Annotated in this window: 55 protein-coding genes, 4 tRNA genes and 2 pseudogenes (1 of these 61 cut by a window edge); 36 read left to right on the top strand and 25 right to left on the bottom strand. The window is 72.6% G+C overall.

The features are described 5' to 3' along the window. Together ACIPK4_RS09015 and ACIPK4_RS09020 are read left to right on the top strand one after the other, a co-directional pair. Nucleotides 1–162: the 3' portion of a bifunctional DNA primase/polymerase gene (locus tag ACIPK4_RS09015; protein WP_054227176.1), read on the top strand. 537 nt of this gene lie to the left of the window's left edge; the window shows 162 of its 699 coding nt (coding positions 538–699); its start codon lies off the left edge, out of view; its stop codon occupies nucleotides 160–162. A 168-nt stretch (nucleotides 163–330) separates the two neighbouring features. Next, a complete protein-coding gene (locus tag ACIPK4_RS09020; RefSeq protein WP_402310395.1) occupies nucleotides 331–969 on the top strand; it encodes a hypothetical protein in 639 nt (212 codons plus the stop codon). A 181-nt stretch (nucleotides 970–1150) separates the two neighbouring features. Here the strand turns inward: ACIPK4_RS09020 and ACIPK4_RS09025 are convergent, their stop codons facing one another. From ACIPK4_RS09025 to ACIPK4_RS09035, 3 genes are all read right to left on the bottom strand, one after another. Further along, the gene (locus ACIPK4_RS09025; RefSeq protein ID WP_402310398.1) at nucleotides 1151–2125 is read right to left on the bottom strand and encodes a DUF5926 family protein; all 975 of its coding nucleotides are present in this window, start codon (nucleotides 2123–2125) and stop codon (nucleotides 1151–1153) included. A 160-nt stretch (nucleotides 2126–2285) separates the two neighbouring features. Then, the gene (locus ACIPK4_RS09030; protein ID WP_402310400.1) at nucleotides 2286–2711 is read right to left on the bottom strand and encodes an ATP-binding protein; all 426 of its coding nucleotides are present in this window, start codon (nucleotides 2709–2711) and stop codon (nucleotides 2286–2288) included. Between the two features lie 261 nt (nucleotides 2712–2972). Next, nucleotides 2973–3770, bottom strand: coding sequence for a glycerophosphodiester phosphodiesterase (locus tag ACIPK4_RS09035; RefSeq protein ID WP_054227172.1), 798 nt, complete (start codon nucleotides 3768–3770; stop codon nucleotides 2973–2975). 225 nt (nucleotides 3771–3995) lie between these two features. On the opposite strand from ACIPK4_RS09035, the gene ACIPK4_RS09040 reads away from it, so the two are divergent. From ACIPK4_RS09040 to ACIPK4_RS09105, 14 genes are all read left to right on the top strand, one after another. Next, nucleotides 3996–5489 carry a S1C family serine protease gene (locus tag ACIPK4_RS09040; protein ID WP_402310402.1) on the top strand — a complete coding sequence of 498 codons (1494 nt, stop codon included), beginning with the start codon at nucleotides 3996–3998 and terminating at the stop codon, nucleotides 5487–5489. Nucleotides 5490–5586: 97 nt separating this feature from the next. Beyond that, entirely contained in the window at nucleotides 5587–6492 is a 906-nt protein-coding gene (locus ACIPK4_RS09045) for a LysR family transcriptional regulator (RefSeq protein WP_402310405.1), read from the top strand. Between the two features lie 99 nt (nucleotides 6493–6591). Next, on the top strand, nucleotides 6592–7146 hold the full coding sequence (locus ACIPK4_RS09050) for a cysteine dioxygenase family protein (RefSeq protein WP_054227300.1): 555 nt from the start codon (nucleotides 6592–6594) through the stop codon (nucleotides 7144–7146). Then, entirely contained in the window at nucleotides 7146–8219 is a 1074-nt protein-coding gene (locus ACIPK4_RS09055; protein WP_402310408.1) for a YeiH family protein, read from the top strand. Before ACIPK4_RS09050 ends, ACIPK4_RS09055 begins: the two co-directional genes overlap by 1 nt. A gap of 227 nt (nucleotides 8220–8446) precedes the next feature. Then, the gene (locus ACIPK4_RS09060) at nucleotides 8447–9406 is read left to right on the top strand and encodes a trypsin-like serine peptidase (protein WP_402310411.1); all 960 of its coding nucleotides are present in this window, start codon (nucleotides 8447–8449) and stop codon (nucleotides 9404–9406) included. 39 nt (nucleotides 9407–9445) lie between these two features. Beyond that, nucleotides 9446–9530, top strand: a tRNA-Ser gene (locus ACIPK4_RS09065). A 198-nt stretch (nucleotides 9531–9728) separates the two neighbouring features. Beyond that, nucleotides 9729–10082 (top strand): DUF6344 domain-containing protein, encoded by a 354-nt coding sequence (locus tag ACIPK4_RS09070; RefSeq protein WP_402310413.1) that lies wholly within the window; start codon nucleotides 9729–9731, stop codon nucleotides 10080–10082. Nucleotides 10083–10633: 551 nt separating this feature from the next. Next, nucleotides 10634–11785 (top strand): acyl-CoA dehydrogenase family protein, encoded by a 1152-nt coding sequence (locus ACIPK4_RS09075; RefSeq protein ID WP_402310415.1) that lies wholly within the window; start codon nucleotides 10634–10636, stop codon nucleotides 11783–11785. Then, on the top strand, nucleotides 11782–12741 hold the full coding sequence (locus tag ACIPK4_RS09080) for a bifunctional MaoC family dehydratase N-terminal/OB-fold nucleic acid binding domain-containing protein (RefSeq protein WP_402310418.1): 960 nt from the start codon (nucleotides 11782–11784) through the stop codon (nucleotides 12739–12741). The genes ACIPK4_RS09075 and ACIPK4_RS09080 overlap by 4 nt, the downstream gene beginning before the upstream one ends. Continuing rightward, the gene (locus tag ACIPK4_RS09085; protein WP_402310421.1) at nucleotides 12741–13790 is read left to right on the top strand and encodes an acyl-CoA dehydrogenase family protein; all 1050 of its coding nucleotides are present in this window, start codon (nucleotides 12741–12743) and stop codon (nucleotides 13788–13790) included. Before ACIPK4_RS09080 ends, ACIPK4_RS09085 begins: the two co-directional genes overlap by 1 nt. Next, nucleotides 13787–14170, top strand: coding sequence for a MaoC family dehydratase (locus ACIPK4_RS09090; RefSeq protein ID WP_402310422.1), 384 nt, complete (start codon nucleotides 13787–13789; stop codon nucleotides 14168–14170). The genes ACIPK4_RS09085 and ACIPK4_RS09090 overlap by 4 nt, the downstream gene beginning before the upstream one ends. Then, nucleotides 14167–15333 carry a lipid-transfer protein gene (locus tag ACIPK4_RS09095; protein ID WP_402310425.1) on the top strand — a complete coding sequence of 389 codons (1167 nt, stop codon included), beginning with the start codon at nucleotides 14167–14169 and terminating at the stop codon, nucleotides 15331–15333. The genes ACIPK4_RS09090 and ACIPK4_RS09095 overlap by 4 nt, the downstream gene beginning before the upstream one ends. 169 nt (nucleotides 15334–15502) lie before the next feature. Continuing rightward, entirely contained in the window at nucleotides 15503–16036 is a 534-nt protein-coding gene (locus tag ACIPK4_RS09100; protein ID WP_054227161.1) for a SigE family RNA polymerase sigma factor, read from the top strand. 252 nt (nucleotides 16037–16288) lie between these two features. After that, entirely contained in the window at nucleotides 16289–17938 is a 1650-nt protein-coding gene (locus tag ACIPK4_RS09105; RefSeq protein WP_402310429.1) for a long-chain fatty acid--CoA ligase, read from the top strand. A gap of 19 nt (nucleotides 17939–17957) precedes the next feature. Here the strand turns inward: ACIPK4_RS09105 and ACIPK4_RS09110 are convergent, their stop codons facing one another. The 3 genes from ACIPK4_RS09110 to ACIPK4_RS09120 form a co-directional block, all read right to left on the bottom strand. After that, nucleotides 17958–18542: an antibiotic biosynthesis monooxygenase gene (locus ACIPK4_RS09110; protein ID WP_376192659.1), complete on the bottom strand. Its 585-nt coding sequence runs from the start codon at nucleotides 18540–18542 to the stop codon at nucleotides 17958–17960. Nucleotides 18543–18555: 13 nt separating this feature from the next. After that, a complete protein-coding gene (locus ACIPK4_RS09115; RefSeq protein WP_402310433.1) occupies nucleotides 18556–21993 on the bottom strand; it encodes a PAS domain-containing protein in 3438 nt (1145 codons plus the stop codon). Nucleotides 21994–22112: 119 nt separating this feature from the next. Then, entirely contained in the window at nucleotides 22113–22550 is a 438-nt protein-coding gene (locus tag ACIPK4_RS09120) for an SSI family serine proteinase inhibitor (RefSeq protein ID WP_402310435.1), read from the bottom strand. 245 nt (nucleotides 22551–22795) lie between these two features. On the opposite strand from ACIPK4_RS09120, the gene ACIPK4_RS09125 reads away from it, so the two are divergent. The 3 genes from ACIPK4_RS09125 to ACIPK4_RS09135 all read left to right on the top strand — a co-directional run bounded on the left by ACIPK4_RS09125 (nucleotide 22796) and on the right by ACIPK4_RS09135 (nucleotide 23967). Next, nucleotides 22796–22886 (top strand) — tRNA-Ser (locus ACIPK4_RS09125). A 291-nt stretch (nucleotides 22887–23177) separates the two neighbouring features. Further along, nucleotides 23178–23250, top strand: a tRNA-Arg gene (locus ACIPK4_RS09130). 351 nt (nucleotides 23251–23601) lie between these two features. Next, complete coding sequence (locus ACIPK4_RS09135) at nucleotides 23602–23967, top strand: PH domain-containing protein (protein WP_054227156.1); 366 nt, start codon at nucleotides 23602–23604, stop codon at nucleotides 23965–23967. On the opposite strand, the gene ACIPK4_RS09140 is transcribed toward ACIPK4_RS09135, so the two are convergent. After that, nucleotides 23964–24914, bottom strand: coding sequence for an SMP-30/gluconolactonase/LRE family protein (locus ACIPK4_RS09140; RefSeq protein ID WP_402310438.1), 951 nt, complete (start codon nucleotides 24912–24914; stop codon nucleotides 23964–23966). The two genes, ACIPK4_RS09135 and ACIPK4_RS09140, sit on opposite strands and share 4 nt — an antisense overlap. Before the next feature lie 108 nt (nucleotides 24915–25022). Here ACIPK4_RS09140 and ACIPK4_RS09145 point away from each other — a divergent pair, with 108 nt between their 5' ends. The 9 genes from ACIPK4_RS09145 to ACIPK4_RS09185 all read left to right on the top strand — a co-directional run bounded on the left by ACIPK4_RS09145 (nucleotide 25023) and on the right by ACIPK4_RS09185 (nucleotide 34389). Further along, the gene (locus tag ACIPK4_RS09145; RefSeq protein WP_054227154.1) at nucleotides 25023–25457 is read left to right on the top strand and encodes an Lrp/AsnC family transcriptional regulator; all 435 of its coding nucleotides are present in this window, start codon (nucleotides 25023–25025) and stop codon (nucleotides 25455–25457) included. Next, a complete protein-coding gene (locus ACIPK4_RS09150) occupies nucleotides 25454–26335 on the top strand; it encodes a DUF2797 domain-containing protein (protein ID WP_402310441.1) in 882 nt (293 codons plus the stop codon). The genes ACIPK4_RS09145 and ACIPK4_RS09150 overlap by 4 nt, the downstream gene beginning before the upstream one ends. A gap of 116 nt (nucleotides 26336–26451) precedes the next feature. Further along, nucleotides 26452–26790, top strand: coding sequence for an antibiotic biosynthesis monooxygenase family protein (locus ACIPK4_RS09155; protein WP_402310444.1), 339 nt, complete (start codon nucleotides 26452–26454; stop codon nucleotides 26788–26790). Then, nucleotides 26774–27652: an amidohydrolase family protein gene (locus ACIPK4_RS09160; RefSeq protein ID WP_402310447.1), complete on the top strand. Its 879-nt coding sequence runs from the start codon at nucleotides 26774–26776 to the stop codon at nucleotides 27650–27652. Before ACIPK4_RS09155 ends, ACIPK4_RS09160 begins: the two co-directional genes overlap by 17 nt. A 96-nt stretch (nucleotides 27653–27748) precedes the next feature. Beyond that, nucleotides 27749–28516 (top strand): response regulator transcription factor, encoded by a 768-nt coding sequence (locus ACIPK4_RS09165; RefSeq protein ID WP_054227150.1) that lies wholly within the window; start codon nucleotides 27749–27751, stop codon nucleotides 28514–28516. After that, on the top strand, nucleotides 28516–30090 hold the full coding sequence (locus tag ACIPK4_RS09170; protein ID WP_402310450.1) for a sensor histidine kinase: 1575 nt from the start codon (nucleotides 28516–28518) through the stop codon (nucleotides 30088–30090). The genes ACIPK4_RS09165 and ACIPK4_RS09170 overlap by 1 nt, the downstream gene beginning before the upstream one ends. Nucleotides 30091–30115: 25 nt before the next feature. Further along, nucleotides 30116–31384, top strand: a complete 1269-nt coding sequence (locus tag ACIPK4_RS09175) for a bifunctional glycosyltransferase family 2/GtrA family protein (RefSeq protein WP_054227148.1) — start codon at nucleotides 30116–30118, stop codon at nucleotides 31382–31384. Continuing rightward, nucleotides 31381–33648, top strand: coding sequence for an ArnT family glycosyltransferase (locus ACIPK4_RS09180; protein WP_402310452.1), 2268 nt, complete (start codon nucleotides 31381–31383; stop codon nucleotides 33646–33648). The genes ACIPK4_RS09175 and ACIPK4_RS09180 overlap by 4 nt, the downstream gene beginning before the upstream one ends. Nucleotides 33649–33738: 90 nt before the next feature. Continuing rightward, nucleotides 33739–34389, top strand: a complete 651-nt coding sequence (locus ACIPK4_RS09185) for a TetR/AcrR family transcriptional regulator (RefSeq protein WP_054227146.1) — start codon at nucleotides 33739–33741, stop codon at nucleotides 34387–34389. Nucleotides 34390–34480: 91 nt separating this feature from the next. Here ACIPK4_RS09185 and ACIPK4_RS09190 read toward each other — a convergent pair whose 3' ends face one another. Next, entirely contained in the window at nucleotides 34481–36109 is a 1629-nt protein-coding gene (locus ACIPK4_RS09190) for an MDR family MFS transporter (RefSeq protein WP_402310455.1), read from the bottom strand. Between the two features lie 17 nt (nucleotides 36110–36126). After that, a pseudogene (locus ACIPK4_RS09195) lies at nucleotides 36127–36558 on the bottom strand (MarR family winged helix-turn-helix transcriptional regulator); the annotation flags it as partial. 129 nt (nucleotides 36559–36687) lie between these two features. Here ACIPK4_RS09195 and ACIPK4_RS09200 point away from each other — a divergent pair. After that, on the top strand, nucleotides 36688–36939 hold the full coding sequence (locus tag ACIPK4_RS09200) for a hypothetical protein (RefSeq protein ID WP_402310457.1): 252 nt from the start codon (nucleotides 36688–36690) through the stop codon (nucleotides 36937–36939). Nucleotides 36940–37504: 565 nt separating this feature from the next. On the opposite strand, the gene ACIPK4_RS09205 is transcribed toward ACIPK4_RS09200, so the two are convergent. The 10 genes from ACIPK4_RS09205 to ACIPK4_RS09250 all read right to left on the bottom strand — a co-directional run bounded on the left by ACIPK4_RS09205 (nucleotide 37505) and on the right by ACIPK4_RS09250 (nucleotide 44181). Beyond that, the gene (locus ACIPK4_RS09205) at nucleotides 37505–38218 is read right to left on the bottom strand and encodes a hypothetical protein (RefSeq protein WP_402310460.1); all 714 of its coding nucleotides are present in this window, start codon (nucleotides 38216–38218) and stop codon (nucleotides 37505–37507) included. A 60-nt stretch (nucleotides 38219–38278) separates the two neighbouring features. Then, entirely contained in the window at nucleotides 38279–39127 is an 849-nt protein-coding gene (locus ACIPK4_RS09210) for an RNA polymerase sigma factor SigF (RefSeq protein ID WP_402310463.1), read from the bottom strand. Nucleotides 39128–39347: 220 nt separating this feature from the next. Beyond that, nucleotides 39348–40292, bottom strand: coding sequence for an RNA polymerase sigma factor SigF (locus tag ACIPK4_RS09215; protein ID WP_402310465.1), 945 nt, complete (start codon nucleotides 40290–40292; stop codon nucleotides 39348–39350). A 280-nt stretch (nucleotides 40293–40572) separates the two neighbouring features. Then, nucleotides 40573–40734: a hypothetical protein gene (locus ACIPK4_RS09220; RefSeq protein WP_159046037.1), complete on the bottom strand. Its 162-nt coding sequence runs from the start codon at nucleotides 40732–40734 to the stop codon at nucleotides 40573–40575. Nucleotides 40735–41117: 383 nt separating this feature from the next. After that, nucleotides 41118–41405, bottom strand: coding sequence for a hypothetical protein (locus ACIPK4_RS09225; protein WP_159044603.1), 288 nt, complete (start codon nucleotides 41403–41405; stop codon nucleotides 41118–41120). Nucleotides 41406–41523: 118 nt separating this feature from the next. Further along, nucleotides 41524–41608 (bottom strand) — tRNA-Ser (locus tag ACIPK4_RS09230). Nucleotides 41609–41665: 57 nt separating this feature from the next. Beyond that, nucleotides 41666–42094, bottom strand: coding sequence for a tRNA adenosine(34) deaminase TadA (gene tadA / locus ACIPK4_RS09235; protein WP_063789517.1), 429 nt, complete (start codon nucleotides 42092–42094; stop codon nucleotides 41666–41668). Between the two features lie 62 nt (nucleotides 42095–42156). After that, nucleotides 42157–42705 (bottom strand): hypothetical protein, encoded by a 549-nt coding sequence (locus ACIPK4_RS09240; RefSeq protein WP_376205336.1) that lies wholly within the window; start codon nucleotides 42703–42705, stop codon nucleotides 42157–42159. 256 nt (nucleotides 42706–42961) lie between these two features. Continuing rightward, nucleotides 42962–43138 (bottom strand): hypothetical protein, encoded by a 177-nt coding sequence (locus ACIPK4_RS09245; protein ID WP_376205339.1) that lies wholly within the window; start codon nucleotides 43136–43138, stop codon nucleotides 42962–42964. Nucleotides 43139–43242: 104 nt separating this feature from the next. Continuing rightward, the gene (locus ACIPK4_RS09250) at nucleotides 43243–44181 is read right to left on the bottom strand and encodes a universal stress protein (protein ID WP_402310468.1); all 939 of its coding nucleotides are present in this window, start codon (nucleotides 44179–44181) and stop codon (nucleotides 43243–43245) included. 214 nt (nucleotides 44182–44395) lie between these two features. Here ACIPK4_RS09250 and upp point away from each other — a divergent pair, with 214 nt between their 5' ends. Then, a complete protein-coding gene (gene upp, locus ACIPK4_RS09255) occupies nucleotides 44396–45031 on the top strand; it encodes a uracil phosphoribosyltransferase (protein ID WP_356870080.1) in 636 nt (211 codons plus the stop codon). Between the two features lie 99 nt (nucleotides 45032–45130). Here the strand turns inward: upp and ACIPK4_RS09260 are convergent, their stop codons facing one another. Beyond that, nucleotides 45131–45811 (bottom strand): LytR C-terminal domain-containing protein, encoded by a 681-nt coding sequence (locus ACIPK4_RS09260; RefSeq protein ID WP_082411050.1) that lies wholly within the window; start codon nucleotides 45809–45811, stop codon nucleotides 45131–45133. A gap of 186 nt (nucleotides 45812–45997) precedes the next feature. After that, a complete protein-coding gene (locus ACIPK4_RS09265; protein ID WP_030160221.1) occupies nucleotides 45998–46297 on the bottom strand; it encodes a type II toxin-antitoxin system VapB family antitoxin in 300 nt (99 codons plus the stop codon). A gap of 88 nt (nucleotides 46298–46385) precedes the next feature. Here ACIPK4_RS09265 and ACIPK4_RS09270 point away from each other — a divergent pair, with 88 nt between their 5' ends. Both ACIPK4_RS09270 and opcA read left to right on the top strand, forming a co-directional pair. Further along, on the top strand, nucleotides 46386–47978 hold the full coding sequence (locus ACIPK4_RS09270; RefSeq protein ID WP_402310472.1) for a helicase HerA-like domain-containing protein: 1593 nt from the start codon (nucleotides 46386–46388) through the stop codon (nucleotides 47976–47978). 67 nt (nucleotides 47979–48045) lie between these two features. Then, nucleotides 48046–48978, top strand: a complete 933-nt coding sequence (opcA, locus tag ACIPK4_RS09275) for a glucose-6-phosphate dehydrogenase assembly protein OpcA (RefSeq protein ID WP_402310474.1) — start codon at nucleotides 48046–48048, stop codon at nucleotides 48976–48978. On the opposite strand, the gene ACIPK4_RS09280 is transcribed toward opcA, so the two are convergent. Continuing rightward, nucleotides 48927–49403: a cupin domain-containing protein gene (locus ACIPK4_RS09280; RefSeq protein WP_402310475.1), complete on the bottom strand. Its 477-nt coding sequence runs from the start codon at nucleotides 49401–49403 to the stop codon at nucleotides 48927–48929. The genes opcA and ACIPK4_RS09280 overlap by 52 nt on opposite strands. Nucleotides 49404–49520: 117 nt before the next feature. Then, the gene (locus ACIPK4_RS09285; RefSeq protein WP_376204672.1) at nucleotides 49521–50114 is read right to left on the bottom strand and encodes an MBL fold metallo-hydrolase; all 594 of its coding nucleotides are present in this window, start codon (nucleotides 50112–50114) and stop codon (nucleotides 49521–49523) included. Nucleotides 50115–50218: 104 nt separating this feature from the next. On the opposite strand from ACIPK4_RS09285, the gene ACIPK4_RS09290 reads away from it, so the two are divergent. After that, on the top strand, nucleotides 50219–51175 hold the full coding sequence (locus tag ACIPK4_RS09290) for a GlxA family transcriptional regulator (protein WP_402310477.1): 957 nt from the start codon (nucleotides 50219–50221) through the stop codon (nucleotides 51173–51175). Nucleotides 51176–51206: 31 nt separating this feature from the next. Here the strand turns inward: ACIPK4_RS09290 and ACIPK4_RS09295 are convergent, their stop codons facing one another. Next, a complete protein-coding gene (locus ACIPK4_RS09295; protein WP_402310479.1) occupies nucleotides 51207–51884 on the bottom strand; it encodes an HhH-GPD-type base excision DNA repair protein in 678 nt (225 codons plus the stop codon). A 106-nt stretch (nucleotides 51885–51990) separates the two neighbouring features. Here ACIPK4_RS09295 and ACIPK4_RS09300 point away from each other — a divergent pair, with 106 nt between their 5' ends. From ACIPK4_RS09300 to ACIPK4_RS09310, 3 genes and pseudogenes are all read left to right on the top strand, one after another. After that, nucleotides 51991–52809, top strand: a complete 819-nt coding sequence (locus ACIPK4_RS09300) for a VOC family protein (RefSeq protein WP_402310481.1) — start codon at nucleotides 51991–51993, stop codon at nucleotides 52807–52809. A 438-nt stretch (nucleotides 52810–53247) separates the two neighbouring features. Then, nucleotides 53248–53439, top strand: a complete 192-nt coding sequence (locus ACIPK4_RS09305; protein WP_402310483.1) for a DUF1059 domain-containing protein — start codon at nucleotides 53248–53250, stop codon at nucleotides 53437–53439. Nucleotides 53440–53453: 14 nt separating this feature from the next. Then, nucleotides 53454–53645: pseudogene (locus ACIPK4_RS09310) on the top strand (TOBE domain-containing protein); the annotation flags it as partial. A gap of 54 nt (nucleotides 53646–53699) precedes the next feature. Here the strand turns inward: ACIPK4_RS09310 and ACIPK4_RS09315 are convergent. Then, nucleotides 53700–54146 (bottom strand): molybdopterin-dependent oxidoreductase, encoded by a 447-nt coding sequence (locus ACIPK4_RS09315; protein ID WP_402310485.1) that lies wholly within the window; start codon nucleotides 54144–54146, stop codon nucleotides 53700–53702. Between the last annotated feature and the right edge of the window lie 310 nt (nucleotides 54147–54456).

Consider the following 54456-nt stretch of genomic DNA (forward strand, 5'->3'; position numbering starts at 1 on the left):
TTGCTGCCGCCCTCCCCCGCGTCCGCCGGCGGGCAGGTGCGGTGGGAGCGCGAGCCCGCGCAGACCGGCGGTCCGTGGCTGCCGGACGTCGAGGCCGTCGTGGACGCGCTGGTCGAGGCGAGCAGCGGAGCCTCCGGCGGGGGCAGCCGGCTCGCGTACTGATCACGCACGGTGCGCACGCCGGGTGCGCATTCGGCGGATGCGGCGGGTGGCCGTACCGAGGTGCCGGGCAGCCGCCGATCACTCGTACGGGTGTCAGCGCAACGAGTTTCCAAGGGAATTGGGCGCGGGGATCTCCGCGCCCCATTCCCGCATCGCTATCTTCGGCGAATGAATCTCCGCTTGATCGGTATCGGCGCCGGTGTGCTGGTCATCTTGTCGCTCCCACTGGCAGGAGCGATCGCCGGACCGGATTTCGCCGGTCAGGATGACGGAAAAGGCGGCGGGATCCTCTCCTCGCTCGGACTGGCCGATCCGGCAGCCGGATCCCGTACGGGGGAACCCGCTGCCGCACCCGCGCGAAAGGGGGGTCCGCACCCGTCCGGGCAGCATCAGGACGGCCCCCGGCAGGCCGCGGAGCACCCGGGCGGACGGCCGCAGCCGGGCCCGTCCGAGCAGCCGCGTACGGAATCCCGGTGCGGCCCCGAACTCTCTTCGCCACAAGGCCTGGAGGCGCAGACCTGTGTCCTCGTCGGCGAGGGCCGGGCGTGGGGGCGGAGCTACTACCGGAACACCAGCGGGCGGGCGCTGGAGGCGGTGTTGACGGTGATGGGGCCCGCGGGACGCACGGTGCAGATCCGGTGCGCGGTCGGGGCCGGCGACGAGCCGGGGCTGTGCGAGACGCCGCGGGAGGACGCGGCGGGGGCGCCGGACGCCTACTCGGCCGTTGCGGAGTTTGCAGTTCCGGATGATGAAGGGCAGCTGCTGCTGAGGTCCGGGAGCAACTCACCGGCACCGGCCGACGGTTGACCGACGGCGTAAATGGAAGGGCCCGGTCGCTGGCGACGGGGGATGCACCAGCGACCGGGCTACAAGAACGGTAACAAGAGATCGCCTGTTCGCAAATTCGATCTCTGATATTCAGACACCGATTTGCAGGCGATTAGCGGGAGTTGTGACCCCAGTCACCGCTCCTGTGCGGCCTCGGAGGTCAGCTGAGCGTGACCTGGCGGTTGGTGAGACCACCGCGCGCCCGGCGCTCCTCCGCGGTCAGCGGGGCGTCCGAGGCCAGGGCCGTGGCCAGCCGCTCCGCGAACTCGGCCGCCGGCTTCTCCACGTCGTCGGCGGTCATTGCAGTGGGCAGGTCCCAGACCGGGACCATCAGGCCGTGCGCCCGGAACGAACCGACCAGTCGGGTGCCTTCGCCGAGCGAGGAGGTGCCCGCGGCGTGCAGCCGCGCGAGGGCGTCGAGCAGCTTCTCCTCGGGGTGCGGCATGACCCAGCGCAGGTGGTTCTTGTCCGGGGTCTCGCACCAGTAGGCCGCGTCCACGCCGGCCAGCTTGACCGTGGGGATGGCGGCGGCGTTGGCGCGCTCGAGGGAGGCGGCGATCTCCGGGGAGGCGTTCTGAGCGCTCTCCGCATCCGGAATCCAGAATTCGAAGCCGCTGTGCACAACCGGCTCGAAAACGCCGTCCGTGTCCAGGAGATCCTGAAGTCGCGGGCCGTCGGCGGGAACCCGGCGGGCCGGAATCGGCGTACCCGGTTCCGCGACGAGTGCGCGCTCCAGGGTGTCGGCCATGTCCCGGGCGAGGTCCCCGGTGGTCGAGTCGTTCTGGAGGCCGAGCATGACGGACCCGTCCTCCCGGCGCAGCGCCGGCCAGGCCATCGGCAGGACGGTCACCAGCGTGACGGACGGGACGCCTTCGGGCAGGCCGCCCTTGAGCGTCAGGGGGATGGTCGCCGCGGGCACGAGTTCGCGCAGCGCCACCCAGTCGCACTCGCCGGGGAGGCCCTCGAAGGGGCGCGCCACGTGCTCGGTGACGGCGTGTGCGGCGGCTGCGCCGTGGCAGGCCTTGTAACGGCGCCCGGATCCGCAGGGGCAGGGCTCGCGTGCGCCCACCACCGGGATCTCCCCGTTCTCGATCTGCGGCTTTGCAGTCTTCGCTGCGGGGCGCTTCTTGGCCATCGTGGGTGTCTCCCGGTTGCGGCGGTACGGCGTGGTGTCTGGGCGCGAGCCTAGCCGTTCGTACCGCCACAGCCGGGAGGGTGCGGCCGGGAGCACGGTCGGCGTGCGCTCCCGGCGGCCGCTCGTTCGGTCGGCCGGAGTTGCTGGGTGCTGGTGTCGGTTACGGATGGAGGTCGTCGAAAGCCGTGCTGAAGTCGATCGCGGGGGGCGCAACGCGCGTAGCGAAGTCGTCGTGCCGGGGCCCGCACGCAACGGTCACCCATACGGTGACCTCGCCGGCCGCCCCGTCCCGGACGCCCCAGGCCTGGGCGAGGGCGCTGATGATGTTCAGTCCCCGGCCGCCGCGCGCGGTGACCGAGGGCGTGGCCGGTACCGGGCGGGTGGGGCCGCCGCCGTCCGTGACCTCGACCGTCAGCCGCCCCGTGGCGTCGATGCGCCATGCGGCGCGGATCTCCCCGGTGCCGATCTCCCCCGCGCCCAGCGGTCTGCCGTGCCGGCAGGCGTTGCTGAGCAGTTCGGAGAGGATCAGTACGGCGTCGTCGACGACCGCTTCGGACACCCCGCTCATACGCAGTTGCTCGCGCATGCGGCGTCTCGCCTCGCCCACGCCCGCAGGACCATGGCATACGTCCATGCACGAAGACGTGGGCACTTCCTGTGCCACCACCAACGCCACCCCCGGAACCTCCTTAGCCCACGCCAAGATCTGGATGCCCCAACGGCCTGGACCGGAAACCGGCCCGGCGGAGCACTCTGACGCATTCATGACGAGTGATTGCGGAGCGGATGCGCCGGTGCACACCCTGTCACGCACGGGACGTACGGGACGGGTGGGCAAATCAGGACTTCAGCGCCCCAGCTGGGACAGAACTTGCCGCGGCCTGTTCGTGATGATCGCCTCCACACCCAGATCAGCGCAGAGCTGAACGTCTTCCGGCTCGTTCACGGTCCAAACGTGTACGGCGTGGCCGGCGCCCTGGAGCCTGCGGATGAATCCGGGGTTGCTGCGCACGATGCGCATGCCCGGCCCCGCGATCCGGACCCCGGCCGGCAGCCGCCCGTCGCGCATCCGGGGCGAGACGAACTGCATCAGGTACACGGTCGGGACCGTCGGCGCGGCCGCCCGCACCCGGTGCAGGGAGCGCGCGGAGAAGCTCATGACGCGGACGGGGTGCGGGCCCTCGGCGGGCGGGGCGTCCAGTCCGAACCGCTTGAGGAGGAAGAGGAGGCGCTCCTCCACCTGTCCGGCCCAGCGGGTCGGGTGCTTCGTCTCGATGGCGAGCTGCACCGGCCGGCCCGCGTCGGAGACCAGTTCCAGCAGCCGCTCCAGGGTGAGCACGGAGGTGCGCTCGGGGTCGGCGTCCCAGTCGGGGGACTCCTCGCGGTCCTTCCAGGAGCCGAAGTCGAGGGCGGCGAGGTCGGCCAGCTCCAGGGCGGAGACGGCGCCGCGGCCGTTCGAGGTGCGGTTGACCCGGCGGTCGTGGACCAGGACCAGATGACCGTCGGCGGTGAGGCGGACATCGCATTCGAGGGCGTCGGCGCCGTCCTCGATGGCCTTGCGGTAGGCGGCCAGGGTGTGCTCGGGGGCATCCTCCGAGGCGCCGCGGTGGGCGACGACCTGGATGGGCGGCAGTGCGTGGGTCACCGGGTCATGGTGCCACCGGCAAGGCCTCCGGTGTCGGGCTCCGCCCTTGCGGAAGTGCCCTAAATGCCGGATATAAAGGAGGAGGGAGACGCACAGGTCCGGCTTACAGTGCTCTGACGGGTCATGGGGAAGGCTTTTCCCAGGAACTTGTGCGGCACGTCGAACGTTCAGTCGGGCCGAATGGACAGTTTTACCGAAGCCGTGTGTGACGAGGAGAAGAGCGCTGTGAGCACCGAGAACGAGGGCACCGCGGCCCCGAAGACCCCCGCGGCCCCGTCCGCACCCCCGGTGGCCGCTCCTGCCCCCGAGACGTCCGCGCCCTCCCCGGCCGGCGGGCAGCCCGCGGAGCCGGTCACCCAGCAGTTCCCGCCGCCCGCGCCCGGCACGGAGCCGACCCGGCCGATCCCGCCCACCCAGGCACCGGCCTACGCCCAGGCGCCCCCGCCGCAGACCCCGGCACCGGCCGCACACGGCGCCGAGGGCTGGCCGCCCCCGCCGCCCGCCGTCCCGGCGTACGGCGCCGGCGGCGACCACGGCGGCCACGGCGGCGCGGTGTGGGGCGCACCCCCGGCCGCCGGCGGCATGCCGCCCGCCAAGCCGAAGGGCAGGGGCGGCCTGATCGCCGCCGTGCTCGTCGCGGCCCTCCTCGCGGGGGGCGTCGGCGGAGGCATCGGCTACTGGGCCGCCGAGCGCAACGACCACGGCAGCATCGGCTCGACCACGATCACCGCCGGCAACACCCCCAAGGACCTGAAGCGGGAGGCCGGCTCGATCGCGGGCCTGGCCGCGGGCGCACTGCCCAGCGTCGTCACCATCGAGGCCTCGGCCGGCGACGGCGAGGGCGGCACCGGCACCGGCTTCGTCTACGACCAGCAGGGCCACATCCTCACCAACAACCACGTGGTGGCCTCCGCCGCGAACGGCGGCAAGCTCTCCGCGACCTTCTCGGACGGCAAGAAGTACGAGGCGGAGGTCATCGGCCGGGCCCAGGGCTACGACGTGGCCGTGCTCAAGCTGAAGAACCCGCCGGCCGGCCTCAAGCCGCTGCCCCTGGGTGACTCCGACAAGGTCGCGGTCGGGGACTCGACCATCGCCATCGGCGCCCCCTTCGGCCTGTCCAACACGGTCACCACCGGCATCGTCAGCGCCAAGAACCGCCCGGTGGCCTCCGGCGACGCCTCCGGCGGCAAGAACTCCTACATGAGCGCCCTGCAGACGGACGCCTCGATCAACCCCGGCAACTCCGGCGGTCCGCTGCTCGACGGGCGCGGCGCCGTCATCGGCATCAACTCCGCCATCCAGTCGGCCGGCAACAGCGGCTTCGGCGGCGGCCAGGCCGGCTCGATCGGCCTCGGCTTCGCCATCCCGATCAACCAGGCGAAGAACGTCGCCGAGTCGCTGATCAAGACGGGCAAGCCGGTCTACCCGATCATCTCGGTCTCCGTGGACCTGCAGTCCAAGACCGACGGCGCCAAGATCTCCGAGCAGGGCGCTCCCGCCAACGACCTGGTCGATCCCAACGGCCCGGCCGGCAAGGCGGGCCTCAAGCCCGGCGACGTGATCACCCAGTTCGGCGACAAGCCGATCGACAGCGGCCCGACCCTGATCAGCGAGATCTGGACGCACAAGCCCGGCGACGTGGTGAAGCTGACCTACGTGCGCGACGGCAAGTCGACCACCGTCGACATCACCCTCGGCTCGCGGGTCGGCGACAAGTAACGAGGACCGACCCGGCCGGGATCACCGGCTTGATGGTGAGGGGCCGTGGGCGTGAATACGCCTACGGCCCCTCCCAACGTCCGCTTATGCTTCCCTTGTGTTCGATTCGCGGCACATACGCACTTTCCATGAAGTGGTCGCCTCCGGGTCGTACTCGGCGGCCGCCCGCGTCCTCGGGTACACGCAGCCCGCCATCACCCAGCAGATGAAGGCGCTCGAACGCGCCGTCGGCACCCCGCTCTTCACCCGGGTCGGCCGGAAGATGCAGCTCACCGAGGCCGGCGAGTCCATGGCCCGGCACGCCGAGTCCATCCTCGGCAGTCTCTCCGCGGCAGAGGCCCAGCTGAAGGCGTACGCGCGCCTGCGTACCGGGCGGGTCCGGCTGTGCGGATTCCCCAGCGCCAACGTCACCCTCGTCCCCGAGGCCCTGAGCGACCTGGCCAAGGACCATCCGGGGATCCAGGTCGAGCTGCTGGAGGGGGAACCCCCGGAGTCGCTGCGCCGACTGGAACGCGGGGAGTGCGACATCACCCTGGCCTTCACCTACCCCGGGCTCCACGAGGAGATCCCGGACGAGGTCGCCGAGGTCAGGCTGATGGAGGACCAGCTGACGGTGCTGCTCCCGACCGGGCACCCGCTGGCCCGTCGGCGGGCCGTGCACCTGGCCGACCTCGCCGAGGAGCGGTGGATCGCCGGGTGCCCGCGCTGCCGGGCGAACCTGCTGCACGAGTGCGCCGAGCTGGGCTTCGTACCCGACATCCGGTTCGCCACGGACGACAACCTGGTCGTGCAGAGCATGGTCGGGCAAGGGCTCGGTGTGGCGATGATGCCCGCCCTCGTGCTGCCCTCCCTCTCCCTGAGCAAGGTGTGCGGGCGGCCGCTCCAGCCCGCCGCGCGCCGGCACATCGCCGCGTACGTCTACCGAGACCATCTGCGGATCCCGGCGACCTCCGTGGTCCTCGACGCGTTGAGGCAGGTGGCGGCGAACCGCGTCGGCTGTTGATCACCGACCGGTTCCTCCCTCGAATTCATAAGCACTGCTTGGGATTTCAGGTGAGAACTGTCGTTGGACGTGATGGGTCGGCTGTTCGACGCTGCCCGTATGACCACCACTACGCCGGCCCGTACGACCGCGAGGATGGCCGCCCTCGTCCGTGAGATCCGTACGGTCGTGGACCGGGGACTGGCCCCGGACCTGACCGCCTACCTCGTTGGCGAGCGCCTCGCCCCCCACCTGGGCACGCCCGACCTGCTCACCCCCGAGCAGCGCGAGGGTGACCCCGACCGGTACCGGCAGCACGTCCTGCACGCCGAGCCGGACGGCAGCTTCTCGGTGGTCGCGCTCGTGTGGCTGCCCGGTCAGGAGACGGCCATCCACGACCACGTCTCCTGGTGCGTGGCCGGGGTGCACGAGGGCGAGGAGAGCGAGCTCCGCTACCGGCTGGCCCCCGCGGCGGGAGAGTCCTGCGCCCGGCTGGTGGAGACCGAGCAGGTGGTGAACGGTCCCGGTGACGTCTGCGGGTTCGCCCCTCCGGGCGACATCCACAAAGTCCGCAACTCCTGTCGCACGACGGCGATATCCCTGCATGTCTACGGAGCCGATGTCATCCGCCTGGGCAGCAGCGTCCGCCGCGTCTACACGCTTCCCACCGGCTGATGGCGCTGCTGAACCGCCCGGTGCGCGGGGCGGAAGCCGTCGGCGACGAGAAGGCCGGCGCCGGGCCTGTTTCACGTGAAACATCCTCCTCCTGGCCGGGGTTGGGGATGGCGGCCGCCGGTGTGCTGGTGGCCTGGTGCGTGCACCGGCTGGTGCCCGCGGTGCCCATGCTGACCGCGTCGGTGGTGCTCGGTATCGCGCTCGCCCATCTCCCGGGCGTACGGGAGGTCGTACGCGGAGCAGCCCGCCCGGGCCTGTCCCTGGCGGGGCGGCGGCTGATGCGGATCGGCATCGTCCTGCTGGGCCTCGGCCTGGGCCTGGACCAGGTGCTGCGGCTGGGCTGGGCCACGGTGGCGATGGTGGCCGCGGTGGTGGCCGCCACCTTCTTCGGCACGCTCTGGCTGGGCCGCCGGCTCGGGCTCCCCGGTGACCAGCCGCTGCTGATCGCCACCGGGTACTCGATCTGCGGGGCCTCGGCGATCGGTGCCGTGAGCCAGGTGTCGGGCAGCGACGAGGAGGACGTGGCCGCCTCGGTGGCGCTGGTCACCCTGTGCGGGACGCTGGCCATCGCGGTGCTCCCGCTCCTCCAGAGTCCGTTGGGGCTCTCGGACCCGGCCTTCGGGCGCTGGGTCGGGGCGAGCGTCCACGACGTCGGCCAGGTGGTGGCCACCGCCCAGACGGCGGGACCGGGAGCCCTCGGAGAGGCCGTCCTGGTCAAGCTGATGCGGGTGGCGCTGCTGGCCCCGCTGGTGGCCGCCGTGGCCTTCTCCGTACGGGCGCGGCGGCACGGCGTGCGCATGCCCTCGGGGCGTCGCCCGGCACCTGTCCCGCTCTTCGTGGCCGGGTTCCTGGCGGCGGCCGCGCTACGGGCCACCGGCGTGCTCCCGGATGTGGCTCTCCAGTGGGCGCACACCGCCCAGGAACTGCTGCTGGCGGCGGCCCTGTTCGGGCTGGGCAGCGCGGTGGACCTCCCCCGGCTGGCGAAGACCGGCGGCCGGGCCGCGGTGCTCGGGCTCGGGGCCTGGCTGGTGGTGGCGGGGGTCTCGTACGCGGGCGTCCTGCTGACGGTCTGACCCCGCCGTCCCACGCCGTGGATCCGGCCGGGCCGCCGCCTCCCGCCTCCCGCCTGCTCTACGAGCGAAGGGAGTTGGCCAATTCCTGGCCGGAACCGACCGAACGTTCTGACCGTCTCCTGACTTCTCGTGCCGCGCGTGCGACCCTGCGGCCGATCCGCACCGACAGCTCTTCACCCCCACCCTGCCCGGTCCACCGGGACCGGGCACGGCAGAAGGAGTCCTGCGTGAATCGTCAACGCACGGCAGCATCGGTCCTCCTGACAGCGGGCGCCCTGATCGCAGGCGCGCTGACGGCAGCCGCCCCCTCGGCCGCCGCCGACTCCCCGGCCTCGTTCCGGCAGCAGCACAGCCAGGGATTCTGGACCGCCGAGCGGATGCGCAGCGCCGTCCCGCTGGACGTGACGGCGGCGCCCGGCAGCCAACGGGCGGCGGCCCCGGCCGCGGCCCGGCCCACGGCGGTCGCTCCCACGGCGGCGTCCTCCGCAGCCGCCTCCCCGACGTCGTTCCCGCAGGCGGGCGGCGCGTGGACGGGTGGCGGCGCGGTGGTCAAGACGTCCGGCCGGGTGTTCTTCACCTTCGGCGACCGCACCGCGTCCTGCTCCGGCGACTCGATCACCAGTGCCAACGGCAGCACGGTCATCACCGCCGGCCACTGCGTGAAGTACCAGGGCACCTGGCACACCAACTGGATCTTCGTTCCCGGGTACGAGAACGGGAACGCGCCCTATGGCCAGTGGTCGGCCACCAAGACCTTCGCCACCGACCAGTGGGCCGCCAGCGAGGACATGAACATGGACGTCGGCCTCGCCGTCGTCGCCCCGCTGAACGGGCAGACGCTCAGCCAGGTCGTAGGCGCCCAGGGGATCCTGTTCAACGGCGGCTACAACAAGAAGATGTACTCCTTCGGCTTCCCGGCGGCCGCACCGTACGACGGCACCAAGCTGGTCTACTGCAGTGGGAACACGAGCAAGGACTTCCTGCTGACCAAGGACCACGGCCTGGGCTGCAACATGACCGGCGGCTCCAGCGGCGGTCCCTGGTTCCAGGACTTCAACGAGGCGACGGGCCTGGGCACCCAGGTCTCGGTGAACAGCTTCGGCTACAACTTCCTGCCCAACCGGATGTTCGGCCCGTACCTCGGCAACGAGGCGAAGGCGGCCTACGACAAGGCCCAGAATTCCTGACCCGACCGCCCCCCGCCTGCCGGTACTCTGTACCGGCCAGGTGGGTTGCCCGAGCGGCCTAAGGGAACGGTCTTGAAAACCGTCGTGGCGCGAGTCACCGTGGGTTCAAATCCCACACCCACCGCATATGAACGGCCTCTGACCAGCGAAATCGGTCGGAGGTCGTTCTGCGCTCGACCCGGTCCGGAGCCTGCGCTGGGCCCTTCGAGTGGTGTTTGTCGGAAGATCGGCGCGCGTGGTGGGCGTCCTGCGGTTGCGGTCACATCATGACGAATGTATGCAGATCCGCCCGTCGGAACATCGCGAAGCGAAGGACCTCGTCATGGCTCACCGCATCACCGTCTCGTCGCTCTGGACCGCAGTCGTCGCGGCTCTCGTGGCGCTCCTCTCCTCCCTCGGTTTCGGCGCCGAGGCCGCCCCGGCCGCGGACGCCACCGTCTCCGCCCCGGCTGCCTCCCGCCGCGCGGCCGTCGCCGTACGCCGGCAGGTCCGGCCGATGGGCCGGCGGAGCTGGCGGGCGATGATGCGGGGCGGATCGCTCCCGCCGACCATCAAGCAGCGGATCCGCGCCGAGGCGCACGGCAAGGCCCCGTCCGTCCGCCGCTCGACCACGGCCGCTTCCCTGTCCGGGGGTACCGCCGGAGCCGGTCGCGACGAGCTCGCCCTGGCCGCTTAGCGCCCGTTCGGCCGAGGCGTGCCGCGTGCCTCGTGCGATCGCGGCGGGCAGCCGGGAGCGGTACCGGCGCCGGCACCGACAGCAGTAACCGCAGCACCGACAGCAGGAACCGCAGCACCGGCAGCATCAGTGGATACGGCAGCACCATCAGCAGGCGCTTGAGCCCGGTCGGCAGGACGCGACCGAGGATCGCGCCGGAGATGAGCCCCCAGGAGCGGGGGCACGGTGGGACGACCCCGGCGGGCGCCGGGGACGCGCAGGGGGCGTGAAGCTTGGCATCGCAGGGCCGAAGACCCGGGAGACGGTGGGGTTCCCGGACGCCGCGGCCCGCTGAGGCATGTTCGGTGAACACCCCTCGCCGTCGCCCTCTTCGGCGGTGTGGCCTCGGCCGGCAACGGCGCCCTCGCGAACGACGGATCGAATGCGAGCGTCGCCGGCACCGTCGGCACCGTCGGCACCGTCGGCAGCTCCCCGCTTCGACCTTGACATCGACAGTGAATCTGACGGACAGTCAGGTTCACTCGACGATGTGATGCCGGGAGGCCAGCGCCGTGCACCTCGCCCCGACCGAAGGCCAGTTGAGGCTCCGCGCCGAACTGCGCGAGTACTTCCACGATCTGCTGCCGGACGGGCTCCCCGAGGATCCCGCCGCCCAGCGCGCCCTGCTGCGCCGCATCGGCGCAGACGGACTGCTCGGCCTGGGCTGGCCCACCGAGTACGGCGGCCAGGGACGCGGCCCCGAAGAGCAGTTCGTGTTCTTCGACGAGGCGTACCGGGCCGGAGCCCCCGTCTCGATGGTCACCCTCAACACCGTCGGCCCGACCCTGATGAAGTACGGGACCCCGGAGCAGAAGGACTATTTCCTGCCCCGGATCCTGAGCGGCGACACGGTCTTCGCCATCGGCTACTCGGAGCCCGAGGCGGGCACGGACCTGGCCTCGCTGCGCACCCGCGCCGTACGCGACGGAGCGGACTGGGTCGTCGACGGTCAGAAGATCTTCACCTCCAACGCCCAGAACGCGGACTGGATCTGGCTCGCCTGCCGCACCGACCCCGACGCCCCCAAACACAAGGGCATCTCGATCATCCTGGTCCCCACCGACGCGCCCGGCTTCGCATGGACCCCGATCGACACGGTGGGCGGCCTCACCACCACGTCGACGTACTACGACGGCCTCCGCGTGCCCGCCGGCAACCTCGTCGGCCCCGAGCACGGCGGCTGGGGGCTGATCACCAACCAGCTCAACCACGAGCGCGTCGCCCTCGCCGCCATCGGCATGCAGGCGGAGGACTTCTACGAAGAGGCCCTCCGGCACGCCCGGACCCCCGACCCGGTCACCGGCGAACGCCCCGCCGACCGGCCCTGGGTCCAGTCCCGGCTCGCCGAGGCGCACGCCCGGCTGGCCGCCGTACGCCTCCTCAACTGGCGCCTCGTCCAGGACGTCGGCGACGGCACCCTGGCCCCCGGGGACGCCAGCGGCGTGAAGTTCCTCGGCACCGAGTCCACCGTGGAGGTGTACCGGATGTGCCAGGAAGCGGTGGGTGAGGAAGCGCTCGTACGGGGGCCGGCGGCCTTCGCCGGAGGCGAGCTGGAGCGGATGAACCGGGCCGCGCAGATCAACACCTTCGGCGGCGGGGTCAGCGAGGTCCAGCGGGAGATCGTCGCCATGATGCGGCTCGGCATGAAGGGGAGGAAGCGATGACCGCCACCGCTGACCGGGCAACGGGCGAGGAGGCCGCCCGGTTCCACGCGCTGCTCAAGGCCTTCGAAGGGCGGCCCGCCGCGACCGCGGGCCAGGGCAAGGACCCGGTCAACCTGCCCATGATCCGCCACTGGTGCGAGGCGATGGGAGACACCAGCCCCGACTACACCGGCCCGGACGCCATCGCCCCGCCCACCATGCTCCAGGCCTGGACGATGGGCGGCCTCTCCGGCCACGGAGACCGCTCCTGCGCCTACGACGAGCTCCTCACCCTGCTCGACGGCGCGGGCTGCACCTCCGTGGTCGCCACCGACTGCGAACAGGAGTACCTGCGCCCGCTGCGCCCCGGTGACACGGTCACCTACGACGCCGTCATCGAGTCCGTGTCCCCGCGCAAGACGACCAAGCTGGGCACCGGCCACTTCGTGACCACCCGCATGGACGTCCGCGCGGACGGCGAGCTCGCCGGGACCCACCGCTTCCGGATCCTCAAGTACGCGCCCACCGCCCCCCGGGCGAGCAAGCCCCCGGCCCGGCGGCCCCGCCCGGTGGTCAACCGCGACAACCAGGGGTTCTGGGACGGGGTCGCGGAGCACAGGCTGCTCATCCAGCGCTGCACCGCCTGTGCGACCCTCCGCTTCCCCTGGCTGCCCGGCTGCAACAGCTGCGCGAGCCTGGACTGGGACACCGTCGAGGCCTCCGGCGCCGGCACGGTGTTCAGCTACGTCGTCATGCACCACCCGCCCTTCCCCGCGTTCACCGCGCACGAGGATCCCGCTGCCGCGGGGGGTCCCTACGCGGTCGCGCTCGTCGAACTCGCCGAGGGCGTCCGCATGGTCAGCAACATCACCGGCGTCCCGTACGACAAGGTGCGCATCGGGCTGCCCGTGCAGCTGGAGTTCCTGCGCGTCGACGAGGACCTGGAGCTGCCGGTCTTCCGGGGGAACGAGGGCTGATGGACTTCCACCCCACCGACGAGCAGGCCGAGGCGGCCGCACTCGCCGCCCGGATCTTCCGCGACCTCGCCACCCACGAGCGCCTCGCGGCGGCGGGCACCGGCAGCGACGCCGAACTGTGGAAGGCCCTCACCGCCGCCGGACTGACCGCCGCCGTGGAGGACGTCGGCCTGCTCGGCCTGGTACTGCTGCTGGAGGAACAGGGCCGCACCACCGCGCAGGTCCCGTACGCCGCCACCTGCGTGTACGGCATTCTGCCCGTCGCCGCGCACGGCAGCGCCGAACAGCGCGCCCGGCTGCTGCCGGCCCTGGGCTCCGGCGAGGCGATCGCCACCGGTGCCTTCCCGGCACGCGGCCGGATCACCGCCTCGCCGGACGGCCGGCTGACCGGGACCGCCCCCGTCGTGCCCTGGCTGAGGGACGCCACGCACGTGCTGGTCCCGGACGCCGACCGGGCCCTGTGGCTCGTACGGACGGACACGCCCGGCGTCGGGACGTCGCAGGTGGAGACCACCGCACCCTGGTCGGCGGGGAGTCTCGTCCTCGCCGGGGCCGAGGCGGAACGGCTCGGGGGCGCCGCCGCCCACGACGCGGTCCTGGCCAGCGCCCGCACCGCCTTCGCCGGGCTCCAGGCGGGGGTCTGCGCGGGCTCCCTGGCCCGCGCGGTCGAGTACACCTCCACCCGCGAGCAGTTCGGCCGACCGCTCTCCACGAACCAGGGGGTCATGCTGCGTGCGGCCGACGCTCACATGGACACCGAGGCGATCCGGGTCACCGCGTACGAGGCGGCCTGGCGGATCGACGAGGGACTCCCGGCGCGCGAGCACGCCCTGACCGCGGCCTGGTGGGCCTCGGAGGCGGGCAAGCGGGTCGTGCACGCGGGCCAGCACCTGCACGGCGGGATGGGCGCCGACCTGGACCATCCCGTCCACCGGCACTTCCTCTGGGGGCGCCAGCTGGACGCGTACCTGGGCTGCGGCAGCGAACTGCTGGCAGAGCTGGGCGCGCTCCTGTCCGATCACGCAGCACCCGAGGGGGACCAGGCATGAACGTCGGCGACACACTGGCGCCGCTGGAGATACCGGTGACCCGCACGCTGATCGTCGCGGGCGCCATCGCCTCCCGCGACTACCAGGACGTGCACCACGACGCCTCACTCGCGCGCGAGAAGGGCTCCCCGGACATCTTCATGAACATCCTGACCACCAACGGCCTGGTCGGCCGGTACATCACCGACCGCCTCGGACCCGGAGCCGTCCTGCGCAAGGTGGCCATCCGGCTCGGCGCGCCCAACTACCCGGGCGACACCATGATCCTGACCGGCACCGTGATCGCCGTCGACGGGAGCCGGGTGGAGATCCGGGTCGTCGGCGCGAACGGCATCGGGCACCACGTCACCGGTACGGTCACCGCGGAGGTGGCGGCATGAGCGTCCGGCACCGTGACACGCTCGGCGGGCGGGCCGCCATCGCCGGCATCGGCGCGACCGAGTTCTCCAAGGACTCCGGCCGCAGCGAGCTGCGGCTCGCCGTCGAGGCCGTGCACGCGGCCCTCGACGACGCCGGGCTGACCCCCGCCGACGTCGACGGCATGGTCACCTTCACGATGGACACCAGCCCCGAGATCACGGTGGCCCAGGCCGCCGGCATCGGGGACCTCTCCTTCTTCTCCCGCATCCACTACGGCGGCGGCGCGGCCTGTGCCACCGTCCAGCAGGCCGCCCTCGCCGTCGCCACCGGCGTCGCGGAGGTCGTGGTCTGCTACCGCGCCTTCAACGAGCGCTCCGGCCGGCGCTTCGGCTCAGGGGTGCAGCAGCGCGAACCCTCGGCGGAGGGCGCGGCGCTCGGCTGGTCACTGCCCTGGGGGCTGCTCACCCCGGCCTCCTGGGTGGCCATGACCGCCCAGCGCTATCTCCACGCCTACAACCTGACCCCCGAAGCCTTCGGCCATGTCGCGGTCACCGACCGCCGGCACGCCGCGAACAACCCCGCCGCGTACTTCCACGGCAAGCCCATCACCCTCGCCGACCACGCCGCCTCGCGCTGGATCGTCGAACCGCTGCGGCTGCTGGACTGCTGCCAGGAGACGGACGGCGGCCAGGCGGTCATCGTCACCAGCACCGAACGGGCCCGGGACCTGCGCCACGCGCCCGCGGTGATCACGGCGGCCGCGCAGGGCGCCGGCCGCCGCCAGGAGGCCATGACCTCCTTCTACCGCGACGACCTCACCGGGCTGCCGGAGATGGACGTGGTCGCCCGGCAGCTGTGGCGGACCAGCGGACTGCGGCCCTCCGACATCGACGTCGGCATCCTCTACGACCACTTCACCCCGTTCGTCCTGATGCAGCTGGAGGAGTTCGGCTTCTGCAAGCCCGGCGAGGCCGCCGACTTCGTCGCCGCGGACGCGCTGCCCCTCAACACCCACGGCGGCCAGCTCGGCGAGGCGTACCTGCACGGCATGAACGGCATAGCCGAGGCCGTCCGCCAGCTCCGCGGCACCTCCGTCAACCAGGTGCCGGGAGCCGCCCGGGCCCTGGTCACCGCCGGTACCGGGGTACCGACGTCCGGACTGATCCTCGGCGCCGACGGCTGAGGCCCGGGCGGGCAGGACCGGCCCCCGGCCCGCCCCGGGGGCCCGGGGTCCCCTCCGCCCCCTCCACCTTCAGGAGGTGGGGAGGACCCCACCCCTACAACCTGAGATGGACCCGGCTTCGGCACTTGCGGCCGATCCCAGGCGCAGACCGCGCTTCTAGCGTGGAGCCATGACCACGCCTGTGTGCACGCTCGCCTCGAACCCGACGCCGTACCCGTCGTTCTCGGCGTACGTCCGGACCCGCGGCACGGTCCTGATGCGCACCGCACGCTCGCTCACCGCCAACCCGTGCGATGCCGAGGACCTGCTCCAGACGGCCCTCACCAAGACCTACGTCGCCTGGGACCGCATCGAGGACCACCGAGCCCTCGACGGATACGTCCGGCGGGCCCTGGTCAACACCCGTACCTCCCAGTGGCGCAAGCGCAAGGTCGACGAGTTCGCCTGCGACGAGCTCCCGGAGCCCGAGGTCACGCCGTCCTCGGACCCCGCCGAGGCACAGGCCCTGCGCGACGCGATGTGGCGCGCGGTCACCCGCCTGCCCGACCGGCAGCGCGCCATGGTCGTCCTGCGGTACTACGAGGACCTGAGCGAGGCGCAGACCGCCGAGCTGCTCGGGGTCTCGATCGGCACGGTCAAGAGCGCCGTCTCGCGCGCACTGGTCAAGCTCCGCGAGGACCCGGAGCTCACCCCGGTCCGCTGACGGCCCCGATGTTTCACGTGAAACGTCCACCGGGTCCCGTCCTGTGCGCCGTGCACCGCCGGTCCGTCCCCGTCCTGTGCGCCGTGCACCGCCGGTCCGTCCCCGTCCTGTGCACGATGCCACCCCACGCACCCGAACAGCGATTACCTGCCGTGTTTGTACCGCCGGGTAGTGACATGCCGACCGGTATGCGCGCAGAATCGGCAGCATCCGTAGCCGCCGCAGCGCCGCAGCGCCCACCGGGAGGACGCTTTGCTGAGCACCATGCAGGACGTACCGCTCCTCGTCAGCCGCATACTTCAGCACGGCATGACGATCCACGGTAAATCCCAGGTCACGACCTGGACCGGGGAGGCCGAGCCGCACCGCCGCAGCTTCGCCGAGATCGGTACCCGCGCCACCCGCCTCGCCAACGCCCTGCGCGACGAGCTGGGCGTCCGGCAGGACGACAGGGTGGCCACCCTGATGTGGAACAACGCGGAGCACGTCGAGGCCTACTTCGCCATCCCGTCCATGGGCGCGGTCCTCCACACCCTCAACCTCCGCCTGCCTCCCGAGCAGCTGGTCTTCATCGTCAACCATGCGGTCGACCGCGTCGTGCTGGTCAACGGGACCCTGCTGCCGCTGCTGGCACCGCTGCTGCCGCACCTGCCCACCGTCGAGCACGTGGTGGTCTCCGGCATCGGAGACCGCTCCGCACTCGACGGGCTGGACGTACGCGTCCATGAGTACGAGGAGCTCCTGGCGGGCCGCTCCGACCGCTACGACTGGCCGCAGCTGGACGAACGCTCGGCCGCCGCCATGTGCTACACCTCCGGCACGACGGGCGACCCCAAGGGCGTCGTCTACTCCCACCGCTCGGTCTACCTGCACTCCATGCAGGTCAACATGACCGAGTCGATGGGCCTGACCGACCGGGACACCACCCTCATCGTCGTGCCGCAGTTCCACGTGAACGCGTGGGGCCTGCCCCACGCCACCTTCATGACCGGCATCAACATGCTGATGCCGGACCGCTTCCTCCAGCCCGCCCCGCTCGCCGAGATGATCGAGCGGGAGAAGCCCTCGCACGCCGCGGCCGTCCCCACCATCTGGCAGGGGCTGCTCGCCGAGGTCACCGCCCACCCGCGCGACCTCACCTCCATGAAGCAGGTCACCATCGGCGGCGCGGCCTGTCCGCCCTCCCTGATGGCCGCCTACGACAAGCTCGGCGTCCGCCTCTGCCACGCCTGGGGCATGACCGAGACCTCTCCGCTGGGCACCATGGCGCACCCGCCGGCCGGCCTGAGCGCCGAGGAGGAGTGGCCGTACCGGGTCACCCAGGGCCGGTTCCCCGCGGGCGTCGAGCCGCGTCTGGTGGGTCCCGCGGGCGACGTCCTGCCCTGGGACGGCGAGTCGGCCGGCGAGCTGGAGGTGCGCGGCAACTGGATCGCGGGGGCCTACTACGGCGGCGCGTCCGGCGAAGCGCTGCGCCCCGAGGACAAGTTCAGCGCGGACGGCTGGCTCAAGACCGGCGACGTCGGCGTGATCAGCCCCGACGGCTACCTCACGCTGACCGACCGCGCCAAGGACGTCATCAAGTCCGGTGGCGAGTGGATCTCCAGCGTCGAGCTGGAGAACGCGCTGATGGCGCACCCCGAGGTCGCGGAGGCGGCGGTCGTCGCCGTCCCGGACGACAAGTGGGGCGAACGCCCCCTGGCCACCGTGGTCCTCAAGGAGGGAGCGACCGTGGACCACACGGGTCTGCACGTCTTCCTCAGCCAGTCCATCGCCAAGTGGCAGCTGCCCGAGCGATGGACGTTCGTCGCGGCCGTCCCGAAGACCAGCGTCGGCAAGTTCGACAAGAAGGTGATCCGCAAGCAGTACGCGGACGGCGAGCTGATCGTCATCGAGCTCGGCTGACGCGACGGGCGGTACCCGCTCAGCCCTGGCCGGACTTCGTCAGCCAGGGCCGCAGCAGCCTGCTGACGGCCGGCATCGCCAGGTAGGTCATCAGCGTGCTGAAGACGACGGCGAAGGCGGCTGTCCGCAGGACGAAGGGCAGGTTCACCAGGTACGGCCCGAGCACCGCGTTCCCGGCGAGCGAGATCGGGAAGATGGCCAGCCCCGAGCTGATCGCCATCTTCCAGCGCGGCGGCGCGGGACGGGTCGTACCCGGCTTCGCGAACCAGGTCTCCATGCCGTGCAGTTCGCGCCGGGCTATCTCGGTGTGGTGGTGCCCGAGGCAGTTGGAGAACCACTGGGCGCGCTCGGCGGAGTCCTGCCACCGCTGGAAGGCCGCCTGGTCCCGGAAGCGGTGGACCAGGAACCACGGCCCGCCGTCCGCGGTCGGCCGGAACAGCCCGTACCCCAGGTGCCCGGGGAACGTCGCGGCCGTCTCCAGGATGCCGTGGGCCCAGGCCTCGAACGCCTCCTCGTGCCCCGGTTCCACCTGCCGGGCGATGAGCAGGTTCACCTCGCCGTTGTCGGCGGGGACGGTCTGCTCACTCGCGTCGATGATGGCCATCGGGCCAGGATGGCTAGTTCGTGCCGATCTTGGCCAGCAGGTCCACGATGCGGCCCTGGACGTCCGCCGTGGTGGACCGCTCGGCGAGGAACAGCACGCTCTCCCCAGAGGCCAGCCGCGGCAGTTCGGCCGGGTCGATCCCCGCGGTCGTGTAGACGACCAGCGGCGTCCGGTTCAGCTGCCCGTTGGCGCGCAGCCAGTCCACGATCCCGGCCCGCCGGCGCCGGACCTGCATCAGGTCCATGACGACCAGATTGGGCCGCATCCGCGTTGCCAGCTCCACCGCGTCGGTGTCCGCACCCGCCCGGGCGACCTGCAGGCCGCGCCGTTCCAGGGCGGCCGTGAGCGCCGTCGCGATCTCGTCGTGCTCCTCGATCAGCAGCACCCGGGAGGGGTGCTGCTCGCTGTCACGCGGCGCGAGCGCCTTCAGCAGGACGGCCGGATCGGCCCCGTACGCCGCCTCGCGCGTGGCGTGCCCCAGCCCGGCGGTGACCAGTACGGGCACCTCAGCGGCCATCGCGGCCTGGCGCAGGGACTGCAGGGCGGTACGGGTGATCGGCCCGGTCAGCGGGTCCACGAACAGGGCGGCGGGGAACGCGGCGATCTGCGCGTCCACCTCCTCACGGGAATGCACGATCACCGGGCGGTAGCCCCGGTCGCTGAGCGCCTGCTGGGTCTGCACGTCGGGCGCCGGCCACACCAGGAGGCGGCGCGGGTTGTCCAGCGGCTCAGGCGGAAGCTCGTCGTCGACGGGCAGCGGTACGGGCCGGTTGACGACCTCGACGGCGCCGCCCGGGCCGTCCAGCGGCTCGGGGCCCTCGTCGGCTCCCGCCTCGGGGGCTCCTATCGCGAACGCCCGGCCCTGGGGCGCGGGCTCGGCGAGGCGGCGCCGACGGCCGGAGCCGCCCGCCCCGCCCGCGCCGTTGGTGCTCGTGGAGTCGACCGAGATGCCCTGGCCGAGGGTGCCGAGGGCGCGCACGCTGAACGGCTTGGGTGCGGCCTCCTCCGGAGCGTCCTGCGGCTGCCGGGCCCCGGGCACGGCCGCCTGTCCGGCGGCCTCCTCGTCCTCGGGAGCGGTCCTGGCCGCCGGAACCGGCCAGGCCGGGGTGGCGGGCAGAGCACGCCGACGACCGGTCGGTGGTACGGGCTCCTCCGCGCCCGCCGCGGGCTGAGCGGCGGGCGCCGCGGGTCCGCCGCCGGGAGCCCCCAGCACCCGGCGGCCGCGCCGCCCGGCCGGGGCGTCGCCCGCGATCTCGTCGGGGCCCGGTGCGGCGCCCGTGGCAGGGGCAGCAGCCGGGGCAGGGTTCGCCGGGCCCTGAACCGGTGCGGGAGCCGGTGCGGGAGCCGCCGCCGGGGTCGGGCCGGCCGGCAGCGCGAAGCCGCCCTCCGGGGCGATGGGCCGTGCGGGGGCCTGGGCGGTGGCCGGGACCGGGCCGAGGCCCGTCGCGGGCACGGGGCCACCGGGCTGCGGAGCGACGGCCGGGCCCAGTGCACGCCGCCGCCCGGCGGGATGCTCGGTCACCGGCACCGGCGGCACGGGCCCCGGCGGTACGGGCGTCGCCGGGCCCGGTGCCGCGCCGGGGCCGGGCGCCGACTGCGGCACGGGCGGGAGCGCGGGCATGGCCGCGTCCTGCGGGGTCACGGGCCGGCCGGGACCGCCCTGAGCACCCTCGCCGCCGGTTCCGCTTCCGTCACCGTCCCGGCCGCGGCGGCGCCCGGTTCCCAGGCCCGCCGGATTCACCGGGGACTGCGCGAGCTCGGGTGCGCCGCCGGGAGCGTCCGCTCCCGCCTCACCCGCCCGCCGCCGCCCGGACGGCAGCGCCAGCGCGCTCCCGCCTCCGGCTCCACCGTTCGCCTTCGCCTCTTCGCCGCCGTCCTCCAGGAAGGCGTCCACTCCCCGCCGGCCCCGCCGACCGGCGGGGCCCTTGCCCGCTCCCTCGGCGGCCGACGGCTCCTCCGCGGGCTCCGGTTCCGGTTCCGGTTCCGGCAGCGTCACCGTTCCGGCCCCGGCACCGAGCGGCAGTTCCAGTACGTACGCACCGCCGGGAGCGCCCGGCACCTCCACCGTCTGCAGCACACCGCCGTGCGCGGCCACGATGCCCCGCACGATCGGCTCGTGCACCGGGTTGCCGCCCTCGTAGGGCCCGCGCACCTCGATGCGTACGACCTCGCCGCGCTGGGCGGCGGCCACGACGATCGTCGAGTCGCTGTAGCCGCTGCCCTGACGGGTCTTGCCGGTGGCGTCCACCCCGGCGACGTCCGCGACCAGGTGGGCGAGGGCGCCGGCGATCCGCTCGGCGTCCACCTCGGCCTCGATGGTCGGCGCGTGCACGGCGAACTGCACGCGGCCCGGGCCGATCAGCTCGACCGCGCCGTCGATGCCGGCCGCGACCACCCCGTCGATCAGGACCTTCTTCTTCTTGAGCTTCTCGGCGCCGGCGTCGAGCCGCTGGAAGCCGAGCACGTTGTCGACCAGCGCGGTCATCCGCGAGTACCCGGCGGCCAGGTGGTGCAGCAGCTGGTTGGCCTCGGGCCACAGCTGCCCCGCGTCGTCGGCGGCCAGCGTGGCCAGCTCCCCGCGCAGCTCCTCCAGGGGCCCGCGCAGGGACTCGCCGAGGACGGCCAGCAGCTGGGCGTGGCGCGCGGCCAGTGCGTCGTAGGGCCGCCGGTCGGTGAAGGTCATCACGGCGCCGACGAGCAGTTCCCCGTCCCGTACGGGCGACGTGGTCAGGTCGACGGAGACGGGCTGTCCGGCCTTGTTCCACAGCACCTGGCCGCGCACCCGGTGCTTGCGGCCGCTGCGCAGGGTGTCGGCGAGCGGGGACTCCTCGAAGGGGAACGGCGAACCGTCGGCGCGCGAGTGCTGGATCAGCCCGTGCAGCTCGCGGTTGCCGAGGTCGGTGGCGCGGTACCCGAGGATCTGCGCGGCGGCCGGGTTGACGAGGACGACCCGCCCGTCGGTGTCCGTGCCGACGACGCCCTCGGCGGCGGCCCGCAGGATCATCTCGGTCTGCCGCTGCGAGCGGGCCAGCTCGGCCTCGGTGTCCACGGTCTCGGAGAGGTCCCGTACGACGAGCATCAGCAGCTCGTCACCCGTGTAGGGCTGGGGCTCGCGATAGGCGTCGCGGCCGTCGAGATGGGCGGCGGTCACCTCGACGGGGAACTCCGTGCCGTCGGTGCGCCGCGCGATCATCCGCTTGGGCTTGGCCCGGCCGCCCTCGTCCTCGCCGGGCCGGCGCATGGAGCCGGGGATCAGCTTGGAGTCGAACTCCGGGAGGAGGTCCAGCACGCCGCGGCCGACGAGGCCCGTGCCGGGGCTCTCCATCACCTCGAGGGCGATCGAATTGGCGTTGACGACCGTGCCGTTGGCGTTGACGAGCAACAGCGCGTCCGGAAGGGCATCGAGTATTGCTGCGAGGCGAGCAGCGCCTCGGGATGGCCTGCTGCTCACGACGAGCTTCCTCCCTGACCACAACTACCGGCATGTCACGGGAGGAGTCTAAGGGCACCGCCCCGGCCCGAGGTGGCGGATGTTCCGCGGATCCCGTGCATCCTCTGCATCCTCCCAGGTCAGGAGCGCCCTGCCGGAAGCACAGGTTCCAGGTCGTTCCAACGGGCGATCTCGCATCCGTTGGTCCGGCGGAACGTCGCGTCCACCTTGTGGCCTTGCCACGTTCCGGTGATGTGCGCCGTGGCCGGTCCGCCGTCCTGGAAGGTGCAGATCTGCCGCTTGGAGGCGGGGGCGAAGGGGTCTTTGCCCTGCTTCGCGAAACCGTCGAGGCGGGCGCAGGCCCGCTCGGCCTCGGGGTGGTTCCCGCCGACGGGGTCGCACTGCAGCAGGTACTCGCCGTCCGCCCGCGGGTTGCCGGTGGCGGTCACGGCGATGGTGAGGCGGTCGGGTGGTGCCAGCAGCCGGCCCAGCGGCGGCAGCGGGGGCAGCGGCCCGGCGCCCGTGACCGCGGAGGCGGCCAGGGCGGAGGTGACGGCGAAGGCGGCGAGACGCAGCATGGGCACTCCAGGTCGTCCGTACGTCGTACGCCTGACCAACGACGTGCGCCCGCTGACGTTGCGTACGGGGCCGCGTGCGTGCACGCGTACGGACGGCGTGTCCGGACGGCGTGTCCGGACGGCGTGTCCGGGGCCCTTAAGGCTTTGCTCTCGCGGCGGCTGTCCTTGTACCGTGGGAGCGGATTGGTGAGCGGCCCTGTGGCTGTGTCATCATCTGCACGCACCCTCGTACGCGGGGGTGTGCTGGAGGCGTCGCCTAGTCCGGTCTATGGCGCCGCACTGCTAATGCGGTTTGGGGCTTACACCCCATCGAGGGTTCAAATCCCTCCGCCTCCGCACCTGCCGAAGCCCCGGTCCTCACGGACCGGGGCTTCCGTGCTTTCCGGGTGATCTCCCGATCCCGACTCCGCTCCGACTCCACCGCGACCGGCCCGACCCCGGCCGCATTCCTGCGGACCCTTGCGCGCCGATCCATCCGGATGACCGCGCCGATCCATCCGGATGATCTCCGTCCAGGGTGTTTCCGCAGGTCAGACCAGGTTTGGCTAATGGATTTCGCGTCCCGGCGAGGTCCATGTATTGTTGTTCTCGCAAGGCCAACGGGGCGAAAAACCCCGGGAAGCCCAAGCACTCGTAGCTTAACGGATAGAGCATCTGACTACGGATCAGAAGGTTGCAGGTTCGAATCCTGCCGAGTGCACAGCAGGCCAGAGGCCCTCAGGAGAAATCCTGAGGGCCTCTGGTGTTTCCCCGCCGTGTGGCCAGGGGACGCGCGTTCTGCGATCCGGGCGCGCCGGGCCGTACGCGTGCGCGCGCACCTGATCACCGCCCGCGGGCCCGGGGGCCGCCGGCCACTGGACGGCCCGTCAGGTGCGGGAGCCGCCGGCCTCGGGCAGCCGCCCCTGAGGCGCGTGTCCTCCTTGGTGGGGAGGGGGACCCCGGGATCGTCCGGGTCGGGGATCGGTCCCGCGGGGGACGCCCGGACGGCGCCGGCCCGGATACGGTCCCGGAGGAGGTCCGCAACGGTTCGGGCCGACGGAGGGGGACTCTCGTGGGACTGTTCGGGAACGCGCACACGGTCGACCCGGTGTCGGCGCAGCGGGACTACGCACGGCTGCTCGGGCAGGGGGAGCAGGTGCACGCCGCGTACCTGTTGATCCGGGACACGATCCTGTTCACCGACCGGCGTCTCGTGCTGATCGACAAGCAGGGGCTCACCGGCAAGAAGGTGGAGTACCACTCGGTCCCGTACCGGAGCATCACGCACTTCTCCGTGGAGACCGCCGGCCACTTCGACCTGGACGCCGAGCTCAAGATCTGGCTCTCCGGGAGTGCGGCGCCGATAGAGAAGACGTTCACCAAGGGGGTGGACATCTACGAGGTCCAGGCGATCCTGACGCAGTTCGTCGCCCGCTAGCCGATCCGCCGGGGGCACTGGCCCTGGCCGCGGCCCTGCCGGACGCGCGGGAGGCCCGTCACCGAGCGGACCAGGGAGTACAGGGACGTGGTGGCGGTGATGAAGAGGCGGTTGTTCCTGGGACCGCCGAAGGCGATGTTCGAGACGGGTTCGGGGACGCGGATGCGGCCGATGAGCGTGCCGTCCGGGGCATGGCAGTACACGCCGTTCTCCATCGCCGCGGCCCACAGGCGGCCTTCGTCGTCGAAGCGGATGTTGTCCACTCCGGGGCACTGCGTGAAGACGCGGTCGTCCGTCAGGGTGCCGTCCGCGCCGACTGCGAACGCGCGGATGTGGCCCGCCCGGGTGTCCGCCGCGTAGAGCTCGCTCTCGTCGGGAGAGAAGACCACGCCGTTCGGGCCGAGGAACCCGCCCGCGGCGAGGCGCACCTCGCCGGTCGTGGGGTCGGCGCGGTAGAGGTTGCAGGCGCCGATCTCGCCCGGTGCGCGGCGGCCCTCGTAGTCGCTGGTGATGCCGAAGTCCGGGTCGGTGAACCAGACGGAGCCGTCCGAGTGCACCACCGCGTCGTTCGGGCTGTTGAGCCGTTTGCCGTCGAAGCGGTCGGCGATGACCGTGAGGGTGCCGTCCGGCTCGGTGCGGGTGACGCGCCGGTTGCCCTGCTCGCAGGTGATCAGGCGGCCTTCGCGGTCCAGGGTGTTGCCGTTCGGATGGCCGGCCGGGGAGCGGAAGACGCAGACGGCGCCGGTCTCCTCGTCCCAGCGCAGCATCCGGTCGTTGGGGATGTCGCTCCACACGAGCTGCCGCCAGGCCGGCAGGTACAGCGGGCCCTCCGCCCAGCGGCAGTCGTCGTAGAGGCGTTCGAGCCGCATGTCGCCGTTGGCGCAGCGCCCCGTGCGGAATCGTTCGTCCAGGACCTCGTACAGGCTGAGATCGGCTATGGCTGACATTCTTCCCCCTGAAAGGCTGTGTGCCGAATGGCGTTCGGTCTCGTGGTGAGATTGCAGGATCCTGTACCGTCAGCGCAAGAGATTCCAGGGGATGGGGAGGAAGATCGCGTGGACGACATCGACCGGGCGCTCGTCCTGCGCTTGCAGCAGGACGCGGGTCAGTCCTACGCCGCCCTCGGCGCCGCCGTGGGGCTCTCGGCCGGGGCCACCCACGAGCGGGTGCGCAAGCTGCGCGAGCGCGGGGTCATCCGGCGCACGACGGTCGAGGTGGACCCCGCGGCCGTCGGGAGCGGGGTGCTCGCGTACGTGATGGTCGACTCCAACGCCTGGATGGGGGACTCCGGCGCGGCCTTCGAGGCGATCGCGGAGATCCAGGAGGCGCACGTCATCGCGGGGAGCGCCTCCGTCCTGGTGAAGGTGCGCACGGCATCGACCGGACAGCTCCAGGACGTCCTGCGCCGCCTCTACGCCATCGACGGAGTCAGCGGTACGCACGCCACCGTCGTGCTGGACACCTTCTTCGAGCGGCCGCTCCCGCTGTGACCTGGTGGTGCACCGGAATCCGGTGGAGCGACGGCCACCCGGCCATCGGGTGGTGCGCCGAAGGCCGCGGTGAGCGCAGCAGCCCCCTCGCGTACGGGCAGCGGCTGGCCTTCGCGGCCCGGGGGGAACGGCGCTGCCTCGGGGTGTGGCGGGCCGGGCGGCGGACCCCGTGCCCCACGGCCGCCACCGTGCCGGGCAGGGCCGGCAACGCGCAGTGCCCCGAGTGCGCCCGCCTGGACCGGTCGTTCTCGGTGGCCGCCGACACCAACGCCGCCGATCCGCGCACCTACCGCGTCTACCTGGCCTGGTTCGGCCCCGGCATGGTCAAGGTCGGCATCACGGCCGAGGAGCGCGGCCCCGCCCGGCTGCTGGAGCAGGGGGCGGTGACCTGGACCTGGCTGGGGCGGGGGCCGCTGATGGCCACCCGCCGCACCGAGGAGCTGCTGCGGGCCGCGCTGGGGGTGCCGGACCGGATCGCGTACGCCCGCAAGCGCGCGGTACGGGGGCACCTGCCGGCCGCGGCGGACCGGGCCGGGGAGGTCGCCGAGCTGCACGCCCGGGCCGCTGCCCTGGCCGGCTGGCCGGAGTCGCTGGAGCGAATGGTGTGCGAAATCGCCGATCACGCCGGGCCGTTCGGGCTGGACGGCCTGCCGACTCCCGCCAGGGTGATCACCGAGATGATCCCCGGCGGAGCCGTCGTGGGCCGGCTGGCCGGTGCAGCCGGGCCGGACCTGCACTTCGCGGACGGTCTCGTGGTGGACACCCGGCTGCTCGCCGGCTGGGAACTCGTCGCCCCGGACGCGGGAGCCGCGAGCGCGGTGCCCGTCGCCGAGTTGTCACCGCCGGCCGTCCCCGGCGCCCAGGACGGGCTGTTCTGACCGCTGCCGCAAGGTGGGCGCCGCCCTGCGGTCCAAGGTCAAATCTTGGATCCCTTTGGGCTCCGGGGCCGCTTTCCGGTGGACATGCCGGGGGGCCGCCGCGGAGGGTGGTGGGCATGACCATCCAGCCCGTCCCCGCCTTCGAACCGCCTTATGTGATGGCGGTCTTCAGCAATGTCCGCACTCCCGACGACACCGGCTACCCGGAGACGCTCGACCGGATGAAGGAGATCGTGCACGCGAATCCGGGCTTCCTCGGCTACGAGTCCGCCCGCACTCCCGGCGGCCTCGGCATCACCGTCGCCTACTTCCGCGACCAGGAGTCCCTCACCCGGTGGCGGCAGGACCTGGAGCACCAGGCGGCCATGAAGCAGGGGCGCGCCGACTGGTACGAGAGCTACACCCTGCACGTCGCGACCGTCGAGCGGAGCCACGGCTTTGCCCGCAACGGCTGACGCGGTCCGCGCCTTCCGGGAGCGGCTCGGGGTGCCCGGACTGGTCGACGTCCACACGCACTTCATGCCCGAGCGGGTCCTGGACAAGGTGTGGGACTACTTCGACGCGGTCGGACCGCTGACCGGCGTCGCCTGGCCCATCACCTACCGGCACGAGGAGGAGCAGCGGGTCGCGCTCCTGCGGGAGTTCGGGGTCCGGGCCTTCACCTCCATGCTCTATCCGCACAAGCCGGAGATGGCCGCCTGGCTCAACTCCTGGTCCACCGACTTCGCGGCCCGGACCCCCGACTGCCTGCACACGGCGACCTTCTTCCCCGAGGACGGCGCCCCGGAGTACGTCCGGCAGGCCGTCGAGGCCGGCGCCCGGGTCTTCAAGGCGCACCTCCAGGTCGGCGCGTACGACCCGAACGACGAACGGCTCGACGCCGTCTGGGGACTGCTCGCCGACGCGGACATCCCCACCGTGATCCACTGCGGGTCGGGTCCGGTGGCGGCCAAGTACACCGGACCCGGGCCGATCGCCCGGCTGCTGGCCCGCCACCCCCGGCTGCCCTTGATCGTCGCGCACATGGGCATGCCGGAGTACGCCGACTTCCTGGACCTCGCCGAGCGCCACGCCGCGGTGCGCCTGGACACCACCATGGCCTTCACCGACTTCTCCGAGCGACTGGGCGGATTCCCGCCCGGCGAGCTGGGACGGCTCGCGGACCTTGGTGACCGCATCCTGCTCGGCACCGACTTCCCGAACATCCCCTACCCGTACGAGCACCAGCTGGAGGCCCTGGAGCGGCTCGGCCTCGGCGACGACTGGCTGCGCGCGGTCTGCCACGACAACGGCGCCCGGCTGTTCCGCCTCGACTGAGCGGGCCGCCCGGGGGCTCCCCGGGCCCCTCCAGTTCTCAGGAAATTCACAGGTAGGGACAAGAACGCTCTCAGAGGCCGCGGTCAGCGTGGTCGCATGACTGCGACGACCACCTCCCATGCGTCCACGTCCACCAGCAACCCCGGGGCCCTCGTCCGGCCCGACGGCGGCCCCTGCCGGGTGCTCGTCGTCGACGACGAGGCCTCGCTCTCCGAGCTGCTGTCCATGGCCCTGCGCTATGAGGGCTGCGAGGTCCGCAGCGCGGGCGACGGGGCCGGCGCCGTCCGGGCCGCCCGGGAGTTCCGGCCCGACGTCGTGGTCCTCGACGTCATGCTGCCCGACATGGACGGCCTCGCCGTCCTGGGACAGCTGCGCCGGGAGATCCCGCAGCTCCCCGTGCTGTTCCTGACCGCGAAGGACTCCGTCGAGGACCGCATCGCGGGTCTGACCGCGGGCGGCGACGACTACGTCACCAAGCCCTTCAGCCTGGAGGAGGTCGTGGCCCGGCTGCGCGGCCTGGTCCGCCGCTCGGGGGCCGCCCAGGCCGCGCGCGGGGGCTCCGTCCTGGCCGTCGGTGATCTGCGGCTCGACGAGGACAGCCACGAGGTCTCCCGCGGAGGCCGGGAGATCCACCTGACCGCCACCGAGTTCGAGCTGCTGCGCTACCTGATGCGCAACCCGCGGCGGGTGCTGAGCAAGGCGCAGATCCTGGACCGGGTGTGGTCGTACGACTTCGGCGGCCAGGCCAACGTCGTCGAGCTGTACATCTCCTACCTGCGGCGCAAGCTGGAGAGCGGCCCCGGTCTGCCCCCGATGATCCACACCCGGCGCGGCGCCGGCTACCTGATCAAGCCGGCCGAGTAGTGGCACCCCGCCCGCCGCGGCGCCTTCGCGTCCTGCGTCCGGTCCGCTCCTGGTCCCTGCGGGCCCGGCTCGTCGTCTCGGCGGTGGCGCTCATCGCCGTGGTGGGCACGGCCATCGGCGCCGTCACCACCCTGGCGCTGCGCTCGTACCTGGTCGACAAACTCGACCAGCAGCTCCACATCGCCGTGGACATGGCCACGCCCCGGAACCCTTCGCCGGCGAAGCCCGGGCGGGACGGCCTCTGGTTCGTCAGTGCCCCGGGCACCCCCCTGGGCGCCGCGGGGATCCGGTCCGAGCCGGGCGGCACCACCGAAGGCGCCCGGCTCGCCGCCATCGGCGGGCCCGGCCTGGAGACCCGCCGGCCGCTCACCCCGGCTCAGTCCCACGTCCTGGAGAAGGCCGTCGCCAAGGCCGCCGCCGAACGCGGCCGGCCCGCACCCGTGGACTTGGACCTGCCGGGCCTCGGCAGCTACCGGGTACAGGCCTCCCCCGAAGGGAACCTGGCTCTGGCCTATCCGCTCACCGAGGTCGACTCCACCGTTCAGACGCTGATCGCCGTGGAGGTCTGCGTCACCCTCGCCGGGCTGATCGCGGCCTCCCTCGCCGGGCAGGCCTTGGTCGGGGTCGCCCTGCGCCCGTTGCGCCGGGTGGCCGCCACCGCCACCCGCGTCTCCGAACTCCCCCTGCACAGCGGCGAACCCGCCCTCCACGAGCGGGTCCCGGACGCCGAGGCCGATCCCCGGACCGAGGTGGGCCAGGTCGGCGCCGCCCTCAACCGGATGCTGGGGCACGTCTCCTCCGCCCTCACCGCCCGCCAGCAGAGCGAGACCCGGGTCCGGCAGTTCGTCGCCGACGCCAGCCACGAGCTGCGCACCCCCCTGGCCTCCATCCGCGGGTACGCCGAGCTCACCCGCCGGGGCCGTGAGGAGCCCGGTCCGGACACCCGGCACGCCCTGGGCCGCATCGAGTCGGAGGCGACCCGGATGACCGGCCTCGTCGAGGACCTGCTGCTGCTCGCCCGGCTCGACGCCGGCCGCCCGCTGAGCGCGACCGACACCGACCTCGCCCCGCTCGTCATCGACGCCGTCAGCGACGCCCGGGCCGCCGGACCCGAGCACCACTGGCGCCTCGAACTGCCCGACGAGCCCGCGCCGATCCGCGCGGACCCGGCCCGGATCCAGCAGGTCCTGGTCAACCTGCTCGCCAACGCCCGTACGCACACCCCGCCCGGCACCACCGTCACCGCCGGTGTTTCACGTGAAACATCCGCGGTCCGGCTGCGGATCGAGGACGACGGGCCCGGTATCCCACCCGCCCTGCTCCCCCATGTCTTCGAACGGTTCGCACGCGGCGATGCCTCGCGCTCCCGGGCCGCGGGCTCCACCGGCCTGGGGCTCGCCATCGTCTCGGCCGTCGTCACGGCGCACGGCGGACAGGTGGACGTGTGGAGCGAACCCGGGTGGACCTGTTTCGAGGTCCTGCTCCCGCTCGCCCCGGAGCAACCGGCGATCCCCCGGGAAGCGGAATCGCGGAGGGACTCACAGACGGGGCACAGGCTCACCACACAGCGGTGACAGCCCACCCGGAGAAGGTCGGTGTATGCCAACCGACACCTCCTCCGGCGCCCTCCCGGCACGGGCGCACCTCGCGCCCGTGCCCGGCGAGCCCGTACTCGACGTGGTGATCCCGGTCTTCAACGAGGAGAAGGACCTCGGGCCGTGCGTGCGCCGCCTCCACGACCACCTGACCCGCACGTTCCCGTACCCCTTCCGCATCACGATCGCCGACAACGCGAGCACCGACCGCACCCCCGAGGTCGCGGCCGCCCTCGCCGCCACCGTCGACGGCGTACGCAGCACCCGGCTGGAGGAGAAGGGCCGCGGCCGGGCCCTGCGCACCGTCTGGTCCCGCTCCGAGGCACCCGTCCTCGCATACATGGACGTGGACCTGTCCACCGACCTCAACGCGCTGCTGCCGCTGGTCGCCCCGCTCATCTCCGGGCACTCCGACCTCGCCATCGGCACCCGCCTGGCCCGCTCCTCGCGCGTGGTGCGCGGCGCCAAGCGGGAGTTCGTCTCCCGGGCCTACAACCTGCTCCTGCGCTCCTCCCTCGCAGCCCGCTTCAGCGATGCCCAGTGCGGGTTCAAGGCCATCCGGCGGGAGGTCGCGCAGCGACTGCTGCCGCTGGTGGAGGACTCGGGCTGGTTCTTCGACACCGAGATGCTGGTCCTCGCCGAGCGGGCCGGGCTGCGCATCCACGAGGTGCCGGTGGACTGGGTGGACGACCCGGACTCCACCGTCCACATCGTCAGCACCGCCACCGAGGACCTCAAGGGCATGTGGCGGGTGGGCCGGGCCCTGGCCGTCGGCGCACTGCCGCTCGACCGGCTCGCCCGCCCCTTCGGCGACGACCCGCGCGACCGCAGCGCCCTGCCCGGAGTGCCGCGCGGGCTGGCCCGCCAGCTCCTCGGCTTCTGCGTGATCGGGGTGCTGTCCACGCTCGGCTACCTCGCCCTGTACTCCCTCTTCCGGCTCGGCGCCGGACCCCAGCTCGCCAACGCCGGCGCCCTGCTGGTCTCCGCCGTCGCCAACACGGCCGCCAACCGCCGGCTCACCTTCGGCGTCCGCGGCCGCGAACGGGCCGTCCGCCACCAGGCCCAGGGGCTCGTCGTGTTCGGCGTCGGACTGGCCCTGACCAGCGGATCGCTCGCCGCCCTCGGCGCAGCCACCCACCGTCCCGCCCACAGCACCGAACTGGCCGTGCTGATCACGGCCAACCTCGCCGCAACCGTGCTGAGGTTCCTGCTCTTCCGCGCCTGGGTCTTCCCCGAGCGGCGCGCCACTCCCGCGAAGGACGACACCCGATGACCACGGCCGTACCACCCATGGGCTCCCCGTTCCCGGAACGGGCCCCGACCAACGCCAGCGGTGCGGCCGACGCCACCGCCCCGGCCGCACCCGGCACCCCGCCCGCCGCGGCGGGTACCGCGACCGCGGGGCGCCCCCGCTGGGAGCGGCCCGCGTACGTGGCGCTCCTGCTGGCCACCGCCGTCCTGCTGCTGTGGAACCTGGGCGCCTCCGGCTACGCGAACTCCTTCTACTCCGCAGCCGTCCAGGCGGGCAGCGAGAGCTGGAAGGCCTTCTTCTTCGGTTCCTCCGACGCCGGGAACTCCATCACCGTCGACAAGCCCCCGGCCGCCCTGTGGCCCATGGCGCTGTCCGTCCGGCTGTTCGGGCTCGGCGGCTGGCAGATCCTCGTCCCGCAGGCCCTGATGGGCGTCGCCACCACCGCCGTGCTGTACGCGGCCGTACGACGTCACTTCGGGCCCGCGGCCGCACTGATCAGCGGCGCGGTCTTCGCGCTCACCCCGGTGGCCGCGCTGATGTTCCGCTTCAACAACCCGGACGCGCTGCTCGCGCTGCTGCTGACCGTCACCGTCTACTGCGTCCTGCGCGCCCTGGAGGGCGCCCACACCAAGTGGCTGGTCTGGGCGGGCGTCGCGGTCGGCTTCGCCTTTCTGACCAAGACCCTCCAGGCCTTCCTCGTCCTGCCGCCGCTGGCCGTCGTGTACGCCGTCTGCGCGCCCACCCGGCTGCGCCGCCGGCTCGGCCAGCTGCTGCTCGCAGGCGTGGCCATGGTGGTGGCCGGCGGCTGGTGGGTGGCCGTCGTGGAGCTCTGGCCCGCGTCCTCCCGCCCGTACATCGGCGGCTCCCAGACCAACTCCTTCCTGGAGCTGACCTTCGGCTACAACGGCCTCGGTCGGATCAACGGGGACGAGGCCGGCAGCGTCGGCGGCGGTGCCCGCCCCGGTGGCGGCGGTCCCGGCTGGGGAGAGACCGGCATCGACCGGCTGTTCTCGGCCAACGTCGGCGGGCAGATCTCCTGGCTGCTCCCCGCGGCCCTCGTCATGCTCGTCGCCGGACTGGTCGTCACCTGGCGGGCCCGCCGGGCCGCCGACTCCCTGGAGGGCATGGCCCGGGCGTCCTTCCTGGTGTGGGGCGGCGCCCTGCTGACCACGGCGCTGGTCTTCAGCTACATGCAGGGCATCTTCCACGAGTACTACACCGTGGCGCTGGCGCCGTATGTGGCCGCGCTGGTCGGCATGGGCGTGGCCGTCCTGTGGGAGGAGCGGGGCGGCAAGGCCGCCGCGCTCACCCTCTCCGGCACCCTCGCGCTGACCGCGTGGTGGTCGTACGTCCTGCTCGGCCGCTCGTCCGGATATCTGCCGTGGCTGCGCTGGACCGTCCTCGTCGCCGGTGCGGCCGCGGCCGCCGGGCTGCTGTTCGGTGCCCGGCTCGGCCGCCGGTTCGTGCGCGCTGCGGCGGCGCTGGGCGTGGCCGCGGCGCTGGCCGGCCCGCTCGCGTACTGCCTGACCACGGTGGATTCCACGCGCGGCGGGTCGATCGTGACGGCCGGGCCCGCGGTGTCCGGCGGCCGCGGCGGCATGGGCATGCGGATGTTCGCAGGCGGGGAGCTCCCGCCCGGCGCGCTCCCGCAGGGGCTGCCGCAGGGCGCCCAGCAGGGCGGACCCGGGGGCGGCGGTCCGCAGGGCGGTCCCCGGCAGTTCCCCGGTGGCCGGGGTTTCCCCGGCGGCCAGGTCGGCCAAGGCGGTCAGGGTCTCCCCGGCGGTGGCCCGGGCTTCCCCGGCGGTCGCGGCGGCGGTGCGCGCGGTGGGCAGAACTCCGCGGGCGGAGGTCCCGGCGGCCTGCTGGGCGGCACGAAGGTCGGTACGCAGGCCACGGCGGCCCTGCGCAAGGACGCGGGGAAGTACACCTGGGCGGCGGCCGCCGTGGGTGCGCAGAACGCGGCGAGCTACCAGCTGGCCTCCGGCGAGCCGGTGATGCCGGTCGGCGGCTTCAACGGCAGCGACCCGTCCCCGACGCTCGCCCGGTTTCAGGAGTACGTGCGCACCGGAAAGATCCACTACTTCGTCGGTGGGGGCGACCGTTCCGGTGGCGAGGGACAGGCCGCACGCGGAGGTCCGGGCGGTGGCCCGGGCGGAGGTCCGGGCGGTGGCACCAGCAGCGCCATCACGGCCTGGGTCAAGGCCAACTACCGGTCCGTCACGATCGGAGGGGCCACCTTCTACGACCTGACCGCCCCCCTGAACGGCACGTCCGCCCCGTCCTGAACCTGCCGGAACGCGAGGGGCACCCTCTAGCATCAAGTGGGCGGACCGGGCATTCCGGGCTGATCCAGCTGTTGTGAGGAGGGTGCCTCCATGGTGACCGCGGCCGATGCCGGCAAGACCCGGACCAGCGTGTGGCTGGCTCCCGGGCACACCGCACCCGCCAGACGTCGCAGCGAGGCGCCCTCCGGCCTCGACCGGGACCGGATCACCGGAGCCACCGTACGGCTGCTCGACGCCGAGGGGCTGGCCCGGTTCTCGATGCGGCGGCTCGCGGCCGGGCTCGGGGTCACCGCGATGTCCCTGTACTGGTACGTCGACACCAAGCACGATCTGCTCGAACTCGCCCTGGACCGGGCGCTGGGCGAGCTCCCGCTGCCGCGGACCACCCCGGCCGGGCCGGCCCGGGAGGGCTGGCCCGGCCGGTTGCGTTCGCTGGCCTGCGGCTACCGGCGGCTGCTGGCGGAGCACCCCTGGGTGGCTCCGCTGACCGCCGCGTACCCGAACATCGGGCCGCACGCCCGGGCCTTCGACTCCGCCCTGCAGCGGCTGCTCGACGCCACCGGCCTCGCGGGTGGCCGCCGGACCGGGGCGCACTTGGCCGTGTCGCAGTTCCTGCACGGCTGCGGCGGCACCGCCCGGCGGGCGCCGGACGGGGACTTCGCCCTCGCCCTCGACGTCCTGATCGCGGGCATCGAGGTGCAGGCCGCGGCCGCCCGGCCCGGCGCGGGCCCGGGGGCATAGCAGAGCCCCCACCGGGTGCACCCGCCCAGCCGAACAGGGGGGAGCACCCGACGGGGGCCCGGACCGTGCCCTCCGGTGCCGCGCGGTGTCGCTACTGCGCCGGGGCGGACGACGCGGCCGGGGCGTGGGCCGCCGGCTTGGACTTCAGCGCGACCTCCTTGATGAACAGCACCAGGACGAGTCCCAGCAGGGCGAACGGCGCCGCGTAGAGGAAGACGTCGCCGACGCCGTGCCCGTACGCGGACTCGATGACCGCGCGGAACGGCGCGGGCAGCTTGTCGAGGTCGGGGATCCCGCCGCCGGCGGCGCCGCCGTGGCCCATCGCCGCAGCCTTCGGGCCGAGCGCGGCCAGGCCGTCCTGCACGTAGTGGGTGACCCGGTTGGCCATGACCGCGCCGAGGGCCGAGACGCCCATGGCGCCGCCCAGCGAGCGGAAGAAGGTGACGACGGAGCTGGCCGCGCCCAGGTCCTCAGGGGCCACCTGGTTCTGCGTGGCGAGGACGAGGTTCTGCATCATCATGCCGAGACCGAGGCCGGTCAGCGCCATGTAGATCGCGATGTGCCAGTACGGGGTGTCGTACCGCAGCGTGCCCAGCAGCCCGAGACCGGCCGTCAGGAGGACGCCGCCGGAGACGAGCCAGGCCTTCCACCTACCGGTCTTGGTGATCACCTGACCGGAAACCGTGGAGGAGATGAAGAGCCCGCCGATCATCGGAATCGTGAGGATTCCGGACATCGTGGGGGACTCGCCCCGGGCCAGCTGGAAGAACTGGCTGAAAAACACCGTGCCCGAGAACATCGCGATACCGACGAACAGCGAGGCCGCCGAGGCGAGACTGATGGTCTTGTTGCGGAACAGGCGCAGCGGGATGATCGGGTCGCTCGCCCTGGACTCGACGAGGAGGAAGAGCAGGCCGAGCACGACGGCGCCACCGGTCATCGCCGCGGTGGTCCAGGAGACCCAGGCGTACGAGTCGCCGGCCTGCGTGACCCAGATCAGCAGCAGGGACACGGCCCCGCTGATCAGGAAGGCGCCGAGCCAGTCGACCTTGACGTCGCGGCGGACGACCGGGAGGTGCAGGGTCCGCTGGAGCACGATCAGGGCGATGACCGCGAACGGCACGCCGACGTAGAAGCACCAGCGCCAGCCGAGCCACGAGGTGTCGGTGATGACACCGCCGAGCAGCGGACCGCCGACGGTGGCGACGGCGAAGACCGCGCCGAGGTAGCCGCTGTACCGGCCGCGCTCGCGCGGGGAGATCATCGCGGCCATCACGATCTGGGCGAGGGCGGACAGGCCGCCGACGCCGATGCCCTGGACGACGCGGCAGGCGATGAGCATGCCGGTGTTCTGGGACAGGCCCGCGACCACCGAGCCGAGGACGTAGATCACCAGGGATATCTGGACGAGCAGTTTCTTGCTGAACAGGTCCGACAGCTTGCCCCAGAGCGGGGTCGCCGCCGTCATCGACAGCAGGGCCGCGGTGACGACCCAGGTGTACGAGGACTGGGTGCCGCCGAGGTCGCTGATGATCTGCGGCAGGGCGTTGGAGACGATCGTGGACGACAGGATCGCCACGAACATGCCGAGCATCAGGCCGGACAGCGCCTTCATGATCTGCGCGTGGGTCATGGGGGCGTGGGCGTGCGCGGATGCGGGGTCGGACGTGGTCTCCGACCGGCTGCCTCCCTGCACACCGGTGGGTGCGGTGGTCGCCATGTGGTTCCTTTTGTCTAGAAGCTCGATCGGAGCCGGGTCAGCAAGGTGTTGAGTACGTCGATGTCGTGGGCGGACCAGTCGGCCAGGGCCTTCTCCAGCGCGCCGGTGTAGCGCGCGCCGAGCTCGGCGAGGAGCGCGTGGCCGGCCGGGGTGAGCCGCAGGATCCGGCAGCGGCCGTCGCCGGGGTCGATGTCGCGGGTGATCCACCCGCGGTCGGCGACGTGGGCGACGTGGCGGCTGGTCACCGAGATGTCGATGGCCATGAGGTCGGCGAGGCGGCTGAGCCGCATTTCGCCGTGGCGGTCGAGCACGGTGAGGACGGCGGCGGAGCCGGCCGGGCAGTCCGGGGGGAGCATGCGGGCGAGGTCGCGCTTGACCGCGCCGATGCCGGTGAGCTGTCGGGCCAGCTCCTCGTAGCGGGTGGGGTGGGGCTGCGTCTCCGTGGGCATGGGCTCCGCCCTCCCTCCTCTGCTGATGTTGTTGCTTAGGGCAACCATAGAAGCGATTGGTTGCTACAGGCAAATGAATAGGGGGGTGGGCGCGGTAAAGGAATCGGAAAACCCGCTAGGGTCCTGCGCATGGCTGCGAACCACAACTCACAGGGCCCCGAGGGCAACTACGACCCCGCGGGCAGCACTCAGATGTTCCGGGCGTTCGTCGAGGAGGCGGCGCCGACCGGGCCGGGGGCCGGGGCCGGTCCGGCCGCGCCCGGATCCCGGCGGCGGCAGGCCCAGTCATCGGGGTCCGGGTCCAAGGCCGGACTGTGGCTGGGCGTGGGGCTCGGGGTCGTGCTGTTGGTCGGGGCGGTGTGCTGGCTCGCCCTGCGGTAGCCCTGGCCCTGGCCCTGGCCGGGTCGCTGGACGGGCTTCGGGGTGGGTGCGGCGCCGCCGCGGGGGCTCTGCCCCGAGCCACCGCGCCTCGGCGCCGGCGGGGCTGAGGGGTACGAGACCCCGCCCCGGACCCCGAGCCTCAGGCGGCGCCAAGGCCGAGGGGTGCGGGACTGCGCCCCGGGCCCCCGCGCCTCAAGCACTGGCGGGGCCGCACGAGCCCCGGACGCCAGCGGGGCTGGACGGGCCCGGACGGCGGGGCCGCGCCGGCGGGGGCTGTGGGGGCTTGCCCCGAGCCACCTCGCCTCAGGCGCTGGCGGGGCTGAGGGGTGCGGGACTGCGCCCCGGCCCCCGGGCCTCAAGCGGCGGCGGGGCCGCACGGGCTCGGGCGCCAGCGGAGCTGAAGCCCGGACGGCGGCGGAGGTGAAGGCCCGGACGGCGGCGGGGCCGGACGGGCCCGGACGCCAGCGGGGCTGAAGCCAGGACACTGGCGGGGCCGGCCGGGCTCGGGTGGTGGCGGGGCTGACGGCCCGGACGCCGGCGGGGCCGGCCGGGCCCGGGCGGCGGGTCAAGTCCAGGTGGCTGTGGTTTTCTGCGTTTCCACGTGCATGCCCAGGGGGACCCGCCAGGACTCGACGCAGACCGTGTACGTCTGCTTCCTCGTCGCGCCTCCGGGGATCGGGGCCGGAAGGGGCTGGGTCGTCGTGATCGTGGCCCAGTCGATGCCGAGGGCGCCGATGATGTGCGTCGAGAACGTGACCGTGCCCGAACGCGCCGCCGTGGTGCCCGTGTTGGTGAACGCCACCGTGACCTTCTCGCACCAGCGGTCCGCCGCCGGGGTGCGGGCCGGGGGGCCCAGCGTCAGGTTCGCCGGGGTGGCCGGCGCCGCCGGGGGTGTCGTCCCCGGCTTGGTCGTCGCGGGGGATCCCGGGGGCGGTGCGGGCGGAGCGGACCCGGGCGGGCTCCCGGCCGACGGGACGGTACCGGGCGGGACGGTACCGGGCGGGACGGTCGTCGCTTCGGCCCGGGCGGAGCCGGCAGGGCTCTGCGGAACCGGGGTGCCGGACGACGTACGCGTGGCGGAAGAAGGGGCTCCGCCCAGCTGCTGCAACTCCACCGGCCCTTCGGGCGCCACGTTGTCGCCCGCGCGCCGCTCCGGCCCGGGGGCCACGGCTCCCGCGGCCGCGTAGCCGTCGCGTGCCGGGCCGCCGCATCCGGTCAGGAGTGCGGCGGCCGTACAGCACAGGGCCACGAGGGTCGTCGCGCGGCGTTCCCTTCGCATCGCGGCAGTCTGGGTGACTGCCCGTCAGATCGGAAGGGGGTTGCGGCGATTATTCGTGGATCACTCGCCGATCAGGCCCATCCGGAGCTGCGCCAGGGTGCGCGTGAGCAGCCGGGAGACGTGCATCTGGGAGATGCCGACCTCCTCGCCGATCTGCGACTGCGTCATGTTCGCGAAGAACCGCAGCATGATGATCTGCCGTTCCCGGGGCGGGAGTTTGGCGAGCAGCGGCTTCAGCGACTCGCGGTACTCGACGCCTTCGAGCGCGGTGTCCTCGTAGCCGAGGCGGTCCGCGAGCGAGCCCTCGCCGCCCTCGTCCTCGGGTGAGGGCGAGTCGAGCGAGGAGGCGGTGTAGGCGTTGCCCACGGCGAGGCCGTCGACGACGTCCTCCTCCGACACCCCGAGCACTGCGGCCAGTTCCGGCACGGTCGGCGAGCGGTCGAGCTTCTGGGCGAGCTCGTCACTGGCCTTGGTGAGGGCGAGGCGCAGTTCCTGGAGGCGGCGCGGGACGCGCACGGACCAGGAGGTGTCCCTAAAGAATCGTTTGATCTCGCCCACGACGGTCGGCATCGCGAACGTCGGGAACTCCACGCCGCGTTCGCAGTCGAACCGGTCGATCGCCTTGATCAGGCCGATCGTGCCGACCTGGACGATGTCCTCCATCGGCTCGTTCCGGCTGCGGAAGCGAGCGGCGGCGTACCGCACCAGGGGCAGGTTCAGCTCGATCAGGGTGTCGCGTACGTACGCCCGTTCGGGGCTGTCCGCGTCCAGGCCGGCAAGTCGCTGGAAGAGGGAGCGGGAGAGGGTGCGGGTGTCGATGGCTTCCGAGCGGTCAGACGCTGCAGGTGCTGACGGCGCAGCGCTCTTGACGAGCGTGAGCACCTTGGAGCTGCCCTGGTCTACGGACATGCCACCCCCTTGAGGTCGCGGACGGTCGCGTACTGCGCGCCCGTCGGAGGAACGCAGCCTCCACCTGAATACCGGAGGCGGGGCTGCGGCAAACGCGGTTCCAGCAGAATGTCACATGTCGGCAACGCGCTGTAGCGCCATGTCGACATATATCTCCAGCGACAGAGCTGAATGAGCCCGTTCTGTGGGGAAACGGCGGAACGATCTCCACCCGTTCCAGCTACGCCTCGATCCTGTTTGCGGATCGGAGTCGAGCGAAGCTCCGGGCGAGCAGCCGGGAGACGTGCATCTGGGAAACGCCGAGCTCCGCGCTGATCTGGGACTGCGTCAGATTGTTGTAGTACCGCAGGAGCAGGATCCTTTGTTCACGTTCGGGCAGCTGTACGAGGAGGTGGCGGACGAGGTCGCGGTGCTCGACCCCGGCCAGCTCCGGGTCCTCGTAGCCGAGGCGGTCCAGCAGCCCCGGCAGTCCGTCGCCCTCCTGGGCGGCCTCCAGCGAGGTGGCGTGGTAGCTGCGGCCGGCCTCGATGCAGGACAGCACCTCGTCCTCGGTGATCCGCAGCCGCTCGGCGATCTCCGGCGTGGTCGGCGTGCGCCCGTGCAGGGTGGTGAGGTCCTCGGTGGCCGCGTTCACCTGGACCCACAGCTCGTGGAGCCGGCGCGGTACGTGGACGGTGCGGACGTTGTCGCGGAAGTAGCGCTTGATCTCGCCCACGACGGTCGGCATGGCGAAGGTCGGGAACTGCACCCCGCGGTCCGGGTCGAACCGGTCGATCGCGTTGATGAGGCCGATCGTGCCGACCTGGACGACGTCCTCCATCGGCTCGTTGCGGCTGCGGAAGCGGGCGGCCGCGTACCGGACGAGCGGAAGGTTCGCCTCGATGAGGGCGCCGCGCACCCGGTGGTGCTCGCTCGTGCCCGGCTGAAGGTCCTTCAGCTGCCCGAACAGGACCTGGGTGAGGGCCCGGGTGTCCGCGCCCCGGCTCTGCGGTCTCGGGGCCGCTGGAGGCTCCTCAGGGGCGTCGTGCTGGGGCGGAACCTGGGATTCCTGAGGAGGCTCCGGGTGCGCGCCCGTCTGTCGGCCCGGCTGCCCGCCCGGCTGCGGGCCCGGCGGGGGGTCCTGCCGGGCACCGGTCTCCTGCTCGGTCTCCTGCTGGGGTGGCACCTGAGGCGCAGTACTGGCCGGCACGGTCACGCCACCCCTTCATGTCAACTCATCCGTCAAAAGCGGTCATAGCATCACAAGACATGTGCACTGTGTGCAAGCACCGTATATCACCGTGTTGAGGGCAAGTTGGGCATAATGGGGTGTTTTGGATGAGGTCATTGTGGGGGTGCGGAATGAAAAGGCCGACGCGAAATGCGGCGCGGAAGCCCACGCAAAAAGCCCCCCACCCGTTCGGAGTGGGGGGCCGGTCGTTCCGGAAGTCGCGTCGGCGTACGGGTCAGCGCACCAGCTCGGTCATGAACGCGCCGATGCCGTGGGCCGCGTCCGATATGCCCTGGAACCCTATTTTGACGATGTCGGCCGCCTTGACCGGCTGGGTGATGATCACGAAGAGCACGAACACGACGAGCCCACCCATGATCATCTTCTTGGTGTCCATGTGCGGTGTCGGCCTCCCCAACCGGTCCTGCGAAGTCGGGTGAGTCTAACCGTTCGTCTTCGGACACTCATCAGGCCTTTATGGACCAATGGCCCGGGCGTCCGGGTCCTTTGCCGCAGCGCAGGCGGGTGCGCGTGACCCAGGATGGAAGACGAGCCCACCGGTTCTGGCAGGAAACCGGCGGGTGAGGGACAGGACCTCACTGCGGGGTCCGAGCCGCAAGCTTCCCCCTGACTGCGGCCCGGACTGGCAGGTTCCGTCCTCGTCGGGGGAAGTGGCTCGTCCCCCGACGCCACTTTCCCCGTCCCGTTACGCCGAAGGCCCCGACCCCGGTCGGGGTTTTCGGCGTATGCGGGGCCGGCGGCGTGTCCGCGGCGGGTCGGCTATTCGATGCCGCCGAGGATGCCCAGTACGGGCTCCACGGGGGCGATGACGGGCGTCAGCTGGTTCGGCAGCTCCGTCAGCTGGCCGAGCTTGTCCAGCTCGTTGAGCTTCGAGCCGATCTCCTGGACGGAGCCGGGCGTGGCCCCCTGCGGCATGCCCGGGGCGGCCTGCGGCAGGTCCGGGAGGGTGATCGGGGCCATGGGGGCGGCGGAGGCGGCCGGTGCGGCGAGGCCCGCGGCGGCCCCCGCGAGGGCGAAGGCGGCGAGCATGCGCTGGGTCTTGGTCATGCCGTGACAACGGCCGAGCGGGCGGGCGGTCACGCGGCCGTCATCCGGAGGGCCGTGTCGGGAGGCCCCGGATACGCCGAGAGCCCCGTCCCTTGCGGGGCGGGGCTCTCGGTCGAAGCGGTAGTGGAGGGATTTGAACCCCCGATGGGTTGCCCCATACTCGCTTTCGAGGCGAGCTCCTTCGGCCACTCGGACACACTACCGAGATGGATCCTAGCCTAAGGATCGGCATCAAATGAAATCGATGCCGCCGAGCCGCCTCAGCGGTCGCGGAAGAAGTCCGTCAGCTGCCGCGCGCACTCCTGCGCGAGCACGCCACGGATCACCTCCGGGCGGTGGTTGAGCCGGCGGTCGCGCACGAGGTCCCAGAGCGACCCCGCGGCTCCCGCCTTCTCGTCGTCGGCGCCGTAGACGACCCGGGCCACCCGGGACTGCACGAGGGCGCCCGCGCACATCACGCACGGCTCCAGGGTCACCACGAGGGTGCACCCCGGAAGCCGCCATTCCCCGAGCCGGGCGGCCGCCCGGCGCAGCGCCAGCACTTCGGCGTGCGCCGTGGGGTCGCCGGTGGCCTCGCGCTCGTTGAACCCGGTGGCGAGGACCTCGCCGTCCGGGCCCAGCACGACGGCGCCGACCGGCACGTCACCGGCCGGCACCGCCCGGGCGGCCTCCTGGAGCGCCAGGCGCATGGAGTCCCGCCACGGGTCCCGTACGGGATCGGGGCCGTGCAGGGGGTGGTGCGTGGTGATCACTAGCGGACGGCCTCCAGCACCTCGGTGGCGCCGAGGGACTCGGCGATCTCCGAGAGGGCGTCCCCGTCGAGGGTCATCAGTTGTTTGTGGCCGACCCCGAGGTCGTCCAGCAGCCGGGGGTCGCCGAGCGGGCCGGCCGGGACCGGTTCCGCGCCCGCCGGCTCCTCGTCGTCCTCCTCGTCGTCGGCACCGGTGAACGCGGCGATGGTGTCCTCCTCGCCGTCCTCGGTGCCGTCCAGGTCCAGTTCGTCGAGTTCGTCGTCCTCCTCGTCGCTGCCCAGCAGCTCTTCGGTCAGCATCGAACCGTAGGAGCTGCGGGAGGCCGCGGAGGCGTTCGACACGAAATACCGCGGGTCCTCCTCCCCGTCCACGCGGACGACGCCGAACCAGGCGTCCTCCTGCTCGATGAGGGCGACCACCGTGTCGTCGTCGACAGCGGCGGCACGCGCGAGATCGATCAGATCACTGAGGGACTCGACGTCGTCGAGTTCCATGTCGCTCGCTTCCCACCCGTCTTCGGTGCGCGCGAGCAGTGCGGCGAAGTACACCGTGACTCTCCCACTGGTCTTAGGCGTGCCGGTTGGAGGTCCCCCCGGCCGGAGGTGGGAAGGGTTGGAACGACTGTGCTGCTCGCCGTTTCGTGCCCCGCCCAATCGGCATCGTGGCAGAAACAGCGGCTTTGCGAGAGGTCTTCCGCGCTTGCGTCGTGCCGCGCCGCCTGTCGCGGGGGTCGTACGGGGGCTGCCCGGCCCCCCGCCGACCCCGTGCGCCGCCCACCCCGCGGGGGTCCGGGGCGGGGGCTCGTCACCAGCGGAAGGTGCGCATGCGCATTTGCTGGCGCATGCGGGCCGCGCGGGCGCGGCGCGGCTGGACGCGGTCGCGCAGGGCCCGCGCCTCCATCAGGTCGCGCAGGAACTGCGCTCTACGCGCTCTGCGCTGCGCCACGGTCTCCGGCGCGTCGTTCGGCTGCGTGTCGGGCATGGGCAACCACCCGTGGTCCGGTCGTCCTCCTTCGCCGGCGCGAAGCAGACCCCCCGCACCCCACCTTCCCCCGGACGGGCCGATTGATGCCACCCCTTCGCAGCTCAGGAGGCTGACAGCGTCGGAACGACCGCCACGGGACCGTGCGCGTGGTGGAGCACCGCATGGGCCACCGAGCCGATCGCCAGGGAGCCGACCGTGCGCCGCGGGTGGTGACGGCCCACGACCACGACGGCCGCCGACCGGGAAGCCGTCACCAGACGCTCCGCCGCGTCGCCCGGGACCGCCGCCTGCTCCACCCGCACCCCGGGCCACCGCTTCCGCATCGGCGCGAGCCGCTCCGTCTGGGAGCGCAGCATCTCCCGCTCCGCGGGCACCGCGTTCCCGTCGTCGGCCAGGCCCTCGGGCGGGATCACCTGGAACGGGCTGTCCACCGCCGTCGTCGGCGCCGGCGGGATCGCGTACGCGGAGACCACCTGGACGGTGGTCCCCCGGGCGGCCGCCTCCGTGAAGGCGAAGACCAGGACGTCGTCCGGGGTCTCCGCGGCGTGCAGGCCGAGCACCACCGGGCCGCCGGACGGATCCGCCGGGGCGTCCGGAGCCCTGCGGGCGTCGTGCGGGACCACCACCACCGGGCACGCCGCCGCGGAGGCCACGGCGCGGCTGTTCGAGCCGAGCAGCAGGGCCGCGAAGCCGCCGCGGCCCCGTGAGCCCATCACGAGCATCCGGGAGCCCTCCCCGGCCACCCGCAGGGCCTCGGGCACGGAGCCCTCCAGCGCGTCGTAGCGCACCTGTTCCGGCAGGCCGGCCGCTCCGGCGAGGACGTCCCGCACGTGTACGCCGACGGGGTCGGCGTACTCCTGCGGCTGCGAGGGGTCGGCGAGCGAGGAGCGGCGCGCCGCGTACAACTGCGCGCTGTCGGGCAGCACGTGTGCGACCACGAGAGGGGCCCCGTGCCGGAGCGCGGCGGTCCGCGCCCATTCCAGGGCCAGGAGGCTGTGATCGGATCCGTCGACCCCCACGACCACCGGTGCGTTGCTCATCAGTCCAGCGTGCTGGCCGCCCGGCAGGGCCGCATCCGCAGCCGCGCCCGCGGCGGCCCCCGGCCCCGGCCGCGGACGCGTCGGGGCGCGGCTGCCGGTCCGGACGCACGGGGGTGCGCGCACCGCGTAGCCTTTTGACCGTGGGTCGCGAAAGAGTGCGGCCGTTTTTGCAGGTCGCAGGTCGAAACCCGGCAGCTGAGCCTTGGAGGATGTTGTGCGTTTGCAGGTCGTCGATCACCCCTTGGTGGCGCACAAACTGACCACCCTGCGCGACAAGCGCACCGACTCCCCCACCTTCCGTCGGCTCGCCGACGAGCTGGTGACCCTCCTCGCGTACGAGGCCACCCGCGACGTGCGCACCGAGCAGGCCGACATCCTCACGCCGGTCGGCCCGACCACCGGCGTGAAGCTCTCGCACCCGCGGCCGCTGGTCGTGCCGATCCTGCGCGCCGGCCTCGGCATGCTGGACGGCATGATGCGGCTGCTGCCGACGGCCGAGGTGGGCTTCATGGGCATGGTCCGCAACGAGGAGACCCTGGAGGCCTCCACGTACGCGACGCGCATGCCGGAGGACCTCTCCGGGCGGCAGGTCTACGTCGTCGACCCGATGCTCGCCACGGGCGGCACGCTGGTCGCGGCGATCCAGGAACTGATCAAGCGCGGCGCGGACGACGTGACCGCCGTGGTGCTGCTGGCCGCGCCCGAGGGCGTCGAGGTCATGGAGCGCGACCTGGCGGGCACCCCGGTGACGGTCGTGACGGCCGCGGTGGACGAGCGGCTCAACGAGCACGGCTACATCGTGCCGGGCCTGGGCGACGCGGGCGACCGCATGTACGGCTCGGCCGAGTAGGACCCGCCGAGTAGCAGCCCGAGCAGGACCCGTAGGACCCGTACGGACAGCCGGCCGCCTTTCGGGCGGCCGGCTGTCCGCGTGGTCGGCGGGTGGTGGTCAGCAGGTCTTGGCGGGCGCGGGCTGGGGGTTGGCCAGCAGGGCCAGTTCCTTGTCCGCCGCCTCCTTCGGGCTGAGTTCCTTGAAGGCGTCGCCGAGGATCAGGTCGATGTCCCCGCTGTCGCGGGCGTCGGTCTGCTGCGTATCGCCTTCGAGCTGGGTGCCCAGTACGGAGAAGGCAGCCTTGTCGGTCTTGGGCGAGCCGAGCAGTATCCCCGTCCCGGGGACCTTCTTGTCGAAGTCGGCGGGCGCGTTTCCGACCTTGCCGACGACGAAGCCGCGCTTCTTGAGCTCGTCGCCGACCGCCTTGGCGAGCCCGGCGCGCGGGGTCGCGTTGTAGACGTTGACGGTGATCTCGCCGGGCTGGGGCAGTGCGACGGCCGGTCTGGCGGCGGCGCTGGCGGCCGCGGGGGCCGCCTCGGCGGCTGCCTCGGCGCCTGCCCTGGGCTTGGGCGTCGCACAGTCCTTGGCCGCCGCGTTCCGGTGCTTGCCGCTGCCGCTCTCGCCACGGAACACGTTCATGAGCTGCAAGGACCCGTAGCCGAGCAGGGCAAGACCGAGGACTGCTCCGAGCACGGTGAAGACGATCCGCCGGCGTCGCCGGGGCCGGCTCATGCGGGGGTAAGCCGCACCCGTGACGCGGTACTTTCCGCCCATGCCGGGGGGAGTGAGCATGCTCATGGGCGCAGCGTAATACCGCCCGCCGTTGATCCCCACCCAATGATCTGTTGATAGGGCAAGACCGACCCGAAAGGCGCAATCCTCGCGAACCGGAAGCTCAGGCGGGGAGCCCTTGCGGCAGCCGGGAGACGGGGCCGCCCACGGCGTGTCCCGCCGCCTCCTGGCGTGTTTTCAGCCGGTTCCGGCTCAGTAGTCCATTTCGAGGACGCGGGCGTGCAGCACCTGGCGCTGCTGCAGGGCCGCGCGCACGGCGCGGTGCAGCCCGTCCTCCAGGTAGAGGTCGCCCTGCCACTTCACGACGTGGGCGAAGAGGTCTCCGTAGAACGTCGAGTCCTCGGCGAGCAGCGTCTCGAGGTCCAGCTGGCCCTTGGTCGTCACCAACTGGTCGAGACGGACCGGGCGCGGGGCGACGTCCGCCCACTGCCGGGTGGTTTCCCTGCCGTGGTCGGGGTACGGCCGCCCGTTTCCGATGCGCTTGAAGATCACACGGAAAGCCTACCGGGCCGGTGCCTGCGGGCGCAGCCTTGCCGGCCTGGTGCAAAAGTGACAGACAGGGCTATTTCGGGAGTGATTCATGAGCGAGAGCACCGACCCCGCGTCTCCGGCAGGCCGGATCGCCGCCGGTTACGCCTTCACCGGACCCGCGCTCGAACTCGGGGCCCTGCTCTGGGACGGCACCTGCCTGCCCGACCGGCAGATCCGCATCCCGCTGCCGATGCTCAACCGCCACGGCCTGGTGGCGGGCGCCACGGGAACCGGCAAGACCAAGACCCTCCAGCTCATCGCCGAACAGCTGTCGGCGGCCGGAGTCCCGGTGTTCCTGGCCGACATCAAGGGGGACGTCTCGGGGATCGCCGCGCCCGGAACGCCCAACGAGAAGGTCGCGGAACGCGCGAAGGAAGTCGCCCAGCCTTGGGAAGGCGCCGGATTCCCCAGCGAGTTCTATTCGCTGGGCGGTATCGGACCCGGCATCCCGCTCCGGGCGACCGTGACGAGTTTCGGCCCGGTGCTGATGTCGAAGGTCCTCCAGCTCAACCAGACCCAGGAGCAGTCGCTCGGCCTGATCTTCCATTACGCCGACACCAAGGGCCTGGAGCTGATCGACCTCAAGGACCTTCGGGCGGTCGTCGCCTTCCTCGTCTCCGACCGGGGGAAGGCAGAGCTCAAGGGGATCGGCGGACTGTCCACGGTGACGGCCGGGGTGATCCTGCGCGCCCTGACCGCGTTCGAGCAGCAGGGCGCCGCCGAGTTCTTCGGCGAGCCGGAATTCGACACGGGCGAATTCCTGCGGACCGCCGCCGACGGGCGCGGGGTGGTCTCCGTACTGGAACTCCCGGCGGTCCAGGAGAAACCGCAGCTCTTCTCCACCTTCCTGATGTGGCTGCTGGCCGACCTCTACACCGACCTGCCGGAAGTCGGCGACCTGGAAAAACCCAAACTCGTCTTCTTCTTCGACGAGGCGCACCTGCTGTTCAACGGCGCCTCCAAGGCCTTCCTGGAGTCCATCACCCAGACCGTGCGGCTGATCCGCTCGAAGGGGGTCGGCGTCTTCTTCGTGACGCAGACCCCCAAGGACGTGCCGTCCGACGTGCTCGCTCAGCTCGGCAACCGGGTGCAGCACGCGCTGCGCGCCTTCACCCCGGACGACGCCAAGGCGCTGAAGGCCACCGTGAAGACGTTCCCCAACTCCGCGTACGACCTGGAGGAGCTGCTGACCGGGCTCGGGACGGGTGAGGCGGTGATCACCGTACTCAGCGAGAAGGGGGCCCCGACCCCGGTGGCGGCGACCCGGCTGCGCGCCCCGCAGTCCCTGATGGGTCCGATGGGGCCGGCGGCGCTGGACGCGGCGGTGAAGTCCTCGCTCCTCTACTCGCGGTACGCGCAGGCCGTCGACCGCGAGTCGGCGTACGAGAAGATCAGCGCCGAGCAGGCGGCGGCCGAGGCGGAGGCGGAGGCGGCCGCGGCCCGGGCGGCGGCCGAGAAGCAGGCCGGGGAACGGGCCAAGGAGACCGCGAAGGCGGAGCGCGGCGCCCCGAAGCCGGAGCCCTCGCTGGCCCAACAGGTGGTGGGGAGCGGGCTGTTCCGCTCACTGGCCCGCTCGGTCGGGACCCAGCTGGGGCGGGAGATCTCCCGCTCGGTCTTCGGGACGGCGAAGCGGCGCAGGTGACGCATTCTGCAGCCGGATCCGCGGCCGGGGTGCCGCCGGGGCCTTCCGCGCTGACAGACTTCGCCCCATGCGGACCGAACTCACCGACACCACGTCCAGCAAGATCGACCGGGCGCTGCTCGCCGCCCGCCGGGCGATCGGCAGCCCCACCATGGGCCTCGTCCTGACGCTCGTCATAGCGACCGACGAGGAGAACGCGTACGACGCCGTCCGCGCGGCCTCGGAGGCCTCGCGCGAGCACCCGTGCCGCATCATCGCGGTGATCAAGCGCACCTCGCGCGGCCCGCACAAGCTCCGCCAGACCCGCCTTGACGCAGAGCTGCGGGTCGGCTCGGACGCAGGGACCGGGGAGATCGTGCTGCTGCGCCTGCACGGGGCCCTCACCGAGCAGGCGGGTTCGGTGGTCCTCCCGCTGCTGGTGCCGGATGCGCCGGTGGTGGCGTGGTGGCCGGCCGAGGCGCCCGCCGACCCGGCGCGGGATCCGCTGGGCGCGCTCGCGCAACGCCGGATCACGGACGCCGAGGCGGCCGCCGACCCGGTGGCGGTCCTGGACGAGCGGGGTGCCTCGTACGCCCCCGGCGACACCGACCTCGCCTGGACCCGGCTGACGCCGTGGCGGGCGCTGCTGGCCGCCGCGATGGACCAGAAGCCGCTGCCGGTGACGGGCGGGGCCGTGGAGAGCGAGGCCGACAACCCGAGCGCCGAACTGCTGGCCCGCTGGCTGGAGGACCGGCTGGGGGTGCCCGTGGAGCGGGTCGTCACGGACGGGCCGGTGATCACGCGGGTCCGGCTGGAGGGCCCGGCGGGCACGATCACGGTGGACCGCCCCGACGGGGCGCTGGCCACGCTCCTCCTGCCGGGCGGCCCCGACCGCAAGGTGGCCCTGAAGATCCGCAGCAAGGCCGAGCTGATCTCGGAGGAGCTGCGGCGCCTGGACGCGGACGAGACCTACGCGTCGGCGTTGCGCAGGCGGCCGGCCCAGGCGGCGCTCTCCGCGTAGTGGTTGTCGTACGTGGGCTGGCTGTCGATGATGTCCTGGACGGTGGCCTCGCCCGCGCGGACCCGGCCGAGGAGCCGGTAGTAGTCGAAGCGGCCCATGCCGGGCGTGAAGCCGACGAAGACGCTCGCCGTGTGTCCCGGGGAGGGCGCGAAGGCGTGCTTCACGCCCGCCGGGACGGACAGGAAGTCGCCGGCGGTGAGGGTCCGGACCTCGTCGCCGACCAGTACGTCGAGCCGCCCGGCGGTGACGTGGAAGAACTCGGTCGCCTTGGTGTGGAAGTGGACGGGGGCGCCGGCCGCGCCCTCGTCGAAGGTGGCGGTGTTGCAGGTGAGTTCGGCGGTGTCGGTCAGCAGGGTGATGACGCTGCCGGGGCCGTCGGTGATGGTCTCGGCGGTGGCGGCGCGGGTCAGGATCTCGTTCGTCATGATCATGAATCTACGCCGCCATGTGACCGGTGACAGGGGCCAATCTGGACCTTCATATGCCGGTCAATTCCGGCCGATGGCGTAGCCGGTCCCGCGGCGCTGCCCGCAAGTACACGGCTAGCGCGGGGTGTTGTCGTCGGCCGTGAACGGCCCGCCGTGGCCGGGCACGATCAGGTCCGCCGCAGCCAGCACCCGCTCCCGGGAGGCGCGCAGCACCGCGCGGTCCGGGGCCACCGGGTCGTCCGCGGGGCCGTTCGCGTGCCACCACAGGTCGCCGGCGAAGGCCACCACGCCGGAGTCCGTGCCCGCGAGCAGGGTGATGTCCTCGTTGCTGTGGCCCGGGGTGCGGATCAGGCGGAGCGACGGGGTGAGTTCGTAGCCTTCGGCGTCCCGGTTCGTCCACCGGTCGCCCCGGTACTCGACCTTGTGGTCGTGGACCAGGGCCCGTCCGAACAGGCCCGCGTTCATGGTGTTGTCCGGGTGGTGGTGACTGAGCACCACGTCGGTGATGTCGTCGGGGCCGAGGCCCAGTTCGGCGAGCGGGGCGAGGATGTCGTCGTGGCTCGCCACCATGCCCGGGTCGAAGATCACGTGCCGTCCCGCGTCGTGCACGTAGGAGACGGTGGCGGCGACTCCGGGGCCGGTGGAGCCGACGTATCCGGTGGTCAGGACCTTGAATGCGGCGCTGCGGCCGAGCGGTGCGTCTGTCATGTCCCCCATCCTTCCGAGCCGGCCGGCCGGGTACGAGTGGCACAACTGCCGCTGATCGCAGGATTGGTGCCAGGCAGGCGTGTCGGGCGTGGCACACTGCGCCGATGTCCCCCTTCGCGACGGTCGCCGCGTACACCCCGCCCGGAGTCGGCATGCTCGCCGTCGGCATCGTCACCGAGGTCTTCGCCCCGCACGGTGCGTCGGCGCCCGGCTTCGAGCTCGCCCTGTGCACCGACCGGCCCGGGCAGGTCCCCACCGACGTCGGCGTGCCGCTCACCCTCACGCACGGCCTGGACCGGCTCGCCGAGGCCGACCTGGTGATCGCCCTGCCGTGGGCCGGTTTCCGTACGCCGCCCGCCCCGGCCGTGCTCGACGCACTGTCGGCGGCACACGAGCGCGGCGCCCTGGTCGCGGCCCACTGCGTCGGCGCTTTCGCGCTCGCCGCCGCCGGGCTGCTCGACGGGCGGCGGGCCACCACCCACTGGCGGTTCGCCGGGCTGCTCGCCGCCCGCCACCCGGAGGTCAGCGTCGAGGCCGACGCGCTCTACGTCGACGAGGGACGTGTCGTCACGGGCGCGGGGGCGGCCGCGGGCTTCGACCTCTGCCTGCACCTGCTGAGGCGGGAGTACGGGGCCGCGATGGCCAACGCCGTGGCCCGGGACGTGGTGCTGCCCTCGCACCGCGACGGCGGGCAGGCGCAGTACCTGGCCGCCCCCGTTCCCGAGGACTGCCGCGACGAGCGGCTCGCCGAGGTCCTCGCATGGGCCCGCGAGAACCTCCACGAGCCGCTCCCCGTCGCGGAACTGGCCCGGCGCGCCGTGATGAGCAAACGTTCCTTCGCCCGCCGTTTCACCGCTGCGACCGGCACCACCCCGCACGCCTGGCTGCGCAGCCTGCGGCTGAGCGGCGCCGAGGAGCTCCTGGAGACCACGGACCTGCCGGTCGAGGAGATCGCCCGCCGCGTCGGGTACGGGAGCGCGGCCGTCCTGCGCGAACAGTTCGTGCGCCGCCGCGGGGTGCCGCCCCGCTCCTACCGCCGCTCCTTCACCGCCACGCCGTGACACCGGGGACGGCCGGGCCGGGCCGCCGCGGTCACTTCCCGTCCTCGCCGGCCCCGGCAGCCTTCCCGGTCTTCCCGGCCTTGGCGGCGGCCTTCCCGTCCCCGCCGGCCCCGGCGGTCTTCCCGGCAGCCTTCCCGGCCTTGGCCGCGGCCTTCATCTCCTGCTTGTGCGCCCGAACCTTCGCCAGGGACTCCGGCCCGGTGATGTCGGCCGCCGAGCGGTAGACGCCGGCCCGTCCGTAGCCGCCGGCCGCCTCGCGCCAGCCCTCGGGGCGCACGCCCAGCTGCTTGCCGAGCAGGGCCAGGAAGATCTGGGCCTTCTGCTCGCCGAACCCGGGCAGCTCCTTGAGCCGCTTCAGCAGCTCGTCGCCGGTCGGCACACCACGCCAGACGGCCTCCGCGTCACCGTCGTAGTGCTCCACCAGGTACGCGCACAGCTGCTGCACCCGCTTCGCCATCGACCCGGGGTAGCGGTGCACCGCCGGCTTCTCGGAGAGCAGTGCGGCGAAGGCCTCGGGGTCGGCGGCGGCGATGGCGTGCGCGTCCAGATCGTCGGTGCCCATCCGCCGGGCGATCGTGTACGGCCCGGAGAACGCCCACTCCATCGGCACCTGCTGGTCGAGCAGCATGCCGACGAGGGCGGCGAGCCGGCTGCGGCCGAGGAGCTCGTCGGCCTCCGGCTGCTGGGCCAGCCGCATCGTGATGTCCATGGCTCCAGCGTCCCGCGCGGCCGCGTTCCCCGCGCGGTCGCCGCACCGTGGACCTAGCGTGAGAACCGCGCAAAACCAGACGAAACGACACAGGAGCCGATCGATCATGGCTGAGTTCCCGGAAGGCGCTCCGTGCTGGGCGGACGCGATGTTCAAGGACGTGGAGGGCGCCAAGGCCTTTTACTCCGACGTGCTGGGCTGGACCTTCGGCGAGGCGTCCAGCGAGTACGGCAACTACACGCAGGCCTACTCCGACGGCAAGGCCGTGGCGGCCGTCGTCCCGCCGATGCCGGGCGCCGAGGCTCCGTCGCAGTGGTGTCTGTACTTCGCCTCGCCGGACGCGGCGGCGACGGCGGAGAAGATCAAGGCGGCCGGCGGCGAGCTGATGATGGAGCCGATGCAGGTGGGGACCTTCGGCACGATGGTGATCGCGAAGGAGCCGAGCGGTGCCGTGTTCGGCGTGTGGCAGCCGGGCGAGCACAAGGGCTTCGAGAAGACCGGTGAACCGGGCGCGTACGCCTGGGCGGAGGTCTTCACCCGTGATCCGGCCAAGGCGGACGGCTTCCTGCCGAAGGTCTTCCCGTACGGCGTCCAGAAGATGGAGACGGGCGACGACCCCGAGACGGCCGGGATGGACTTCAAGATCTTCAGCGTCGGCGGCACGGGGAACCCGGTCCTGGGCCGGATGGCCATGGGCGACGAGTTCCCGCCCGAGATCCCCCCGTACATCCAGGTCTACTTCGCGGTCTCGGACTGCGACGAGGCGGTGGCGAAGGCGAAGAAGCACGGCGGCACGCTCCACTTCGGCCCGATGGACAGCCCCTTCGGACGTTTCGCCGCGCTGACGGACCAGCAGGGCGCGGCGTTCGCGGTGATCGACATGTCGAACACGACGGGCGACATGCCGAAGATGTCGGACGCGTAGCCGTGCCTCTCGGGGCGGGGCCGGCCATGCGGCGGCCCCGCCCCTACCCGTAGAGCGGTGGGCCCCCGTCGGGCCCCCGGGCAGGCCCTGGTGGGCCCCCATTGGGCGTGGTCCACTCGCCGAGGGCGACGTCCTCGCCGTACACGGAGTCCTTGCGCGTCGCGGCGCGTTTCGGTCCCGGCCTCCGGGGCGGGGTCCGGCCCCGGCCCGGCATCTGGCTCGGAGTCCGGCTCGGGCTCCAGGGCGGGCGCAGGCGCCGGGCCGGGGCCGGAGGCGGCCACTACGATCCCACCGAAACGATCGGCGCCCGCGCCCTACCGGCTCGCCGTCCACGGAGTGCTCCAGCCGGGCGGCAGCTGACCCGGGGCCCCGGCGCGCGGCCCGGCTTTCGTCCCGTGGGGAAGCGGAGGATCGTGGGGAGTGGAAGGGAGGCGCGTCATGCGCAAGGTCATGGACTGCAGGGAGTACCCCAGCGAGATCGGGTGCACCCTGACCATCACGGGTGAGGAAGACGAAGTCATGGGGGCGGCCGTCCAGCACGCCGTTTCCGTGCACGGGGAAGAGGACTCCCAGGAGTTCCGCGACGCTCTGCGCGGCATGCTGAAGCCGGAGGTGCCCCAGCACGCGTGACCCGTGGCAGCCGCAGAGGCGAGCTGCCCGGCACCGTCTCCGACGTCGCCACCGGCGGCGCCATGGCCTCCGTCAAGGTCGGCGTGAACGAGGGCGGGCTGACCGCGGCCATCACCAAGGACGCCGTCGAGGCGCTCGGCCTGTCCGCCGGCTCCTCCGTGGTCGCGCTGATCAAGGCCACCGAGATCTCGCTCGCGACCGCCTGAGCGACCGCCTGAAGCCTCACAACCGGCTGAAGCCTCGCAGGCCCGGGCAGTCCCTCACAGCCCCAGGCTCGGCGGTGACAGTGCGCCGAACCACACGTGCGTGACCGCGCTGACGTACCGCGCCCCGCACCGGTCCGACGGAACCACCAGCTGTGCGCCCGCCCCGTCGAGGTCCTCACCGTCGAGGCGGGTGGCCAGCAGCACCGCGCTGTCGCCGAAGTCCGCGTCGAGCTCGGCCCAGGACAGGACCGAGTGGTGCCCGTCCCCGCCGCTGACCGCCAGCAGGAACCGGCTGCGGTCCTTGCGCCGGCGGGCGTCGAACGACGGCCCCGCGTCCGCGACCACGTCGCGCAGCAGCGCCCCCTCGAAGAAGTGGTGCTGCGGGCCGTTCGTCGCGCAGTCGAACGTGACCTCGGCCCGGTGCTGTGCCCAGTCCCGCAGGTCCGCGACGCTCAGGGTCGCCGGGTGCTCCAGATCTCCGTGCAGCATGAGTTTGGCCATGCGCACATGATTCCCGGGTCCGGTCATTCCGGAACCTCATCTGCAAGGTGCATGGGCTGCAATGAGCTGCAAGTGCGGGAGGATCTAACGTTCCTCCCTCGCAGATCTTGATCGGCCGCCTGCTCCGCCAGATACCGGCTCACCTTCTGCCTGCCTGCCTGCCTGCCAGACGACGTCGCGCGTCACAGGTCTTTCGCCCAGTACCGCCAGTACCGGGTGCGCGCGGCGACGGACGGCGACGCCCTGGCCGAGGCGCTGGCCCACCGCCTGGAGGGGCTCCGGGAGGCCGGGATGTCGGTCTGCGGGCCGG

Origin of the sequence: Streptomyces sp. NPDC086989 (assembly GCF_044745505.1) — a bacterium.
Lineage (GTDB): Bacteria > Actinomycetota > Actinomycetes > Streptomycetales > Streptomycetaceae > Streptomyces.

Bases quoted from the DNA above. Each gene is read 5' to 3' on its own strand.
- ACIPK4_RS09020 (WP_402310395.1), top strand. From the start codon at position 331: ATGAATCTCCGCTTGATCGGTATCGGCGCCGGTGTGCTGGTCATCTTG.
- ACIPK4_RS09025 (WP_402310398.1), bottom strand. From the start codon at position 2,125: ATGGCCAAGAAGCGCCCCGCAGCGAAGACTGCAAAGCCGCAGATCGAG.
- ACIPK4_RS09030 (WP_402310400.1), bottom strand. From the start codon at position 2,711: ATGCGCGAGCAACTGCGTATGAGCGGGGTGTCCGAAGCGGTCGTCGAC.
- ACIPK4_RS09050 (WP_054227300.1), top strand. From the start codon at position 6,592: ATGACCACCACTACGCCGGCCCGTACGACCGCGAGGATGGCCGCCCTC.
- ACIPK4_RS09055 (WP_402310408.1), top strand. From the start codon at position 7,146: ATGGCGCTGCTGAACCGCCCGGTGCGCGGGGCGGAAGCCGTCGGCGAC.
- ACIPK4_RS09070 (WP_402310413.1), top strand. From the start codon at position 9,729: ATGGCTCACCGCATCACCGTCTCGTCGCTCTGGACCGCAGTCGTCGCG.
- ACIPK4_RS09080 (WP_402310418.1), top strand. From the start codon at position 11,782: ATGACCGCCACCGCTGACCGGGCAACGGGCGAGGAGGCCGCCCGGTTC.
- ACIPK4_RS09085 (WP_402310421.1), top strand. From the start codon at position 12,741: ATGGACTTCCACCCCACCGACGAGCAGGCCGAGGCGGCCGCACTCGCC.
- ACIPK4_RS09090 (WP_402310422.1), top strand. From the start codon at position 13,787: ATGAACGTCGGCGACACACTGGCGCCGCTGGAGATACCGGTGACCCGC.
- ACIPK4_RS09095 (WP_402310425.1), top strand. From the start codon at position 14,167: ATGAGCGTCCGGCACCGTGACACGCTCGGCGGGCGGGCCGCCATCGCC.
- ACIPK4_RS09100 (WP_054227161.1), top strand. From the start codon at position 15,503: ATGACCACGCCTGTGTGCACGCTCGCCTCGAACCCGACGCCGTACCCG.
- ACIPK4_RS09110 (WP_376192659.1), bottom strand. From the start codon at position 18,542: ATGGCCATCATCGACGCGAGTGAGCAGACCGTCCCCGCCGACAACGGC.
- ACIPK4_RS09120 (WP_402310435.1), bottom strand. From the start codon at position 22,550: ATGCTGCGTCTCGCCGCCTTCGCCGTCACCTCCGCCCTGGCCGCCTCC.
- ACIPK4_RS09140 (WP_402310438.1), bottom strand. From the start codon at position 24,914: ATGTCAGCCATAGCCGATCTCAGCCTGTACGAGGTCCTGGACGAACGA.
- ACIPK4_RS09155 (WP_402310444.1), top strand. From the start codon at position 26,452: ATGACCATCCAGCCCGTCCCCGCCTTCGAACCGCCTTATGTGATGGCG.
- ACIPK4_RS09165 (WP_054227150.1), top strand. From the start codon at position 27,749: ATGACTGCGACGACCACCTCCCATGCGTCCACGTCCACCAGCAACCCC.
- ACIPK4_RS09175 (WP_054227148.1), top strand. From the start codon at position 30,116: ATGCCAACCGACACCTCCTCCGGCGCCCTCCCGGCACGGGCGCACCTC.
- ACIPK4_RS09180 (WP_402310452.1), top strand. From the start codon at position 31,381: ATGACCACGGCCGTACCACCCATGGGCTCCCCGTTCCCGGAACGGGCC.
- ACIPK4_RS09185 (WP_054227146.1), top strand. From the start codon at position 33,739: ATGGTGACCGCGGCCGATGCCGGCAAGACCCGGACCAGCGTGTGGCTG.
- ACIPK4_RS09190 (WP_402310455.1), bottom strand. From the start codon at position 36,109: ATGGCGACCACCGCACCCACCGGTGTGCAGGGAGGCAGCCGGTCGGAG.
- ACIPK4_RS09200 (WP_402310457.1), top strand. From the start codon at position 36,688: ATGGCTGCGAACCACAACTCACAGGGCCCCGAGGGCAACTACGACCCC.
- ACIPK4_RS09205 (WP_402310460.1), bottom strand. From the start codon at position 38,218: ATGCGAAGGGAACGCCGCGCGACGACCCTCGTGGCCCTGTGCTGTACG.
- ACIPK4_RS09210 (WP_402310463.1), bottom strand. From the start codon at position 39,127: ATGTCCGTAGACCAGGGCAGCTCCAAGGTGCTCACGCTCGTCAAGAGC.
- ACIPK4_RS09220 (WP_159046037.1), bottom strand. From the start codon at position 40,734: ATGGACACCAAGAAGATGATCATGGGTGGGCTCGTCGTGTTCGTGCTC.
- ACIPK4_RS09225 (WP_159044603.1), bottom strand. From the start codon at position 41,405: ATGACCAAGACCCAGCGCATGCTCGCCGCCTTCGCCCTCGCGGGGGCC.
- tadA (WP_063789517.1), bottom strand. From the start codon at position 42,094: ATGCGCCTGGCGCTCCAGGAGGCCGCCCGGGCGGTGCCGGCCGGTGAC.
- ACIPK4_RS09245 (WP_376205339.1), bottom strand. From the start codon at position 43,138: ATGCCCGACACGCAGCCGAACGACGCGCCGGAGACCGTGGCGCAGCGC.
- ACIPK4_RS09250 (WP_402310468.1), bottom strand. From the start codon at position 44,181: ATGAGCAACGCACCGGTGGTCGTGGGGGTCGACGGATCCGATCACAGC.
- ACIPK4_RS09260 (WP_082411050.1), bottom strand. From the start codon at position 45,811: ATGAGCATGCTCACTCCCCCCGGCATGGGCGGAAAGTACCGCGTCACG.
- ACIPK4_RS09270 (WP_402310472.1), top strand. From the start codon at position 46,386: ATGAGCGAGAGCACCGACCCCGCGTCTCCGGCAGGCCGGATCGCCGCC.
- opcA (WP_402310474.1), top strand. From the start codon at position 48,046: ATGCGGACCGAACTCACCGACACCACGTCCAGCAAGATCGACCGGGCG.
- ACIPK4_RS09280 (WP_402310475.1), bottom strand. From the start codon at position 49,403: ATGACGAACGAGATCCTGACCCGCGCCGCCACCGCCGAGACCATCACC.
- ACIPK4_RS09285 (WP_376204672.1), bottom strand. From the start codon at position 50,114: ATGACAGACGCACCGCTCGGCCGCAGCGCCGCATTCAAGGTCCTGACC.
- ACIPK4_RS09290 (WP_402310477.1), top strand. From the start codon at position 50,219: ATGTCCCCCTTCGCGACGGTCGCCGCGTACACCCCGCCCGGAGTCGGC.
- ACIPK4_RS09295 (WP_402310479.1), bottom strand. From the start codon at position 51,884: ATGGACATCACGATGCGGCTGGCCCAGCAGCCGGAGGCCGACGAGCTC.
- ACIPK4_RS09300 (WP_402310481.1), top strand. From the start codon at position 51,991: ATGGCTGAGTTCCCGGAAGGCGCTCCGTGCTGGGCGGACGCGATGTTC.
- ACIPK4_RS09305 (WP_402310483.1), top strand. From the start codon at position 53,248: ATGCGCAAGGTCATGGACTGCAGGGAGTACCCCAGCGAGATCGGGTGC.
- ACIPK4_RS09315 (WP_402310485.1), bottom strand. From the start codon at position 54,146: ATGGCCAAACTCATGCTGCACGGAGATCTGGAGCACCCGGCGACCCTG.